Here is a 56,836-nt window from a genome sequence, read left to right as displayed (position 1 = left end):
TCCAAGGAGGAAAGATGCTGATTACCTTGACCTGATACGAGCAGGGCTACAAAAGCACCTTGCCTATTTTTTGTCGAAAGTCACTTCCGGTGTCGTCAATTTATCATAAAAATCCACAATTTTGTCTTTATCGTCCGAAGCACGGAGGGCCATGGCGGAGCGTGGATGTTCATCCAGGGTGCCTGTAATCATGTAAGGCATGATATAACCCCACTCTTCTTTTTCACGAAGTGGAATCATGTAGCGCTCGATAATATCCAGTACCGGACGCAGCTCATACTTGGTGCCTTTCAGATGGGTAACCAGAAGCTCGGTCGGACAGTTGCCGGCCGCACGTCCCATCCCGTATACGGATGCATCCAGAAGCTCAACGCCAAGATCTGCAGCGACCAGCGTGTTGGAGAACGCCAGCTGCATGTTGTTATGGGTATGAACGCCCAGACGTTTGTTCGGCAGATGTGTCTTGAACTTATTCACAAGGTATTCCATATCTTTATGATCAAGGCTTCCGTAAGAATCGACGATATATACAACATCCACGACGCTCTCCCTGATCAGCTCAAAAGCTTCCAGCAGTTCGTTCTCCATTACGTTGGAGAGGGCCATAATGTTGAGCGTAGTCTCGTAACCACGATCATGGAAGGTCTGTACCAGCGCAAGCGCCTTATCCACGTCTTTAATGTAGCAAGCGACACGGATGAGATCCAGCAAGCTTTCCTCGCGCGGCAAAATATCGTCTTCATCCACACGGCCGATATCTACAAGCGCGGACAGTTTGGTTTTACCTTTATGAGGAATGACTTCTCTGAGGAATTCATCATCCAGAAAACGCCAAGGGCCCGCCTGATCAGCGCCTTTCAGCAGTTTAGGCGAATTTTTATAGCCGATTTCCATATAGTCCACGCCAGCCTCATTTAGGCCCGCATATAAATTTTGTACGAATTCTACACTAAAATCCCAGTTATTTACCAGTCCGCCATCGCGAATGGTACAGTCTACAATCTTTGTCTGACTACTCTTAATCATCTAAGCTAAACTCCTCTCGGCAATTTTTCTCTTCATCATACTTGAATGCCGGTTGAAAAGTAAAGCAAAAACGTCCGAAGGACGGACGTTATTCAAAGGGTACGGGACGGCCGCTGTCTCTTCAATTCATAACAAACGCTTCAATTGGCGACCTGGGCCTGCTTGAGTATCCAGTCGGTGATGGTGCGGACGAGCACGCCGGTTGCCCCTTTGGGATCCACGCCCCTCTCCTTGGATAGGTATGCCGTACCTGCTATGTCAAAATGCACCCAAGGCAGCCCATCTGCAAATGTCCCCACAAAAAGACCGCCCGTTATCGTCCCGCCTTCTCGGCCCGTTTGATTTCGCAAATCCGCCACCTCACTCTTCAATTTATCCCAGAACTCCGGATAGGATGGCAGCGGCCATATTTTTTCGCCGGCCCTACGGGAGGAGGCAATAAGCTCCTGCAAAAAAGTCTCATCATTGGTTACGGCCCCAGTGGCGATATCCCCAAGAGCCGAAACGACGGACCCCGTCAATGTAGCTACGTCAATCAAACGCGAAGCTCCAAGCTGCTTGGCATAGGTAATTCCGTCCGCAAGTACGATACGGCCCTCGGCATCCGTATTCAATACTTCGATGGTGCGGCCGCTCAGTGTCGTGACGATATCGCCGGGTTTAAAGGCACTACCGCTCATCACATTCTCCGCTGTCGGAATCACCATCACTACATTTACTCTGGGGCGAATCCGTCCTAACGCTTCCATAACGCCCAATACGGTAGCTGCCCCGCCCATATCACTGATCATATCCTCCATTCCAGATGCCCTCTTCAGCGATACGCCACCGGTATCAAATGTAACCCCCTTGCCAACAAGTCCGACAACATCCTCCCACGTCTCCCGTCCCTGATAACGGATCGCGATCATGCGCGGTGGATGGATGCTGCCTTTGCCTACAGCCAGGAGGCCGCCCATACCCTTCTCGTCTATGGCGTCCTCGTCCAGTACCTGGGCTTCGAAGCCATACCGTTTCGCCAACTGAAGCGCCTTCTGGGCCAGGTCTTCCGGCAGCAGCATATTGCCGGGCAGATTCGTCAGGTCTCGTGCCAGGCAGGTTGCTTCTCCAATCGCTGCGCCTAATGACATTCCCTTCGTCCACCCTGCTTCAAATTCTGAATCCATATCGCCTTCTATATAATAGAGGATTTCTTCTAAATTCGTTGGCTCGGAAGCATCACGCTTATAATGCGGCTTCCGATAGCTTCCGAGGATAAACCCTTCAGTTAAAGCCTGAGCAGCATCTTGCGGAGTCTGTTCGGCGGTAAAGTTAACCATCGTATTTGGAATTTGAATGGCGGCACTGCGTACACCCGATCTCCCGGCTGCTTTAACTGCCTGTGCTGCAAGCAGCCGCAGCTGCTCGGATGTCAGAATTCCTTCGGGACGGCCCAGCCATATTAACAAGCGTGCTCCGCCTTCGATGCTCTCGGGCCATACGAATGACCGATTCGGAGTGCCATCAAATAACCGATTCTCGACCAACTGTTTGAGCAGTGGATCCCAGGACTCGGAAATGCCGCCTTCCGCCGCTTGTTTTTTCGTAACGGGAACCATGATGGCATCGGTATGCACTTGCCCGGATGATAAACTGCCCTTTAATGTCCACTTCATGCGTTTTATCTCCTCCTAAAAAAGAAAAAGCCATTCCATCGGAACAGCTGCTCTCGTATTCATTTCAGGCACGTATTGTACAAACTTAGACTTCCGGAACGTCCAGCTTGGGAAAAGTAATCACAAACTCCGTTCCGGCACCAACCTGGCTATCCACGGCAATCGAACCGCCATGGTTTCTGATGATACTGTAACTTACGGATAATCCGAGCCCCGTTCCACTCTCCTTCGTTGTGAAGAACGGGTTGAACAGGTGGTTCAGTGTATTCTGATCCATGCCGCCGCCGTTATCCGATATGCAGATGTTGATATGTTTCCCCGTATCACGGGCTGAAATATCAATCACGCCGGTGATGTTCTCATCGTGATGCTCATTAATCGCATCCAGGGCATTTTTAATAATATTCAGAATCACCTGTTTGATCTGCTTCACATCCACGGATATAAACGCAGGCGGGGTCTTATCGGTATGCAGATTAATCTGGCATCCCTTCATTAAGGCTTCACTTTCAGTTAGCAGAACAACTTCCTTCAATAAAGAGGATACGGACACAATCTTGGTTTCTGGAGCCGAGGGTTTGGAGGAATTTAGAAATTCATATATAATATCATTCGCACGATCGATCTCCGTAAGTATAATTCTGGCATACTCGTCCTTACCTAAACTTACGAGATGCGGACGAAGCAGTTGGATGAAGCCACGGATGGAGGTGAGCGGGTTGCGTATCTCATGGGCAATGGAGGCCGAGATTTTTCCCAGCATGGCCAGCTTATCGTTCTGATAAGCGGTTTGCTCAATTCGTTTGAAGTCGGAGACATCCTTCACGCTGATCAGAAAATCGCCTTCCATCTGGTCCCCATAAGTCATCGTGATCAGCCACGATCGGCCATATTCATCAACCAATTCATGAAATCTCTTGCGGTGGAATACCGTTTCCCGAAAAATGCGAAGTATTTTTCTCTTCTTAAATCTGGAGAGCTGGGGATGTCGCAATAGTTGGGTCAGCGTACAGCCAGTCAGCGATTTACGGGATACACCTAACAATTTTGCCATCTGTACATTAACAAATGCTAACACACCGTCACTATCAAAGAGGATGATCCCGCTGTCGAGATTCTCCAGTATGTTCTCATACTTGTTCCTAATAAGCTGGCTGGAATGAAAAGAACGAATTGCCTGCAGCTCAGATTCACGGATTTGACTCAACAAGATGGCTCCCCCTTTTCATGAAAAGTTGAACTCACCAAACCGACAAAAAACCTTGCAAACATCAGCTTGTCCGCCTTTGAATCAGAAGCAGCCCGAATCTGCTTCCTTCCATGATAGTCATCGAGACAAAGAAACGTCAATCAGAAATCCTGTCGAAAAATGGGAAATTGCATAAAAATACCATACATCGTGCTTATGTATTTCTGCTTATGTAGTGTATCTAACACCTAATTCCAAACAACAAACAACTAATATAAACATTACCCCCTTTTGTATGATTTGAAACATTAAAAAAGCCCCGGGTACTCACGAGGCTTTATTAATTCCTGGATTAAGGCTGCTTCTGGAGCCGGAGCCTGCGCTGACTCATCACGGCAAGCCGTCTTTTCAGTTCGCCCTGCCACTTCTCATCCTCCATCCATTTGGCAACCACCAGGAGATCTAACGACATATCAATCTGACTCTGAACCACCGTTAGCGGATCCTCCGACTCCCGGTTGACAACATTTTCAAAAATCGCATCCTCATCTTCCATCACATAATCCTGAAAATCCACCTGGGATGCTCCGTCACCATGGGCATATTCAGCTAATATTTCATACTCATTCTCAACCCGATGATGTACCTCCACGCGATGGCAGACCGGACAAGACAGCAGGGGAACATTATGTACTTGAGTGCGATAATGCTTCAGTGTACCCTTTGTACCCATCATACTAGCCCCACAGCAAAAACTCATATCGTTCACCCTCCTTTTGTGGATTCTCAACCGTTTCAAAATATTGTATTCGCTTTCACTCCCGCTAATTCCTTCATGAAAAGAACCTCGATTAAAATTTTAGGCACGATTCCCTAAACATAAGTCCGTAAGCCTATATATTTAAATTTAAATTATATATCAACGCAAGAGCGGTTCTCTAAACAAGAGTCTTCCCCTATTTCATCCATTAAAATCAGAGGTGAAAAAACCCCCACTACCTGCACATAATGTCAGATAATGAGGGTTGCCTTAACTTTAACGAAATGGAATTACAGGTTGCTGTCGCCTGGTTTCCAGTTCATAGCGCACAATCCGCCGGATTGAAGTGCTTGAAGAACACGAAGCGTTTCTTCTACACTGCGGCCTACGTCGTTATGGTTAACAACTTGATATTTCAATTCGCCTTCCGGATCGATGATGTACAAGCCGCGCAGAGCAACGCCTTCTTCTTCGATCAGAACACCGTAGTCTCTTGCTACGTTTTTGGTGATGTCGGAAGCCAGCGGGAAGTTCAATGCTCCCAGACCGTTAGCTTCTTTAGTAGTGTTGATCCAAGCTTTGTGGCTGTGGATAGAGTCAACACTTACACCCAGAATTTCAGTATCCAATGCTTTGAATTGATCATAAGCATCGCTGAGAGCCGTGATTTCAGTTGGGCATACAAAAGTGAAATCAAGCGGATAGAAGAAGAATACGAGCCATTTGCCGCGGTAGTCGGACAGGCTTACTTTACCAAAATCTTTACCGTCTCCTGATACAGTTTCCATTGTAAAATCAGGAGCCGCTTTACCAACCAAACGTTCTGCCATGATTGAATTCCTCCTTAACATATGTAAGAAAATACGTGTATTTCCTACATGCTATGTTCCTATGAACATTTAATAGAAATGTTATCATTGAGGCTAATCAAAGTCAAGATTGTAGACGTTACTTTATTATAATTATTATAAATAAGGATTTTCTTTGAACGAATGCTTCCTCTATTAACGGATAGCCGCAGCGATCAAATCGCCCATTTCTGTCGTACTGAGCGCTTTGCTCTTATCCACAGCAATGTCTGCTGTACGATGTCCGGCATCAAGCACCTCGGCAACTGCGCGTTCAATTGCGTCTGCCGCATCCTCGTAGCCGAACGTGAGGCGGTACATCAGCGCTACGGACAGAATCGTTGCGATCGGGTTTGCCAAGCCTTGACCGGCAATATCAGGTGCCGAACCGTGTACCGGCTCGTACAGGCCGAAAGCACCCTCGCCCATGGATGCGGATGCCAGCATGCCGATGGAACCTGTCAGCATGGCTGCTTCATCGCTCAGGATGTCGCCGAACATGTTCTCGGTTACGATCACGTCAAAGCTGGACGGGCGGCGCAGAAGCTGCATCGCGCAATTGTCTACCAGCACATGCTCCAGCTCCACGTCCGGATATTCAGGAGCGATGCGGTTTACCGTTTCGCGCCACAAGCGGGACGTTTCCAGCACATTCGCTTTATCGACGGAAGCCAGCTTCTTCCGGCGCTTCTGTGCAATCTCGAAGGCTTGATGGACGATTCGCTCTACCTCCGCCGTATTGTATACGCAAGTATCTACCGCTTCTTCGCCACCAGCACCTTCGCGTCTGAATTTCTCGCCGAAGTATATGCCTCCTGTCAGCTCACGAACGACCATCAAGTCAGTGCCTTCCAGGACTTCAGGCTTCAATGTGGACGCATCCTTCAAGCAATCGAAAATGACAGCCGGACGCAGGTTGGAGAACAGGCCAAGCTCTTTACGGATGCCAAGCAATCCGGTTTCCGGGCGAAGCTCCTTCGAATTGTTGTCCCATTTCGGTCCGCCTACCGCACCAAGCAATACAGCATCGGCGCTCTTACATACATTCAACGTTTCTTCTGGCAGCGGCGTCCCTTTCTCGTCAATGGCGATGCCGCCAAACAGTGCATGTTCCGTCGTAAATGAATATCCGAACACCTCTTCGGTACGTTTAATGATCTTCTCCGCTTCAGCCACTACCTCAGGACCGATGCCATCTCCGGCAATTACCGCGATTTTCTTCGTTTCTGCCATTCTTCGTCACTCCTTAATTTATATATACACTGGTCGTATTTAATCATCTAGTTACTGTTGTAACATACTTCCCCCTTGATTGACCAAGATATAGAAACTATGAACTTAATTCGTTTTGCCTATAAGTAGGGGGAAAGTGATCAGGGAGATGGCTGCGCCGAAGAGTTGCGCAGACGCTCAAAGAGTTGTGCAGAAGCTCGAAGAGTTAATATCGCAAGAGCGACTGAATGCGAGTAAGGCTTACTTTGAGAAAGGCTCGAGGTAAAGCTTAATCGTGTGTGCTTTTGTACGTGGGTAACTTATGCGAGAGCGGCTTTAATGAGAGCAGCTTTATGCGAGACTTCGAAGACTTAATGTGAGAGGCTCCGAATACGTATCGTTCCTCCAATCGCTGTTGTCGCCGAACTTCTGGATTGTATGTTAGCGGTTGAAATTCGGCTCCAAAGGCGACCGCTTCGCTTTTCCGGAATCGATTCGTCCTCTTCGCTGCTTCGAAGCTAAGGCGATTGACAGGTCACTGGAGAAGAGCACATCTCCCTGACCACAAGGGTGGTGGGAGATAGAAGAGCCGCCCTATGTATAATCATGGGGCGGCTCTTGAAAGTAACATCTTGAAGAGATTCTCGGTTACTCCTAGTCCTGCTTGTGCTTCTTGCTTCTTGCTTCCTGCTCTTGCTCTTTAAATTTGGCCAATGAAGTAAACAGATCACTCGCAGATCGGCTTTCAGTGCAACCATATTAACGTCTCCGAACGCCGTTAGTTACATTTTTCTGCCAATACGCTACAATAGGGGTGAATTTGTCTTATACCCTAAACGACCAAGGAGTGATCATCGATTATGAAGTACACAGCTCTAGGTAAATCCGGTATGAAAGTAAGTCGTCTGTGTTTGGGGACGATGAATTTTGGTCCTGCTACGGATGAAAAGGAAGCCTTCCGCATCATGGATGCTGCGCTTGACGCCGGCGTCAACTTCTTCGATACAGCCAATGTCTACGGCTGGGGCGAGAACTCGGGGCTGACCGAAACCATTATCGGACGCTGGTTTAACCAAGGCGGGGGCCGCCGCGAAAAAGTCGTTTTGGCTACCAAATTCTATGGCTCCATGAGCGATCCTCTGGATGGTCCCAACAATGAAGCCGGGCTGTCGAGCTATAAACTTCGCCGTCATCTCGAAGCGTCGCTAAAGCGTCTGCAAACAGACCATATCGAGCTGTACCAAATGCATCACGTCGATCCTTCCGTCACCTGGGACGAGCTGTGGGGCGCATTTGAGGTTGCGGTTCATCAAGGAAAAATCGGGTATGTCGGATCCAGCAACTTTGCGGGCTGGCAAATTGCGGTTGCGCAAGCCGCAGCCCAGAGCCGTCATTTCCTCGGCCTCGTTTCCGAACAGCATAAATACAGCCTGACCTGCCGATTGCCGGAACTCGAAGTGCTTCCCGCTTCGCAGCAGCTTGGGCTCGGCGTCATTCCATGGAGTCCGCTAGACGGTGGACTGCTGGGACGCAATGCGCTTAAGAAAATCGAAGGCTCTCGCAGTGGGGGCAATGCGGAGCGCGTGGAGAAACACCGCTCGCAGCTGGAACAGTTCGCCGCACTCTGCCAGGAGCTTGGCGAACCACAGGATAACGTCGCCCTTGCCTGGGTGCTTAAGAACCCGGCGGTTACGGGACCGATTATCGGACCGCGCACGCTGGAGCAATTCGAAAGCTCCCTGCGCTCGCTTGAGATTGAACTCGATGAATCCGTAATGAAGCGTCTGGATGAAATTTTCCCGGGTCCGGGCGGAGCCGCTCCGCAGGCCTACGCCTGGTAAAATAAGGATAACATTTGAACGAAACGCTGTCTTATCCCGTTGATCAGCTGCATCAAGGCTGTATCGGTACGCTGCCATGAGAGTTAAAGGCTCGCTGCGAGTATCTGATACCAGCATTCACGGCCGGCCAACAGCATCATAAAATAAAGAAAAAGAGGAGCCGCTTTCACAGCGGCCCCTCTTTTTCTTTTGAATATCTCCTGCAGCGCAAAACGATGCGATTCAGAGCTACCATGTACTCTAAGTATGGATTACAGCGTAGCGCGCTCACGCCGGCTAAACGTTTTGCGTTTCTCGATCAGGACGTTAACCGCATCCACGTAAGCTCTTGCACTTGCTTCCAGAATGTCGGTGCTCAAGCCGCGGCCTTGCGCAGCCACGTCGTTTTGCGACAGCACGACATGCACTTCACCTTGAGCATCCTTGCCGTGCGTTACCGATTTGATGGAATAATCCGCAAGCGTAACCTCTTCGCCGGTCACCTTGTCGATCGCGTTATAGATCGCGTCGACGGAACCGTTGCCCTCGGCCTCTTCCTCAATCGTCTGCTCCGCAGTCGCAATACGAACCCGCGCCGTCGGTGTGGATTCGTTGCCGTAAGCAACAAATATCGTTTCCAGCTTGAACACTTCCGGCGTATCGATCAGTTTCTCTTCCAGCAGAGCCAGCAGATCCTCATCGGATACTTCCTTCTTCTTGTCGGCGAGCACCTTGAATTTGGCGAATGCGTCATTCACCTGTTCTTCGCTCAGCTCATAGCCCAAATCCAGCAGCTTCTCCCGGAAAGCATGACGGCCAGAGTGTTTGCCTAACACCAGCTTGCTTTCTTTGAGCCCGATAGACTCAGGCGTCATAATTTCGTAAGTCGTCTTCTCTTTCAGCATGCCGTCCTGATGAATACCGGATTCATGAGCGAACGCGTTCGCGCCGACAATCGCTTTGTTGCCCGGCACGACCATACCGGTCAGCTTGCTCACAAGGCGGCTCGTGCGGGCGATTTCCGTTAGTGCCAGCCCCGTCTTCGCTCCAAAAAACTCGGAGCGCGTCTCCAGCGCCATCGCAATTTCCTCAATGGCGGTATTCCCTGCACGTTCGCCGATTCCGTTGATCGTTCCTTCGATCTGATCGGCCCCGTTTAAAATGGCGGCAAGGGTATTCGCCGTCGCCATGCCCAGATCGTTATGGCAATGCGCGCTCAGCTGCACCTTCTCGATATCCGGAACATTTTCCTTCAAGTATTTGAATATAGCCCCGTACTCCGAAGGATTCAAATATCCCACGGTATCCGGAATGTTAACGACATTGGCGCCTTCCCGTACAGCCATGCCTACAACCTCGGCCATGAAATCCAGCTCCGTCCGGCCGGCATCCTCTAGGGAAAACTCCACTTTGGAAAAGTATTTCTTGGCATAACGGATCGAGGCCTGCGCCGTTTCCAGCACCTGCTGCTTCTCCATCCGCAGCTTGAACTTGCGATGAATCGGGGAAGTCGCCAGGAATACGTGTATGCATGGATCCTGTGCTCCCTGAAGCGCTTCGCGAACCGCATCGATGTCACTCTCTCTGGAACGTGACAATCCAATGACCGTGACGTCTTTAACCGCGCGCGCCACTGCGTTCACAGCAGCAAGGTCACCGGGTGACGCCGCTGGAAAGCCTGCTTCCATGCGGTCGATTTTCAACTTTTCGAGTTGAAGGGCAATTTCCACCTTTTCCCGAGTGTTCAAATTCACGCCAGGAGACTGCTCTCCATCTCTCAGCGTTGTATCAAAGATATAAATCTTTCGCATGTCGGCACCTCCTTGAAGTTTATCGCTTGACGTAAACATCCGGCGGCAGGTTGACTTAATCCCCTGCCGCCGGCTGCTTTAATCTAACGGGTCCCATGCAGCAGCACTATCATCTCATGCTCGACTGCTCCATACCCGGAAGAATTCTTATGAATTCTATATATTCTTATTTTTTGATCCAATGCATCATTTCGCGAAGTTCCGCACCAACCACTTCGATCGGATGCTCGGACTCGTTGCGGCGGGTAGCTGTCAGGAACGCACGGCCCGATTGGTTCTCAAGGATAAAGTCGCGAGCGAATTTACCTTGTTGAATATCGGAGAGGACTTCTTTCATTGCCTTCTTCGTATCTTCGGTTACCACACGAGGGCCTGTTACATAGTCGCCGTACTCCGCTGTGTTACTGATGGAGTCGCGCATGCTTGCAAGACCACCTTCATAGATCATGTCTACGATCAGTTTCAGTTCATGCAGGCACTCGAAGTATGCCATTTCCGGCGCATATCCAGCTTCAGTCAACGTTTCGAAACCAGCTTTAACCAATGCGGATACACCGCCGCACAATACCGCTTGCTCACCGAACAAGTCCGTTTCGGTTTCTTCGCGGAAGGAAGTTTCGATAACGCCTGCACGAGTACAACCGATACCTTTTGCATAAGCAAGACCGATCGCCTTGGCTTGTCCAGTTGCATCTTTCTCGATTGCAATCAATCCAGGTACGCCAAAGCCTTCAACATACGTACGGCGAACCATGTGACCTGGGGATTTAGGAGCGACCAGAAGGACATCGTTGTCTTTAGGAGCTACGATTTGACCAAAATGAACGTTGAAACCGTGGGAGAACATCAGTGCCGCGCCTTTTTTCAGGTTTGGCTCGATATCGTTCTTGTATACCGCTGCTTGCGTTTCGTCCGGCATCAAGATTTGAACTACATCTGCACGGCTAACGGCTTCGGCTACAGGAAGCACTTCGAAACCATCGTTTTTCGCTTTGTCGAACGACTTGCCTTCACGAAGACCAATGACAACCTGAAGTCCGCTGTCGCGCAGGTTTTGCGCTTGAGCATGACCTTGGCTTCCATAACCGATAACCGCGATTGTTTTGTCTTTTAACACGCTGAGTTCTGCATCTTGTTCATAATAAGTAGTAATTGCCATTTGTATAAGTCCTCCTTTGATTTTAAAGACCCTTCATGATGAGCGGGTATCTCAATAGACCGATCCCTTTTCCGATCTGCTGAGACACCCGCTCATGCCATGCAGGTGTCTAACGCTTATATTGCAATAACTTTGTCATCCGGATAAAAAGAAAAACGTAAAATCATTACGCGTTACCGCGAATCATCGCGGTAACCCCGGTACGGGAAAGCTCCTGGATGCCATACGGCTTAAGCAGCTCGATCATGGCATCGATTTTGACGGTATCGCCAACCACCTGAACCATCAGGTTGGCTGTGCCGATATCCACGACGGATGCGCGGAATGTCTCGACAACGCCCATAATTTCCGGTCTTGCCGATGGCTCGGCTTTTACTTTGATCAGGGCGAGCTCTCTGGCTACCATCGGTTTCGAGCTCAGGTTAATGACTTTAATAACATCGATCAGCTTGTAAAGCTGCTTCTCCACCTGCTCCAGCGTCGTTTCATCACCGGTGGTTACGATAACCATCCGGGACAAGCCGGATTCCTCCGACTGCCCCACGGTAATGCTCTCGATGTTAAAGCCCCTGCGTCCGAATAACCCGGATACGCGCTGCAGGACACCCGGCTGGTCGTTCACTAGTACGGCAATGGTATGTTTTGTACTCATCTTACGCATCCCCCATCAGCATTTGATCGATTGTCGACCCTTGCGTCACCATCGGATACACGTTCTCGCCTTTCTCTACAACGAATTCAACGAGGACGGGTCCCGGTGTTTCCATCGCTTCGGCCCAAGCACGCTGTGCTTCTTCTTTCGTGGTGGCACGAAGTCCTTTGACACCGTAGGCTTCAGCCAGCTTGACGAAATCAGGGCTGCCTGCCAGATCGATGTGGCTGTAACGGTTATCGTAAATGAGCTCCTGCCATTGACGAACCATTCCTAGTACCTGGTTGTTGATGACAACGATTTTTACCGGAATGTTGTTGATGGCACAGATGGCAAGTTCTTGCGAACACATCTGCATGCCGCCATCCCCGTTGATCGAAATGACCAGGCGATCCGGATGCGCCATCTGGGCACCAATCGCGGACGGGAATCCGAAGCCCATCGTTCCGAGACCGCCGGAGGTGATCCAGGAACGCGGCTGGTTGAACTTGTAATACTGAGCGGCCCACATTTGGTGCTGGCCAACGTCAGTCGTTACAATCGCTTCACCCTTTGTCGTATCGTTCAGCATTTCGATAACCCATTGCGGCTTCAGCACGGTATCTGAATCGACGTAACGGAATGGGTATTCGGCTTTCCATGTTCTGATCTGGTCTCTCCACGCATCTGCTTTCGCTGCGTACGGAACGAGCGGATTCAGCATCTCAAGCACGGTCTTCACGTCTCCGACAATCGGGATATCGGTTGGCACGTTCTTGCCGATCTCAGCCGGGTCGATATCGATATGAACGATCTTCGCATGTGGCGCGAAACCATCGAGCTTGCCTGTAACCCTGTCATCGAATCTTGCCCCGATATTGATCAGCAGGTCCGACTGCTGAATACCATGGTTCGATGTGTAGGTTCCGTGCATACCCGGCATTCCCGTCCACAGCTCATGGCCGCTTGGGAAGGCACCCAGACCGAGAAGCGTTGTCGTGATCGGAATCCCGGATTTATTCACGAATTCGTACAGCCCTTCATGAGCTCCAGAGTAAATCACGCCGCCGCCAGCAAGGATCATAGGACGCTCGGCTTCCTCAATCGCGCGGGCTAATTTATCCAACTGAAGTTTGTTAGGTACCGTCCGAGGATTGTATCCTCTCAGTTGAATTCGTTCTTCCGGCTGGAACAGCGTCGTTGCGGCGGATACATCCTTCGGAATATCGATCAGTACCGGACCTTTGCGGCCGGTTGAAGCGATATGGAAGGCTTCGTGAATCACCCTTGGCAGATCCTTTACATCCCTTACCAGATAGCTGTGTTTCGTAATCGGCATCGTGATGCCCGTAATGTCCGCTTCCTGGAAAGCGTCCGTACCGATCAGGGTAGTTGCAACGTTACCGGTTATCACAACGAGTGGAACGGAATCCATATAAGCTGTTGCGATACCGGTCACAAGGTTCGTTGCCCCCGGTCCTGAAGTCGCTATGCACACACCGACTTTGCCGCTTGCGCGAGCGTAACCGTCAGCTGCATGAATGGCGCCTTGTTCATGACGGGTCAAGACGTGATTGAAGTCCTCAAAACCATACATGGCATCGTAGATGTACAGGACCGCCCCGCCCGGATATCCAAAGACGCATTCGACACCTTCGAGCAGAAGACTCCGAAGCAAGATTTCCGATCCGGTAATCACTTCAGGCTTCAACCATTTCTCTCGTAATTGTTCTGTAGACCGCACTTCTGGAGTTTGCGCGCTCATCAGTCATCCTCCTCTCAAATATTGGCACTCTTCATTCAAGCAACAAAAAAACCTTCCGTCGCCACACCCGGAGTAACTCCGTGTGAGGGACGAAAGGTTTAGCTTCCGTGGTACCACCCATGTTTGCCCTACACTTCGCAGTGTAAAGCCTCAGCAGGTATGAAGAACACAATGAACACAGCTCTTCAATATCTGCAGTCCGTAACGTGGACTAAGACGATTCCCCCTAATAAACGCTGTTACGACTTAATGCGATAAAGTCATAACGTAGCATCTTTCAGGGAAACAGCTCCGAGGTGAGCTCGTATAAAAGGGGTTTTGGTGGTGGTTTCAGCTGATCCATCCACTCTCTGAGCAAAAGAGCCCTTTAAACTTCGTCCTCATCATTGCCGATTGGATATTTTCGTTAAAATGTTTAGAAACATTATATGATTCATTCATTCCAGAAGTCAACACATTTATTTTACTTCCGATGAAAGGTTTTCATTCACAATTGGAGCAATCCCTTCGCTTCCTTGATGCAAAACACGCTCTTAAACCCTGCTACATATGATAAATGGAGCTATCCTTAATAGCGGTGAAGGGAGGAAACAACACGATGATCCGCTATCGAAAACCGGAGCAGGATGATCCGATGATTCTACAACTCATTGAGTCCCAACTCGTCCCGCTTTCCCATATGACAAAAAAAGAGCTGGACATCATCCGCAAGGATATTCCCTCTCGATTACGACGCGGCGTGACCCTTGTTGCTTCGCCTCAGGATAACGATAAAATCATTGCCTTTATCCATTTTATGATGCACGGCGAACTGCTGTATATCGATATGCTGGCCGTCGCATCCACCGCACAGCGAAGACGGTGGGGCGTCCGATTGATGGAGCATGCCGAACGTTTCGCTGTATCCCGCGGATGCAAACGCGCCAAGGTCATGGTCGATATTGGAAACCAGACCGGCCTTAACTTTTACCGAAAGCTCGGCTACACGGTTACAAGAATCATCGAACCGAGCCGCTGTTATGAGCTAGAGAAGATTTGGTTCCTCTAATTACCAGAAGAAACCTGGCCCAAAGCCTGGCCCGAATGCGCCATACCCCGGTCCGAATCCGCCGTATCCCCCTGGGTAGCCTCCCGGATATCCACCGAATCCGCCACCATAGCCTCCACCGAACGCATAAGGTGCCGTCCCAATGGCAAGAAGGTCAAACAATGCGAGCGGAAGAATCGCCTTGGTTCTCACTTTTTTCCCCTTGGTTGCCGGTTCTACAAAAAGGCGGTTGCCGGAAACGCGTACCAGCTTGCCTGTCACCATCGTCCCGTCCTTCTTATACGCTACGATCTGTTTGCCCACATATGATTTCACTTTTGCCTTGCTGACAGGCTTGTGCATAAGATCCCTCCTCAGGTAATATACATTTCAATCTATTCCGGAAGGAGTTCCCTTGCTTGTTTCATGGCCCTTACGATGGCTAAAGATAGGTGAAAAAGCTCGTCCTGCCCAGCATTCAGCACTTAGGATCCTTATGTATGACGGACAGGAGCGAAAAATAAAAAAACCGCCGTAATATTACGGCGGTTTCTTCATACACGTATAATTAAGCGTTCACTTTTTCTTTAGCTACAGTAGCCAAGGAATTGAACGCATTCAGATCATTAACAGCCAGATCAGCCAGCATTTTACGGTTAATGTCCACGCCAGCAAGCTTCAGACCATGCATCAATTTGCTGTAAGACAGACCGTTTTGACGAGCAGCGGCGTTGATACGAACGATCCACAATTTACGGAAATTACGTTTCGTTGTACGACGATCCCGGTATGCATAAACGAGGGATTTCATTACCTGCTCGTTCGCTGTTTTAAAAATGCGGTGTTTGGAACCGAAATAACCTTTCGCAAGCTTCAATACTTTTTTATGTCGACGACGAACGACAAATCCGCCTTTAACTCGTGCCATATCAAAAGACCTCCCAATAATTGTTGTTTACTATTTCAAGTTAGCCAGACCTTGCTTCAAACGTTTAACATCTCCAGGCGCCATAACTGGGCTATTGGACAATACGCGCTTCGCACGCTTGGATTTGTGGGAAAGCAAGTGGTTTTTGTAAGCTTTATAACGTTTAACTTTACCAGTACCAGTAATCTTGAAGCGGCCTTTCAGGCTGCTATGTGTTTTCATTTTAGGCATTGTAGTACTTCCTCCTCTAATTTCTCTTAGGCTTTTGGAGCCAAAATCATAATCATGCTGCGGCCTTCCAATTTCGGTTGACGTTCAATGACGCAGAGATCCGCCACTTCCACCTTCACGCGCTCCAAAATCTTCTGACCAATGTTAGCATGGGTGATTTCACGACCACGGAAACGCACGGAGCATTTCACTTTATCGCCGTCTTTCAAAAACTTAACGACATTGCGAAGCTTGGTTTGATAATCATGCTCCTCAATGTTGGCTCGGAACCATACTTCTTTGATATCCACAATTTTCTGGTTCTTACGTGCTTCCTTCTCTTTCTTCTGCTGCTCATAGCGGAATTTACCGTAGTCCATGATGCGGCATACCGGCGGTTTCGCCTGAGGGGCCACGTTCACCAGATCCAGATTGAGATCAATTGCCATTTGCAGTGCTTCACGAATCGGCTTGATCCCGATTTGCTCACCTTCGGCACCAACCAAACGTACTTCCTTGGCCCGAATCTCGTCATTGATCATATGTTCCTTACTGATAGTCCTCCACCTCCAAATTACTTGTTGTTCCTGTTTGCAAAAAAAATAAAGGGATGACGGGTTAATCACCGACATCCCTATTTGATACTCATCTCACAAATGAAGTTAAATCCATTCATTGATTTCGTGATCAAACCAGCCAACACACGTCGGTCAGGTGAGAAGCGGCGCTTCTGCTTGCAATCAGATATTCTGTTTAACAGACTACGATAGTATAACAGGTCATCCTATCTTCTGTCAACACAGATGCAATATAAATATTGGATTAGCCTTGTTTGCTTTGAACTTCTTCAAGGCGTACAACCCGGGTATGCTCCGTATGACTCCACTGCTTGTTGTTCTGCGTGAAGAACGCATACACCGTGATAGGATACCACGACAGCAGGTAAATCGGGAACAGCACCAGATACATATACACTTTCTTGTATTTCACCTTCTCCAGAATCATCGCGATCATAAACGTGAACACATTCGCTGCGATCGCTGTAAAGCTAAGCCAGAGCGGTAAATATCCATACAGGTTCGCGATATTCGGACCATCGAAGAATGAGCTGTCAACCCATATGATGGCCGTCAACAAGAAAGTCAGCAGTACGATGTAAACGTTGACTCCGTACAATGCCAAGTCCAGCTTCACGAGGCTGCGTTCTTTAATGGCACGCCACAGCAGCGGGAAGAAATAACGGCGGGCAACCGTAAAGTGACCCTGCATCCAGCGCAGACGTTGTCTGGCGGAAGCCTTAAACGTAAGCGGCTTTTCGTCAAATACCTTCGCGTCATAGTTGAACTTCGGATACACGCCGCGCATAACGCTGCGCATCGTGAACTCCAAGTCCTCAACCAGACTGGTTGCGCCCCAGCCGATCTCCTTCAAGAGATTGGTCTCAAAGCACATTCCTGTACCGCCGAGGAAGTTCGCCATGTTCAGATTGCTGCGGGAAAGCTGCCACAAGCGGTTGATATACCAGTAAGACACCCCGTAAGAGGCAGTGATCCAGGAATCCTCAGGATTCTTGGTATCGATATATCCCTGGATAACTCTTGCTCCAGAGCAGAGATCATTGTTCATTTCGTTCAAGAAATTCGGAGCGGCCAGATTATCCGCGTCAAACATAACAACCGCATCATACTGGCGCGGCATTGCCCAGAGCTCTTTCAGCATCCACTCGATGGCATAACCTTTGCCTCGCAGATTTTGATTCGTGCGCACGCATGCGTTCATCCCGTGGGCACGGACGATCTCTGCAGTACGATCTGTACAGTTGTCGCAGATGACAAATACGTCGTACAGATGTTTCGGATAATCAAGCTGTTTCAGGTTCTCCATCAATGCACCGACAACCTGTTCTTCGTTGTGCGCAGCAACTAACACTGCAAATGATTTATTGGGTTCAAACTGTTGTTTCTTTTTTCTTTTGACCAGACCAAACAAAGAGAATACGAACTGGTACACACCCACCGCGGCCAAAAATAGTTGGAGCGCGATAAAGATGGCGTCTGTCATGATTCTCCGTTACCCCCTTTTTATAACCCGAGAATGTTTGTTATTTTTTTCTCTCTAAGTTTTTCGCTTTTTTTTGTTGTTGCTATGACCCTGTGACTTGTGTCTGTCCTTCTAGTAGCCTCGGTGCCGCGGGGCAACTTCGCACGTCATACACGATTTTCCACACTTTTGAATCTTTTGTCAAAACCGTGGAATGCTCTAATTTACGGAAAAACTTCGTAAAAGAGCTCAGCTTGCAATGTCGTTTGCCAGCAAGCTTCGTTTCAAACGGCTTTAGTTCTTATTTTCATCCGTTTCCTTGCTTTTTATTTCTCTTGGCTGCCCATTTTTTCTTTTTCGACTTGTCCGCCAATAAATAAACGCAACAGACACCCAAAAAGTTTCCGTTTTTCAATGCTCTTTCTCTAATAAACTTTTTGATGTCCGTTTGAATCATTGTAGCGGCATCTCATACTCAAGTCAAAAGACCACGGACCCTGATTTTCTACAAAATGCGCGCAGCTGACTAACTCCTTAAGTAGCAAGGCGCCAGCGAGAAGCTTGCCGAATAAAGTTTCCGTTTCCGGGACCAAAGTCCCTGAAACACAAGTGGAGAACGGTTGATTTCTTTTCCCAAAGTCGATATGTTAAAGTTAAAGAATAACGCTGCAGAACGGGTGAAAAGTAGTGGCTAAAAAAAGAGTCTTGCTGTTATCTGAAGGGTTCGGTGCAGGCCATACACAGGCCGCTCATGCACTCTCCAGCAGCCTGCGCCAGTTATCTCCTAGCGTACAGACCAAAGTTCTCGAGCTCGGGAGCTTCTTGAACCCTAAAATCGCTCCACTGATCATATCGGCCTACAGAAAGACGATTACAACTCGCCCGAGATTGGTCGGGTACATGTATCGCCATCAAAAGTCCTTTAATCGCTTTACGGCTTTAGCACTTCACCGAATGTTCTATACAAGCACCAAAAACGTGGTTAGACAGCTCAAACCCGACATCATTGTGTGTACCCATTTTATACCAAGCGCGGTCATCTCGCGTTTGAAACGACTGGGCATCGATGTGCCTCTGTGTACCGTTATTACCGATTATGATGCTCACGATACATGGATCAGTCCAGAGGTCGACCGATATTTCGTGTCCACGCCGGAGGTGAGGCGAAAGCTGCTCAATCGCGGGGTGTCCCAAGCCAAAATTCAGGTTACCGGCATTCCGATCCATCCCGACTTCTGGACGCATCCGAGCAAGAAGGAAATCAGGGAACGATTTCATCTGTCCGATATGCCTACCGTGCTTGTAATGGGCGGAGGCTGGGGCATCATGAATGATGAAGTGGTGCATGAATTTCTGACCCGATGGCGCGACGAAGTCCAGATCATATTTTGCCTCGGCAATAACGACGAGGGACGCGAGGAGATGGAGAACAACCCCCGGTTCCGGCATCCGAACATCCGGATTTTGGGCTTTACGCGCGAGATCGACAAGCTGATGGAGGTGTCCGACCTGCTCGTTACGAAGCCAGGCGGGATGACATGCACAGAAGGCTTGGCCAAAGGAATCCCGATGCTGTTTCATCAGCCTCTTCCGGGACAGGAAGAAGAGAACTGCCAATATTTCACCGCGCAAGGATTGGGCGAGCCTATCCACTCGCTGGAGGTTATTGCCAACTGGATAAACAAACTGCTTCATCAATACGACGTAATCCAACAGCAACGGGCGCAAAATTTGCGAGACATCGAACGATTCCATCCGATGCAAAGCGCCCGCAGCATCATCGACATGCTGGAAAACGAAAAGGTGTACTCCTAAAGAGGGAGCACACCTTTTTTTTGCGCCGTTTCCGCAAACACGTCATCGAATTGATAGATTTCCTACTATTATAATAGATGCAAGCGCTATCATCGGAGAAACTCTACTATATAGACGTTATTTACCGTATTTTTCAAGACGATTCTTATGGTAGGAAGCAAGTGCTTCCTTGCCAACGATGGCCTCGCAGCGATGTATCTGCATACCTTGACCGACGAATTTCGTCTCGTACTCAGTCATCACGTGTTCTTCGTTCAGTCCGTCCCGATGCAGATCCAGCGAAATATTCGTCATTTGCAAACCATAATCGGCAAATGCATTCAGGGAGAACTCAAAAAGCGTAACCGAATCGGTCTTGAAATGAATTTCCCCGCGCTCGTTCAGGATCTGGGAATACTTGTCCAAAAAACGCGGATGCGTCAAACGACGGCGGGCATGCTTGGCTTTTGGCCACGGATCGCTGAAGTTTAAATATAAACGTTCGATCTCGCCGGATTCAAAAACCTGCTCGACATTCTCGATATTAAACAGCGCCAGCTTCAAATTCGGCGGAGTATCGACACCGTCCTGAGCCCAGACATTGCGTCCCTTTTCGCTTGCGCGGCGAATCAGCTCGTCGTACATGTCCACCCCGATAAAATTCACATTCTGATGCTTGTAACTCATCTGGCTTATAAATTGGCCTTTGCCCATGCCGAACTCGACATGGATCGGAAGGTCATTGCCAAATAATGAAGCCCATTTCCCTCTATATTGACCGGGGTCCAAAACGACCAGGTCTTCCTGCTGCTCCAGATTTTCCCGTATACCTTTTCTTCCGCGTAAACGCATGTCATACCTCCGAAACTTTCCAAGTAAATTTAGAATGATATCCCGATACTGCATTTATTGTGACGAAGTTAATCCCAAAAGTAAAGGCCCCATAGAAAAAGGAACCTATACTCTGCTTAACGCAAAGGCTTAGGTTCCTCTTTCTTATATTTGGAATTGGGGTTCCGCGATGGTCAAACTGTGAATAGTCTACCTTTCATTGGACGTAAAATCAAACGTCTTCTCAAAGGCGGCCCGAATCTTGCGACGTGCCGAAGCCTTCACGTCCTGATCGGAGTTAAACTCCACGCCAGTAAGGGCTAAAGCTTCGTTCGGGGTAAGCTCCACAGCGATTTTATCTCTACTGTCATTCTTTACTGTCGATGAATTCATTCGTAATCACCTCACGGTATTATTGTATCCATGACGTCACACAAATATGAATCCTATCCGATATATACCCATGCCAAAATTGCTTGAATCATATTTTTATTTTTCTACTTTAAATATACCAATTATATGCAATTCATTCAAGTAACAACATATTAATTAGGCATGAAGACCTGTATATAACGCAAAGTTTTATTTTTTGTTACAATGGACATATCTGCTTAAGTAAAAGTTAAGTAACACATGTATACTTTGAGGCACGGCTATCCCTGTCTCTATTCATCTTATGCGGCTATAAAGGAGCACACATGAGTACATCACTTAGACCCGCCCCAACATTATGGGGCGACAAACGATTTCATACATGGAATTACGAGATGCGCAGCCAATTCCAGGAAAAAGTATTCAAGGTTATGCTGGATGCGGGCTTTACGTGCCCAAACCGCGACGGCACGATTGCCAAGGGCGGGTGCACTTTCTGCAGCGCCCGCGGCTCCGGTGATTTTGCCGGACGACGGCGGGACGATCTTGTTACCCAGTTCAACACCATCCGGGACCGGCAGCACCAGAAGTGGCCGAGCGCCAAATACATCGGTTATTTCCAAGCCTATACCAATACGTATGCTCCGGTAGAGGAGCTTCGGGAGTACTATGAAGTCATTCTGCAGCAGCCGGGCGTTGTCGGTTTATCGATCGCTACACGCCCGGATTGCTTGCCTGACGACGTCGTGGAATACCTGGCCGAGCTGAATGAGCGAACCTATCTCTGGGTAGAAATGGGCCTGCAAACGATCCATGATTCCACCTCCGAGCTGATCAACCGGGCCCATGATACCGAATGTTATTTGGAAGCGGTCGAAAAGCTGCGCAAGCATAACATCCGTGTCTGCACACACATCATTTATGGTCTTCCGCAAGAGGACCATGAGATGATGCTCGCCACCGGCCGCGCGGTCTCCAAGATGGATGTGCAGGGAATCAAGATCCATCTGCTGCACCTCATGCGCAAGACGCCGATGGTGAAGCAATATGAGGCGGGGCTGCTTCGGTTCCTGGAACAGGACGAATATATCAGCCTTATCGTAGATAGCCTGGAATTTTTACCTCCCGAAATGATCGTCCACCGTCTGACGGGAGACGCTCCACGGGATCTCTTGATCGGGCCGACGTGGAGTCTCAAGAAGTGGGAAGTGCTTAACGGCATTGACGCCGAGCTCAAGCGCCGGGATACATGGCAGGGTAAATTGTGGGGGGGATCCTGATGGGCTTCCTCTCGGTTTTGAGTTTTGCTCACAAGCTGGTGTCCGAAAGGCTGCGGCCTGGAGACATTGCGCTGGATGCGACGGCGGGAACCGGGGCCGATACGCTGTATCTAGCCAAATGCACAGGATCAAAGGGCAAGGTGTACGCTTTTGATATTCAGGAACAGGCGCTGCAGCTGACTCGTGATCGGCTGGACAAGGAACCGCCCGGCACCCTTGCGGAGGTTACCCTTCACCATCAGAGCCATGCCCTTATGGGAGAATGCGTACCTGAGTGCGAGCATGGCCGTATGGGTGCGATCATGTTCAATCTCGGTTACCTTCCGGCAGATTCATCAGATAAACGGATCATGACGGAAACCGCCAGCACACTGACGGCTCTGGAAGCAGCCATCGAGCTGCTCCGTCCCGGCGGCATTATCACCATCGTGCTGTACCCGGGCCATAAGGGCGGCGATGCCGAAGCGGACGCCGTGCAGGCCTGGGCGGCGGAATTGCCCCAGCACAAAGTGCAAACGATATTGTATCGTGGTCTTCAGCGTTCCGAAGCGCCATATCTCATTGCACTGGAACGGAAGAAGCCGATATGATATAAGTTCTAGGAGAGGTCCCGCACTTACATCCATAGAATATTCCAAACATGATGAAAGGTAGATGATTACTATGACAAAACCATATCCATTATTGTTCCAACCCGAATTTAAAGAGCGTGTGTGGGGTGGCCGTGCCCTGGAGCAATTCGGCCTGGATATTCCTGAAGGACATATCGGAGAAGGCTGGATGATCGCCGACCACCCGAACGGCACGACCAGCATTGTGAACGGTGAACTTGCCGGTCGCGGCCTGGATCAGGTTCGGGAGCAATTTGGACGGGAGTGGTTTGGCAGCAAAGGATTCTCCGAGGTTAACGGACGTTTCCCCCTGCTGATCAAGCTGCTTGACTGCAATGACAACCTCTCCGTTCAGGTGCATCCGACCGATGACTATGAGGGGCTTCCGAAAGGCGAGCTGGGCAAGACAGAAATGTGGTATGTGCTGGATGCGAAGCCGGACGCCAAAATCATATACGGTCTGAAGGAAGGCGTTAGCCGTGAGACGTTGAAAGAAGCCATGGAAAACGGCACGGTTATGGACCAGCTGCAAGAAGTGTCCGTAAAAGCCGGAGACACGTTCTACATACCTGCCGGTACGGTGCACGCCCTGTGTGCTGGCGTTGTAGTGGCGGAAATTCAGCAAAATTCGGATACAACCTACCGGATTTTCGATTATAATCGACCAGGCCTTGACGGTAAGCCGCGCGAGCTTCATATCGAGGACTCCTTGAATGTGACGGCCTATGAAGGATCCGGCGCGACCACGATGAGCACGGAAGGAACCGCGCCTGGAGAATGGCTTGAGCTTGCCAAATCTCCCTATTTTGTTGTCGAGAAAGGCGTTGTTAACGGTGCCTGGTCCTTGTCCACTTCCGCGGAAAGCTTCACGATCGTCGTGATATGCGATGGTCAAGGAACCCTCAGCTGGGATAACGGCTCCATTGAGTATACGTCCGGACAATGCTTCCTGCTGCCAGCTAACCTGGGTGCATATACGCTGGACGGGCAATCTACGGTTCTTCGTTCATATCTTCCATAAACAGGGTATAAAGTATTGAAATAAACCATTCGTTTTTGTGGAGGTGTTAGGCCTGAAATGCAAACCGACACGTTTACGATGCTGAATACGCAGGGCATGCATGTTTTTGTATATCAATGGCTGCCGGAGCCGGACCAACCCGTTCGTGCCATCGTGCAAATTGCGCATGGCATGTGCGAAACCGGCATACGATACGAGGAGCTTGCCGAGTTGCTTACAGCACACGGTTACGCTGTGTACTGCAACGACCATCGGGGTCATGGACAAACGTCCGGCCTTACACTTCTCGGCGATGCCGGGGAAGACGGATTCGACGGGATGATTGAAGACCTGCTGCTTCTTGCTTCCGAGCTTAAAAAGCGCCATGCTAGTGTTCCACATTACTTGATGGGTCACAGCATGGGGTCTTTTTTGACCCAAAAGATCATGTGTTCGAACGGCGAATTATTCGACGGATTCATTCTGTCCGGCACCAATGGTCCACAGGGACTGCTGGCGTTCGGTTTGAATCTGGCAGCGGCACAAATGCGCCTTCAAGGAAACACGCACCGGAGTCTGATGCTGAACGCCATCGTGTTCGGCCCTTACAACAAAGGTTTCGGCCCTATTCGCACTCCATTCGATTGGTTATCCCGGGATGAAACGGAAGTGGATAAGTATATCAACGACCCCTACTGCGGTCAGGTATGCAGCGCTCGTTTCTTCCGTGATTTCTTCAAGCTGCTATCCCAGATCCATAAACCTCAATTGATGGAATGCCTTCTTAAGGATAAGCCGGTCTACATTTTCTCGGGCGAGGATGATCCGGTCGGACACCGCGGTAAAGGCGTACGGCGGTTGATCGAAATGTACCGGAAACATGGCATCCAAGATCTTGAATACCGTTTGTATCCCGGCGGCCGCCACGAAATGCTGCATGAAATCAACCGGGATGAAGTAGCGGCACATGTTCTCGACTGGCTAGAACGACACACCTCGGAATCGCATGGGACTAGAGACGCCGCGAGAATCGAAACGCGTATGTAAAAGAATGATGCAGGACGAATTAATAAGGGGGTGTCCCAAAAGGTCCATTAACCTTTTGGGACACCCCCTTATCTGTTGTGACGCTGTGCATATCCATCCTTAGTAAATGTAAACCCTTTTTAATTCGACAAGCTATTCGTCAAGTAAGTAAACCTACTTAACAGAAAGCCCAGCCCCTTACTCTTCCTCGTTCGGCGTGCGATCGATGATCAGCTGCGTGACCTCGGTGTACTCGCCATGGTCTACTTCATCCTCCGTAGCCTCTTCGCGCAGATCATCATTGGTTTCCATACCCGGCGCAATGGTGGGCTCATCCTGCGGGTGCTGTTCCCGCCCCATCTGTTTCCCGTTCATAAACATCCCCTCCTCATCGGTTGATGCGATTAGAATACCGATCCCCAGGGTGTTTTATTCCGGGAGGCCTCAGGATACAGTCCGTTAATGATACGAAAGGGGGCGTGATCACAGCTTCAATCCAATCAGTCCCTATGAGTCCCTACCGATCCATGATCCTTAGAAGAAAGTTATCTCACCCAAACGGCAAGCCGCTCACATCAAGTTCCGGTAAGGAGTTGTCCTTCGCTAACTCTACTTTGCCTGCTTCGCTAACTCCACAGGCATCGTGTAGTACTGCGGCTGTCCTGTTTCGTTCTGCTGATACAACACCAACAGCATCGTTGCATGGTCCGAGCTGTCCGGGAGTCCAGTGCCACCCTGGATGGCATCGCTGAGGTTAAATGGCAGCACCTCGATCATCGCATGTTTCTGCAGATCGCGCTCCGTGATCCCCAGATCGGCAAAACCGTCGGACAGGGCCGCAGGCTCCTCTACGATTTTGCGGACATTGGCGGTCCATTGCGCTTTATCCTGGGTATGATCCCACCATATTTTCCGAGGCTTATACTTATGGCCCAGGAAATAATCGAACTTCATGAGACCGGAGACAACGTCCATATGCGGGGTCTTCCGATCTTCAAGGAAAGCCGTTAAACGCGTAAACAGGTCCTCGAGCTGATGGCCGATTTTTTGCCAGCCCTGTCCTTCCCAGTAGTCTCCAAACTCTTGGAAGAAATCAAACGGCGAAGTAAACTCATGCTTCATCAAATAATTCAGGGTGTGATCCATCCGGTGCGCATTCCAATACTTCTCCAGCACATCCTCCAGTCTCTTCAATCGGACGATATCCGAGAACGGAAGCACGTCGCTGCCGAGGATCTCATACGGAGCATGATCCATGTAGGTGTAATTATACTTGTCCGCATCGATCCGCAGCCCGGTTCCGCGGAGCATCTTCAGGAAGCCTAACTGCAGCTCTTCCGGTCCAAGCGCAAATACGTCGTTAAACGTTTTGCGGAATGTATCGTAATCCTCTTCCGGAAGGCCTGCGATCAAATCCAAATGCTGATCGATTTTGCGGCTGTCCTTGATCATGGTCACCGTGCGCGACAGCTTGGTGAAATTCTGGCGACGCTTCACCAGCTCGTTTGTCGGATCATTGGTCGACTGCACCCCGATTTCAAACCGGAAAATGCCGGGAGGCGCATTTTTCGCCAAATAATCCAGCACCTCGGGACGCATAATATCCGCCGTGATCTCAAACTGGAATACGCAGCCGCCATGGTTCTCAATCAGAAACTCGAACATTTCAAGCGCGTAATCCCTCTTGATGTTAAAGGTGCGGTCTACGAACTTGATCAATTTCGCTCCGTTCTCGATCAGGTAGAGAATATCCGCCTTAGTCCGTTCAATGTCGTAGTAGCGAACCCCCACCTCAATGCTCGACAGGCAGAACTGGCAGCTGAAGGGACAGCCCCGGCTGGTCTCAAAATAGACAACCCGCTTCCCGAGATGCGGGATATCCTCCGGAAAACGATGCGGGGAAGGCAGCTCCGCCAGAATGCTCTTCGGTCTTCCGGGATTCACAATGACTTCGTCCTGTTTGCGGTAAGCCACGCCATAAACGAAATGATACTTCCGGTCCCCTTCAATCGTTTGCAGCAAATGGTGGAAGGTCTCCTCGCCTTCACCCATGACGATAAAGTCGACATTGTGCAGCCGTTTCATCCAATACTCCGTATCGTAGGATACTTCAGGTCCGCCCAATATGATCGTGACCTCCGGCATAATCTTCTTCACGATATCGATCACTTTAATCGTTTCTTCAATATTCCATATATAACAGGAGAATCCGATCACATCCGGCTTGCGCTGGAACAGGTCGGAGACGATATTCATCACAGGGTCCTTGATCGTGTACTCCGTCAGTTCGATATCGAAATCCTTCTCGCTGTATGCCTTCAGGCAGCGAATGGCCAAGGAGGTATGAATGTACTTGGCATTCAAGGTTGATAGTATGACTTTCATGGTAGGGTCCACTTTCTTTCTACATAATGTAAATTTATTAACCGAACGGTTTATTCTGAGTGATGGAACGGGAAAAAGCCATGATTTCCGCCTGTCATGCAAGCCTATTCTTCATAGTCAAACAGATCGTCCCCGTCATTCAACGCACTCTGACCATTCAGGAAGAATTCCAGGAACGGACGGCCGTATTTACGGAATTTCACCTCACCGACCCCTTTGACATTCAGCATCTCATCCTCGCTCTGCGGGCAAACCACACTCATTTCGCGCAAGGTTGCGTCATTAAAAATGATGTAGGACGGCACATGCTCTTTGCTTGCCAGCTCACGCCGAATCAAACGCAGCTGCTCGAACACCGTCTCGTTGACGGCTGACGGCGAATAATCGCGGCGGCTGCCGCTTCGCTGGCTGCCTAATGCTTTGGAAGGACGCGGAACGCGCTGCATCACTTCGCGCTGGCCTTTTAACACATCGGCGGCCTCGCTCTGCAGTTTCACGACAGGGTATTGGCCTTCCGTCAGCGCCAGGAACCCTTCCGAGATGAGCACATTGATCGTCTCGGATATCTCCTTCTCGGTCCGATTCGACATCACGCCATAGGTCGGAAGACGGTCAAAGCCGTACTCCAGCACTTTTTTCGCCCGAGAGCCCTTCAGCACGGAGGCGACCGTGGACACACCAAAGCGTTCGCGCATCCGGTGGATGCATGAGAAAATTTTCTGCGCATCCACCGTGATATCGACAAGCTCCCGGTCATCCGTACAGGAGCTGCACGTACCGCAGGGCTTATCTTCGTGTTCTTCCCCGAAATAATCCAGCATCGCGCTCCGCAGGCACCTTGTGGTGTAGCAGTAATCGATCATCTGCTGCAGCTTCCGGTAGTCGTTCTGCTTGCGCTCGCCCTCCTGGGGATTCTGTTCAATCAGGAATTTCTGGGTCATGATGTCCTGGGCGCTAAACAGCAGTATGCACTGGCTGGGCTCGCCATCCCGTCCGGCGCGACCCGCTTCCTGCACGTAGGACTCCATATTTTTCGGCATATTGTAATGAATGACATACCGGACGTTGGATTTATCGATCCCCATGCCAAATGCGTTTGTTGCTACAATTACGCGAATGTCGTCATAGAGGAAGGCCTCTTGGCTCTCCGCTCGCTCCGCGTCACTCATGCCGGCATGGTATCGACCGGCTAGAAGCCCCTTAGCTTGAAGGCGCTGGCATAAATCATCCACCTCTTTGCGTGTGGCGGCATAGATGATTCCTGGCTGGTGGGTATGCGATGCCGCATAGTCCAGAACGAACTCCCGCTTGTTCTCACCACGAAGCACCGACATCTCGAGATTGTCGCGTCCAAGGCCCGTCACGAACACCTGCGGCTGTTCCAGTCGAAGCAGGCGCTGCATGTCTTCCATAACTTCTGGCGTGGCCGTGGCCGTAAAGGCCGCCACAATTGGACGGTTCGGGAGCCCTTTAACAAAAGGAGCCACCGAGAGATAGCTGGTCCGGAAATCATGCCCCCACTGGGATACGCAGTGAGCTTCATCGACAGCCACAATCGAAATGTCAAGACCTGCCATCTCCTCCCGGAACCAATCCAGTTCAAGCCGTTCCGGGGCGACATATAACAGCTTCAATTCTCCGCGCTTGGCCGCACGTATGCGCTCGTTCACTTCCTTACCGCTTAGCGTGCTGTTGATATAGGCAGCGGCCACACCCGCTGTCGTAAGGGCATCCACCTGATCCTTCATCAAGGAAATCAAAGGCGATACAACCAACGTAAGACCCGGACACAGGAGCGCCGGGATCTGATAACAGATCGATTTGCCTCCGCCCGTCGGCATAATCCCGAGCGTATCCTGACCCGCCAGTAGACTGCCGACGATTTTTTTCTGGCCCTCCCGAAAATCAGGATAGCCGTAATATTTCTGCAGATAATCCCGCGCTGTATCCATATTCATCGATTCTCTATCATTTGTTTCCACATTCATGGATAAAAACTCCTTAATTCTCCTTGGTTTTCCGTTTCGAAAAGCCTGTATCCTCTAAGTTTAACGGCCTTTCCATGAATGGGCAACCGAATCGTAGAAGGAAATTGCATTCGACGAAGAGAACTTCATAAATGTGGAAAAAGGCATGCTATCATGTAGAGCCCAAAAATTGAAGTTGGTGATCCTAATGAATGACGCACATACGGAAGCCGTAAATCAAACCATTCAATATATGAAGGAGCATCTGGACGAGCCCATGACGACCGAGCAGCTCGCCGATCTTGCGGGATACAGTCCCTACCATTTCTCCAGAGTATTCAAGCGAGTAACCGGCATATCGCTCAGGCAATACCTGTCCGCGCTCCGGGTTGAATCCGGCAAAATCGAGCTCCTTCAAAGTCCTTCCCTGCTCGTAAAAATCGGAATGAGCATCGGTTTGGCAAGTCCCGGCACCTTCAATACCCGCTTTAAGCAATTTGTCGGCCTGTCTCCAAAAAAGTTCCGCACCACCACGGAGTCTCTGCATCGTTACGTGAATCAATATGAACACAAGCCATTAACCTGGGCAGAAGAAGAAAGACATGCTCTGCCCCGGATTCATTGCCGAATCGAAGCTCCCGAGGCGTTCCGCGGCATGATTTACGTTGGTCTGTTCCCAAGACCCGTGCCTGATCAGAAGCCCGTGTCCGGTACGGCGGTCAACCTCAAGAACCGGACCTGTACTTTAACCGGCATACCAACCGGAACGTATTATGTGCTGGCAGCGGGCATCCCCTGGAGCCTCAATCCCCGGGATTATTTTCTGCTGAGCAAATCCTTGCGAGGCAAGCGGGAGGAGCCTGTCCATATCGATGAAGAAACCGATCTCGCCGTAAACATCACCTTGCGCGAGCCACTGCCCTACGACCCGCCGATTGTTGTTAATCTACCTCTGCTCTTGTTCGAGAAGGATCGGAAATAACAGCGCAAGGTAGAAGAATTTTTGAATCGCATATCCCTTTATAATGGAATTGCTGGAAGCGTTATTACGGAACGATGAGCACGATATGTTTGGAGGAATAGACATGACCATTATTCAAGAAACCATAATTCAGGCCGACGTGCAGCTCCTCTGGCGAGCATGGACGGAGTCTGCGAGGATAACCGAATGGTTTGCGCCGGCTGCGGAAATTGAACCGAAGGCGGGCGGGAAATTCGAGCTTTATTTTAACCCCGCTAATCGTGAATCGATGTGCACCGCGGGCTGTACCATTTTGCAATATGATGAGCCGCATACCCTCGTGTTTGAGTGGAAAGGACCCGATCCCTTTGCGGAAACGATGAATCAGGGGGAATTAACTGAGGTCAAGGTGTCTTTTAGATCTGAACAGGACGGCGGCACGAGAATTACCTTAGAGCATACGGGCTGGAAGGATACCGAAGCGTCACTGCAAGCCCGGGAATGGCATGTGGATGCATGGAAGGGCATGCTCGCCAGCTTAAAATCCAGCATCGAATCCGGTGAAGGCATTCTATGCTGCCAGTAAGACAACCCATGGATTAGAGGAGAAGAGGAACTATGCCCAATCTTTGTGTTCTATCGATTAATGTAAGTGATATGGATCAAGCGACGCGATTTTATTGTGATATTCTGGGATTCGAAATTTCCAAGGTGTATGATGATCAGATCATCAGTTTGAAACATGAAGACGTTTCCCTTGTTCTGCAAAAATGCGACCGTCGTACGAAAACCGATTACCCGCATGAAGCTCAGGTTATTATCGGACTTGAGACGGCTGATGTAAGCGCGGCGATTGCGAACTACAAATCGCAGGGTGTAGAGGTCATCTTTGATACACCGCAGCCGTGCCCTCCCGGTCTATACAGCGCAATCCGGGACCCTTTTGGCAATGTAATTGAACTGCTGGAATTTACGGAGTAATCATGCCGTTTGAGAAGGACCATGGTATCGGCAATACGAAGTGAAGTCCATATACACGCTCGAAGGATATGCTGCATGTAGCAGGTGTCCTTCTCGTCTTGAGGTCAGCCGGGGATTACCGGTTGGCCTTTTTTGAGTTTTGAGTTTTGAGTTTTGAGTTTTGAGTTTGGAGCAGCCGATACTTGTCTCTATCATCCTTGACCCTCTGTTAATGTTAAACCCGTTCCGGGTAAGAACATATTAATATTAATTCCGAAGGTGAGGCATGGGCAGATTAGGAATCGCCGGTTTCGGAAATAATAGGTACTCGAACTGATATATTAACGACACAAGGGGAAATTCATATGGATATGACACCAGAACAACGCGTTACCCTGCACGGGTTCAATAACCTAACGAAATCGCTCAGCTTTAATATGTACGATGTCTGCTATACGAAAACCCGGGAAGAACGAGAGGCGTACCTTGAATATATTGATGAGCAGTATAACGCGGATCGGCTAACAAAAATATTAAGCCATGTGGCCGAAATCATCGGAGCGCATGTCCTGAACATTGCCAAGCAGGATTATATCCCGCAAGGCGCCAGCGTAACGGTGCTTGTATCCGAGGGCCCTGTCGTAGAGGTTCCGGAGGAATCCTATGACGAATCGCCGGGGCCGCTGCCGGAGAATGTAAACCTTCAGCTCGACAAGAGCCATATTACCGTCCATACGTATCCGGAATTCCATCCCGATGAGGGAATCAGCACCTTCCGGGCCGATATCGACGTGTCAACCTGCGGGGAGATTTCACCCCTGAAAGCCCTAAATTACCTGATCCACTCCTTTGATACGGATATTATGACGATCGACTATAAAATTCGAGGCTTCACGCGGGATATTCACGGGCACAAGCTGTTTATCGACCATGAGATCAGCTCCATTCAAAACTACATTCCGGACGAGGCCAAGGAGCTGTTCGATATGATTGACGTTAACGTATACAAGGAGAACATCTTCCACACCAAGTGTAAGCTGAAGCAGTTTGATCTGGACAACTATCTGTTCGGTTACACGAAGGATAAGCTATCCGAAGCCGAGCAGCAGGAAATCACCGAGCGCATCAAACTGGAGATGGACGAAATTTATTACGGTAAAAACATGGACCGCAGTTACTGATGGTATGCACTCCGATACGCTGCCATCAAACGGATTTGATGCAGGAATATGCAAAAATCAGAAATCAGGCCGGGCTCATAGGAGCCCGGCCTGATTTGCAATTTCTATCGCTTCGTCCCGGTTGCGGACGCCCAGCTTGGCATACAAGGTTGAAGCGCTTATCGGAAGTGGATTCGTTGATCCGGACACCCGTATCCAAAAAGACGGCTCCGTCCATTTCCGTTCCAAACAGCTGCCGCTTCGTCAAGAGGCCTGTGCTCTGCTGGATAAGGCTATTAACTTCTACACCCTCCGCTAGCCTCGAAATAAATTAGGCATCGAAAAAGCCCTGCACCCTTCGTGCAAGGCTTTTCATTTCTTCCCATGGCACTTGCTTGCCGGAGAAGTAACCGGATAACGGTGCTAAAATTGAACCGAAAATCCGTTGAACCGGTGAATGCCCGTTCCAAATCGGACAAGGTCTTTTTCCCGCAGCTCTTGAACCGCCTCTTTGACCACGACCAGCCATGCCGGATCCAGTCCAAGTGTATTGTGAGAACCATAGATGCGCTTTACACCATCGAGATTCGCGATCCGCTCCAGCGAGTTTACGAGATCCTCCGGACTTGTCGTCGGATAAAAAGCATATACCGGCGTCTCATCATACAATAAATCCCCGGTGAACAAGTAACCCCGGTGTATATCAAATACCGCGATATGTCCAGGCGAATGGCCCGGCGTATGGTAAATAACCAGACTCCGCCCGCCAAGCTCGATGACATCTCGATCCCTTAGAATACCGGTCGGCTGCCCCTGATAGGGGGTATAGGTTGCCGGATCAAAGGAAGCTGGTACCGGCCTCGTGATATCGCGTGAAATGTCCTTACGGATTTGTTCAATGGACAGCTTCTTAATCCCGCTGACGAGCCAGTCCTCCTCAGCCTCATGCACATAAATCTCTCCGTACTGCCCATGACTGCCGATATGATCCGCGTGAACATGCGTGGTTAGCACCACAACAGGTAAATCCGTCAGCTGATCGGTCATCCGCCTCATGTTGTCGATGCCAAGTCCCGTATCAATCAATGCGGCACGCTCGCTTCCGATCAACAGAAACGAATGCACCTTCTCCCAATGTCCGTATTCACTGATCGCGAACGTGGTCTCATCCAGCTGCGATACGGTAAACCATGCATCATCGATAACGACGTTATATTGATTTTTTTCCATATGTAACAACTCCCCCATCAAGAATTATCGAATGGTGATATCCTCCTGATCATCTTGAAATGCGATCAACGACATATAGTAATTTTTCTCTTCCGTGGACACAGGCGTATGGCCTGTTTCGGCCGTCTCCATCGTAAAGTGTTTATTCATGAGCTGCTTGAACTCGTCCACAAAAGCATGGAAGCTCTCCTTTGTTGCATGAAAACGGTAGGTCCCTGCCATGTTTTTTCGATAGTGTTCGCTTGTGATGTCCAAGGCAAAAGAAGAAGCCGGCGCGCTTTCGATTTTCGTCCGGGTAACATCGAGTGTCTCCATAAATACCTGTCTGGACGTTTCCACCAAATCCAGGCTCGGCAGCAAATGATCCTCCGGAATGAAACGGCTTGCAACGGCGCGATAGTATTTCTGCACGATACCGTTCTTCTCTTCCTTTCGGACCACGTGAATGATGCCGTGCTTCTCCAGCTCCTTCAGATGAAAGTAAATATTGTTCCGCGTAATGTCCAGTACCTCGGCTAGCTGCTGTCCGGTGTAGGCATCTTTCACGAGATTCATCAGGATCTTGGTGCGCAGGGGATCGGCAATCGCTTTGAGCTGTTCATGAGTTTTAATTCTATAAACACCAGTCATTTTAATTTTAACACCTCCATACATTTTACCGGTAAAATTTATTTTACCGTCTTTTGTGTTTCATCCTATCATGATCTTTACCCGCAGGTCAATCTTGCTGCCCCTACGATTTTTCCGTTATACCAGATTGGAGCCGATTGCGAGTCAACGATGATACCCTTTGGCAATACTATTATAAAACGAAGGAAATCACGCAGAGATCCCGTCTTATGCATTTAGCATACCCCCCTTAAGCAGCTGAATTGTGATATATTATCCACAATCGTATGTACGACATTATGACGTTTAAAGGATGTGCCTCATGTTTGACCCGACGATATTCGAAAATTTAAAGGTTGGCATCGAAAACGCGGTCTATGATCTCGATAACCTCGATGAAATCATTCGTGTTACCGATCGGAAGGATCTCCTGGATATGGCCACGTTATCCAAAAGTTTTAGCCTCCGGTTCGAGCTGGCTGCGTCATCCACAACTTCAGCCGAAATTTGCATCGAGACCGGGCTCCGGGATTTGGCGGCCGAGATCTTGGAAATTCCGGAAGGTCAGCCAGCCTGCGAGCTGAAACTCCGCTTTTATAAACATATCGCTGATGCTTCCATAGCGTGTCCGGCTATTGCCCAGATCATAAAGGAGATATGGAATCCGGAGCTGCCTCCGCTGCAAACGATACGGTACACCTACAGCGATGATCCGGTACCGCTTCACAACACGATCGAGCTTCGCTTTCCCCGTAGAATCAACGAAGAACAGATGGGAGATATCCCGAATATCTTGGAGTTCATGCTTCGTACGCTGGGAGAATTAGACCAGATATAACTTAAAGATAACCGAGATTTCGCATAAAAAAAGCCTGCCCACGATCATCGCGGACAGGCTTTTTAACTTATATTATATTAAGCAACAACCAACCGAATCCAGATATCCGAAGGATCTTGAACGGCCCAGACGCCATCGCGCTGCTCCAGGCGCAGTCCCGCCTCACGGATGCGGCCGGTTACCGCTTCAAGCTCTTCATTGCTCGGAAGCTCAATCGTATAATCTTCCATCCCCGCAGCGCTCCGTGGTGTGTTCGGTACACCGATTCCTGCCCAAACATTGAGCCCGATATGGTGATGGTATCCTCCCGCAGATATAAACAACGCAGCGCCGCCGTAATGGGCTGTCAGCTCAAACCCAAGAACATCGCAATAAAATACGCGGGCATCATGCAGGTTGGACACGTGGAAATGCACATGCCCGATAACCGTCTCTTCAGGGAGTCCATACCATTCCTTGTCCTTGGAGAGAGCCAGCAGTCCTTCTACATCGACAGGGTCGGTAGTCATCACATATTCCCCATTGGCATCACGCTTCCAGGTATCCCTTGGTCGGTCGGCATAAATCTCGATGCCGTTTCCGTCCGGATCATTAATGTACAATGCTTCGCTGACCAAATGATCGCCTTGACCGACAGGAATGTTATGCGCAATCAGATTGGCAAGCACAAGCCCGAGCGATTCCCGATTCGGAACCAGAATTGCAAAATGGTACAGACCTGCCGTCCGGGTCTGCGGTCTCACCAGATCTTGAATTTCCTCTATAATCAGCAGCGGCTGTTTGCCGTCTGCCGTCAATTCGGCAACCCGGCCATGCTGGCGAAGCATTTTTAACCCGACGACTTCTGTATAAAAGCGAACAGATTGTGCCAGATTACTGATCCGCAGAGAGACGGGGCCAAGCTTTGTGGATGGATGTATAATGGCTGTCATATTCTCACTCCTTGAATGTTGTGGTTAGTTCGTTCCATATATTCAGGTCAACGTCAGGTTCAACTTGTAATCAAATCAGTTACATCTTGCTTGTAATCATTATAGTTACAGGACATCCTTGTTGTCAAACCCAGTAATTTACAAGTACATCGAAGAGTCGCCAACAGTTAACCAAAAGAAAACGCCCATCCTACATAAGGATTGAGCGTATGATTTTGGCTTATTCACTTGATGTTCCATTCGCAGAGGCATCAATTTTCCGGACAATCTCTTCCAGATTCACCTCATGCAGCGTGTTCTCCATGGCCTTCTGGGCCGCTGAAAAAACCGGGACAATTGCCGTTTGAATATGTTTGCCAACAGGACATTTTGTGTCCGAATTCTCATGAATGCCAAACAAGGAATCCTCCTGCACGACATGAACGGCATGATAAATATCCAGAAGCGTAATCTCGGACGGTTGCTTTGCCAGCTTCGCTCCCGCTACGCCAGGTTTAACCTCCACCAGGCCCGCTTTGCTCAGCATGCCTACGATACGCCGGATAACCACAGGATTCGTGTTCACACTCTCCGCGATATAATCTGAGGTGCTGACGCCAGCCTTATTCATCTCCAGCACGGAGAGAATATGAATGGCCACTGCAAATCGGCTGCTTATGTTCATGTGACCCCTCCTGACGGACCAAATCTTCAGATGACTATCATATCATGTAACCATCATAGTTACATTAACCCTTAAAGTCAACGGTGAAGCCGCTGCCCCTTAATCCAAAATCAGGAACTTGATATACAAATTTCAAATTTTTATGGGATATAATGTAATTTTATGTTGATTTTCCCGAGCTTTTCACTATAATTATCACAACACGTATTGGTAAAATCAACCTATTCAAACATAATCCAGGCATCCCTGCATGATCCGAAACATTCAAGGAGGAAATCCATGGATCCCAGCCAACATCGAAATGAAACGTATACTATCAGACGTCCTCGAAAACCTAAAAGCCGTATCAAGCTCAAGAAATGGATAGGAATATCCTTATCGATACTAATTCTCTTAGGCGGACTAGGCTATATTTTCAGAAAAGAATTATCCTGGATGGCGTTTCATGTTTTTTTCGCGAAAGATATCAAACATACACTGGACAAGTCCTACAAACCTGTTGGTCCTTCTGATTCGCCCGAGCCTGCTTCGGAGGCAACGAAACCATTCTCGGTTTTGCTTCTGGGCGTTGATCAACGCGAGGACGAGCCTGCCCGTTCCGACACCATCATCTACTCTGTCATCCGACCTGACCTTAATAAAATATTGCTCGTCTCCATTCCCAGGGATACCTACACCGAAGTCATCGGCAGGGGAGTCACCTCCCGAATCAACTCGGCTTACGCCCACGGCGGCGCGAAAATGGCCATGGATACGGTTGAGCATTTGTTTCAGCACCCTGTCGATTATTATGCAGCGATCAATTTCCACGGATTAACGGATATCGTCAATGCATTGGATGGGATTAAACTCCCCATCGATAAAGTCATCGAGAACAAGAGCGCCCGTCATATCAAATTGCGGATCGAGCCGAACAAGCCGATTTACGATGGCACAGATGCATTAAATTATGTCAGGTACCGGGAAGACTCGGATTTCAACCGCACCATGCGCCAGCGCATATTCCTCAGTTCCTTAATGGATCGGGTATTTGAATTGAAAAATATAACCAAAATCCCGGAGCTGATACGTATCGGAGGCAGCAATCTCACGATGGACTTAAACTCCGATTTCATTCTCAAGCTGGCCGAAAACCTATTTTTTAATTACTCCCCACCGACATTTGAGAATTACATGCTAAAGGGAAAAGATCTAGTGATCCGCGGTGATTACTTCTATGATCCGGACGATTCGGACATCCGGTATATTCAAGAACTGCTTGCCAACTGGTCTGATGAAGAGACCAAGCTGGAAGATTTGATGATCCCAGCTGCAAAATAAAGCTGATCGTTCGAGGTTGGGTGAATCGCCTGACTAGGGTACAGCTTGTTTTGAAAAAAGCCGATCCATGATAAAAAACCTCTCTTTCGCGTACCACGAAAGGGAGGCTTTTTAACGAATACCATCTGCTCCTTCTAGAACATCGGAAATACGTATTTGATAAGGAAATACAAAAATCCAAAGAAGATAATCAGATAAGCCACATACTTAATTAACGTAGATGCTACCCTGCTGGAGTCATTCCGCTCCTCGATATTGCGGGTCTCGATCTCCACGTCTCGGTCACGCTGCCTGCTCATAGTCTCCACCTCCATCCGATTCTTTAGTTGCAGATGTTGGTTATCTCTTGACGCTTACTACTCTTTACACACACGTCTGGAGATTGAACCAAGCTTCAGGTCAGGAGATGGCAAGCCTAGAGAAAGCCGATCATGGCAGGCAGAACGATAAAGGAAGCCAGCGTGGTCCACAGTATGCACCTGGATACCAGCTTGGGCGCGGCATCGTATTGTTCAGCAAGGATTACCGCGTTCACGGCTGCTGGCATCGCCGACAAAATCAGGATGACCGCAAACAAGGTTCCCTCAATGGATAAAATCGCGAGCAATCCCCAAGCCACCAATGGGCCCGCCAGCATTCGCATCGCCATGCCCGACCAGAATCCGCGCTTGGAGACGGCAGAAGCTCCGCCATCCCGAACCCCGACCATCTGGGCTCCCAAGATGACAAGAGCGAGCGGCGCATAAGCCGCGGACAGCATGGAAACGCCGGTATTCAACCCTTCCGGAAGCTGAAAGTCCGTCAACCGGAAGAGTACGGCGAGTCCCGCCGCGTAAACCGAGGGGAGCGTAAACACCGATTTGATCGCCTTTGCGGCGGAAAAATGAGATCTCGCTGCCAGATACACCCCTAATGTATTCATAATGATAATCTGCACAATGACATAAACAGAAGCTTTATCCAGCCCCGCTTGCCCGAAGGCAAGCAGAACGAGGGGAAGCCCGTAATTCACGCTGTTGGTAAAAATAGTGGTCAAGGCGAGCCCCGATTTCTCTGTCTGGGACAAGCCCAGCATTTTACCGGCCAAGGCACTCAGCGCCCATAGCGCGATCACATTCAACAAACAAAACGCAACCGTTACCGTGACCTCATTCGAGGTAATCGATGCCTTCTCCAGCGTTTCGAAGATCAGAGCCGGGCTCAGCACATATAAAGACAGGGCCGACAGGCCCTTGGTTTCAATGCCCTTGAATCGCTTGAGCAGTGCTCCGCCGATGACGGGCAGCGATATGGGTAGGAATACGCCATAAATCGTAGCTAAGAGAGAAGAGATCATGAGGTCCACCTTTATGCAAAGTAAAAATTCTTGGTCCGCCGCTGTTGTCTTTTCAACTAACGTATCCCGTTGATTGAGCCATAAATCATCGATTACTGCACTTTGGAAAACTGGCTATCCTATGACGGATTAATAATCGCCAGAACCTGATGATCCACCCACTTGCCGTTGATCTTTGCGTTGCTTCGAGAGATGGCTTCTTTGTATAGGTCGACGACAGCCATCCAAGTTTGCTCCGGACCACGCACCGTGCGCACAGGGGACAGCGTGCTCGGTGAGAGGACAGCGCGCTCGGTGCGTGCGCACAGAGGACAGCGCGCTCGGTACGTGTGCACAGGGGACAGCGCGCTCGGTACGTGTGCACAGGGGACAGCGCGCTCGGTGCGTGCGCACAGGGGACAGCGCGCTCGGTGCGTGCGCACAGGGGACAGCGCGCTCGGTACGTGTGCACAGAGGACAGCGCGCTCGGTGCGTACGCACAGGGAGCGCCGCGCTAGGTGCGGGGACGCCGCGAACGGTGTACAGTAGTCATAAGACCTGCTCCGTGCGGACCGTGATTCCGCTATTTGCAAACAATGGTACTAAAATCAAGCTTAAGCGGACACTCGTTCCGCTATTGCCGGCATATCACAGCAAAAAACAGGAAAAAGCCGAGAATAACGGATTCTGTGTCCGCAAAGCCTTAAATTTGGCACTGTTGTTGGCAAATAGCGGACCTCCTGTCCGCATCTCTCCGTGCATATTGCACATCATCAGCGCATATTGCACATCGTCAGTGCATATTGCACATCGTCAGTGCATATCGCACATCATCAGTGCATATTGCACATTATCAGCGCATATCGCACATTATCCGTGCATATCGCACATCATCAGCGCATATCGCACATCACAGCGCGTATCGCACATCACAGCGCGTATCGCACATCATCAGCACATATCGCACATCATCCGCGCATATTGCACATTATCCGCGCGTATTGCACATCATCAGCGCATATTGCCCATCATCCGCGCGTGTTGCACATCATCCGTGCATATTGCACATCATCCGTGCATATTGCACTTCGTCCGCGCATATTGCACATCATCAGCGCATATTGCACATCATCAGCACATATCGCACATCATCCGCGCATATCGCCCATCGATTGTCCGACGTTTATATTATTGAATCGGTACTGTCATTTCCCCCTCTTTCGGGAAAATGGCGAGATTTATGGGTAACAAAGAGCGGCGGTGATCCGGATTCAAGACCGGGAATTCGGTTACGTTAAGCATTATTGTTTCCATCAACTAACTTCGTCTCCGTATCTTCCCTAAAAATAATGTACCTGGATCATTCTCTCTACATCCTAACCCATACCTCAAGCATTCGTCCAAGATTCAAAGACTATAGGTTTAATAGGCTTAGGCTCTCATTATGCCATCTTCCTTATAATAAACGACACGGTGGTTCCTCTGCCCCTTGTGCTGTCAATCATGAGTCCTTGTCCATAGACTTGCTTCAAACGCCGATCCGTGTTCATAAGGCCGACTCCCTTGCCGGTACGCTGCCCGCTCCCCAGCATCAAGCGGAGCTTCTCGGGATCCATCCCGGCACCATCATCCGCAATAATGACTTTGGCGGATTCAGCTTCACTTACGATGCGAATCGTTACGGTCCCTCCCTGGGTTCGAGCCAATACCCCGTGAACGACAGCATTCTCCACAATCGTCTGCATGGTCAAAGGGGGAAGCTTCCACTGCTGAACAGCGACTTCCTCGGAAATATGCCAACGGACACGCAGGCGTTCCCCAAACCGCTCCCCTTCGATATACAGATATGAGCGAACCAAGCCAAGCTCCTGCTCCAGCGGGATAAAACGCTCCAAGTTGCTGATATCATAGCTGGCTCTCAGATAGTGGCTGAATTCTCCAATCAGCGCAACCATCCGGGAAGGGTCAATCTCACTAAGAGACGCAATCGAATTTAAAGTATTGTGCAGAAAATGCGGCTGAATTTGAGCCTGGAGCCAAGCCGCCTCCATATGCAGCCTTTCCTTAATGGAGCGCTTCAGCTCCAGCAGCGCGCGTACCCTTGTTTTTAATTCCAGATGATCCACCGGTTTTATCAAATAATCGTTAGCTCCGGAAATAAAGCCCATATGAATATCTTCAGGGCGATTTCTTGCAGTCAGCAGCAGAATTGGAAGCTCCGATATCATATATCTCTGCCGAATCGTCCTGGACAATTCATATCCTGACATCTGGGGCATCATCACATCAGATATGATGAGATCCCATTCTCCCTGCTCCAATAATTGAAGGGCTTCCTCAGCCCGGGTAACGGTCACGATCTGATACCCTTCGTTTTCAAGCAAATGACGGATAACGTTTAGGTTAACCGGATCGTCATCTACGATGAGCAGCCTGCCATCGGTTTGACGAGAACGCTTCTTAGCCTCGGATTCGGCATCATCCTGTTCGTGCTTATCTGACATGTTAGATAGCCTCTCCTTCTCTTTCTCTGAATTTGAAGCCAAGGAGCCGGCAATAAACTCCTGTTTATCCGTATTCTCCTGCCTCATCATATCGTCCACTTTCAGCGTAAACGTAAAGGAACTTCCCTGCCCCGGAGCGGATGACACGGAGAGTTCCCCGCCATGCAGCTCAACCAGCTGCTTGCAAATGCTGAGTCCAAGCCCCAAGCCGCCTCCCGCCGAGGCAAAGCTGGAGTCTCCCTGCTCGTAGGGGAGGAATATCCGCCTTACTGTCTCTTCGTCCATCCCCATCCCCGTATCAAGAACATGGACGCAGGCACTTCCATTAACAACATCGGCAGTCACCGCGATTAGGCCTGACTCCGTATATTTGATTGCATTGTGAATCAGATTGAATATAATCTGAACCAACCGGCTTTCATCTGCCCATACCTTGGGAAAGTCATCCTCGATCTCGCATACGAGCTCGATTCGCTTGCCCTCCGCCATCGGACGGAGCATATCCAGCACGCCTTGAACAGCCGAACCGAGATGGATGCTCTGCACATCCAGCCGGATCCGCTTGTCCTTCAATAACGAAACATCCAGCAAGTCATCCAACAGCAGCGACATCCGCTTACCAATGCCGGTAATCAGCTCCAGGTGATTGCGATCCTCTTGCTGAAGTGTACTCCCTTTGCGTTCCAGCAGCGTTTGCGCCATATTAATCATGCCATGCAGCGGATTTCGCAGCTCATGGGACGTATTTGCCAGAAATTCATCCTTCTTCTTGTCTGCCCGCTGCAGCTCCTCTGCCTGTTCCCTCAGCACCACAGTGTTTCGGGCAAACCGGATAAACCAGAAGGAAGCAAATCCGAGAAACGCAACGATCAGGTCAATCGGGTAATAAGGCAGTTCCTTAAAATACCGAAACCTTAAAATTCCGCTTACGATAATGTTGCAGGAAACCGCAACCGCCGACAGCAAGATAAATAGGGCCGCTTCCGTCCGCTCGCTGACCGCCTTCCTGGCAATCGAAGGCAGGAACAGCACGGAGCTTATTAATACCAATGATAAATAAGTAGAGAGATGCACCATCAGATGAAACGGAAGCAGCAAATAAGCGACGGCATACGAAACCACAAAGATTGTATAGGCCCGGTAAAATCCATCTTTGATTCTCGGTCGGAGTAAATGCTTGGTGCACAGAATCAAACATAAGGATATAGCCACATAAGCAACAACCTTAAGCTTCACTGACCATTCGAAACGGATAGCAGGCTGCCAAACGAGCAGGAGCTTATCGTCGTCAACCAGCGTAGCCAGCAGCGTAAACAGTATAAGGGCCGCAAAATATAAGAGGCCTTTGCTCCGATAGCCGATCAGATACAAAATTAAGACATACATGACATGAAGAAATAGCACTATGCAGACCAGCAGCTGCATGTTCTCCGAGAACGCTTTTCCTTTCATCACCGCTTCTGCAGTCCCGAATTTGATTGGCAGCCTAATCCCGCCTGAATCGGCATATTGGTAATTGCTCACTTCCAGAATGATATCCAGCTCGTCTTCGGCAGCCGGGGGGATGAGTTCGATATGGGGAACGATTCTTGCCACATGGGTCTTTGGCGTATCGGAGGGATGTCCGGATTCGTACAATAACTCGCCATTGACATACAAACGATAGGCTGTACGGATATCGGTGATCCAGAGGCCGTAAGTTACGTTACGTTCCGGTACGAGCAGCTTGAGACGATAAGTACCGAAGCCCATTTGGTTCCCGTTCTCGTTTACGCCTCCCCATGGCCCGGGAACCTGTATCCAGCGCGGATCGGCGGCAGGCTGCTGCTCCCCTTGAGACCATCTATCCGGGCCCATCCATTGATTCGGATAAAAGGCCCACTCCCCGTTCAGCGCGACCGTATTGCGGTCATCCGCCCGCCAATCCCGAAGATCCAGCACTCCTTGCTGAAACGGAACTTCCTCAGGGATCATGATGATTTTAAAATAAGCCAACCGCACGGAAAGTAAAATGACAATAAACAGAAAAGTAATCCCCAGCAGCCTTCTGCCGGAGATCGATTTCGAGTTTGAGTTCGAGTTCGAGTTGGAATAGGTCGACAATAATAACAGTCCTTTTAACATATTGTAAAAAATCAATACCCCTACACAACTGTCCATGATTTTACATCGTTACGGAGCTGTTATCTGTTCCTTTTCCATACAGTCCAATAAATAAGCGGGCCGGGTCAGGCCGCTATACAAACGATAATGTCTTGCCTGGACGCTGCAGCGGCTGGTACGGACATAATTCCGCAGCGGATACATACTTCACCGTATAGTAAGAGTAGAATCTTTTTCTCCCGGATGCTTCATAGATCCACGAAAAAAAGTCAAAAATCGAATCATCCACCCATTTTCCGTTGTACTCGATCAACGACCGCAAATAAGGAATTTGGAGTTTCACTCCTCCGTCCCACATAAAGATAAATGTGTTAACCTCGGCATTTTTTTGCAATAAAAAATGAACGGTACGCTCATCCAGCAAGTACTTTTCCTGACCACACAGAAATACCGGACCCTCATCCGTAGCAACGATGCCAATCCGCTTGCCGTTGAAGTGAGCATAGAAGCCTCTGCAATGCTGGAGGTCCTTCTCCGCATCAAGCTCGAACTCCCGGAACGTTCCAAGCTCCAATCCCATGGCCTTATGCAGCGAAGATTCCTTAAATTTCCGAATGAATTTCATAACCGAATCATGTACCTCCCGATTGTTATGGTTCACTCCACAGTATAGGAGACCGTCCTCTACAATTTCTGAACAACACCGGCAGAACCATAAAATCAGGCAAGAATATACAAAAAAAATCACCGGTCGAACAACCGGTGATTTCATCTCGAATGCGTCTTTGGCTATCTCATCTATTTCATATTGGCGGCTTGGATTCCATTGCTCCATTCGTCGTACCATTTCACAATGTAAGGGCTTGGCTCCTCGCCCATCTCATCTTCTAACACCTGACACAGAAGACTGAATAGACGGTGCACCTGGGCCGGATTATCCTGCACAGCATATATTTTCATCAATGAAAAATAGGCCTTCTCCTCCAGGGGATGCTGCCTCTGGATCGAGAAGTAGCATAATATGGCTTCATCGATGCGTTCTTGATCCACATACCATTCCGCCATAGACAAAGAAACGCTAAGCCACAGCTCCTTCAGCCTTTGACGCTCTCCTTCTGCCCACCAGTAGTCATATTCCTGCAGGTAGTCCCCGGTGTACAACTTCATCATTTCAATATGACGCTCAATCGATTCAGCCGATACGAAGGTGTTTGACATGAACCAATTCTCCCACTCCTCAATGTCCAGCTGCACGCCTTCCATATTCAGCACATAGCCTTCCGTCGTGTTGGTGATTTGGAATCGGGTATCATAAGGCTCCAATGTTTTTCGGATATGATAAATGGCCGTGTACAGCTGGGGATAGGCTTTATCCATATCAAACTCCGGCCATAACATATCGATCAATGCCGACTTTCGTACAAGCTGTCCTCTATGCTGAAGCAAATAAATGAAGATCTCCTGAGCCCGGGTTGTCCGCCAATGAAGCAGAGCGAATTGCCCCTGCTCATTCGGCTGCTCGATCATAACCTGGCGGAACATTGTCATTCGAAGGTTGCGATTGGAATCCATGACCTCTTCCGGCCTGGACGCAATGCGGCTTCGCAAACGCTCCATCGTTTTGGCGACTCGATCAATCTGGACAGGTTTAACAATATAGTCTACGGCATTCAATTCAAAGGCAGTGACTGCATATTCGTGATACCCCGTCACAAATACAATACAAAGATGAGGCTTCTGCTCAAGCAGCTGCTCTGCCAGCTCAATGCCGTTTAATTCCGGCAAGCTGATATCCAAAAATACGATATCGACGTCCCTTGCGAGAATTTCTTTTCGTCCTTCAAAGGGATTCGTATATGTACCGATTACATCTATAGACATGGTATCCAGTTTTAACAGCTGACGTTCTAAATACTTCAAGGCCAACGGTTCGTCATCTACGAGAATTACCTTCATTCATATTACTCCTTGGATTGGAAAAATACGGTCACATTTAACTATATTGATTCCTTCGCATTGTTGCAACAAGCGAAAGCAATGTTTATAACAATATACTCGTTATTTTTCCTCTTGAAAAACTCATAATTCCAAGTATAATACTTGGTATAAAGTGATTAGGAGTTTGCTAAGGGGGCTTTCAACTTGGATCAATGCGATAAAGAACCGACATCTCTGACCCTCGATGATTATCTGGATCTTCTCAGTTTGGCTATTCGCTTGGAAGATCGGAAGTGGCAAGCAGACATTGTTCGTACACTTCGGCACATGTTGGAACCGCAGGACAAGAAGCAAGCGAAGTCGGAGGAATGCACGGAACAAGAACTATGGCAATGCGTGAACCAAATCAATGACCGGATGTTTGCCCTTTACAATGAACTGAAAGCAACGGATGATAAAGATATGCAGCGGAAGCTGCTGGACCAGATGTGGGAACTTAAAATTGCCCGGGTTGAGGTTTTCCGCAAAATACGCTCGATATATCAATAGCAAACAAAGACGATAACTCCTTCTGGAGTATCGTCTTTGTTTGCTATTGTGCCCCTTCGTTATGATAAGTCCAAATAATAATAGGCAAATTCTTCATCCTGCGCATACCCTGCCGATTCATACAAATGCCGAGCTGTCACGTTATGAAGCTGCGTGGACAGAGTCAGCCCTTTGGCTCCGGTCTGAAGGGCGTGCGCATGGGCTTGATGCAGTAGTTTCCTTCCGATACCAAGCCCGCGATATTCGGAGTCCACGAATAGATCATTCAAGATCCACAACCTGGACATCGAGAGCGATGAGAAGGATGGATATAACTGCAGAAAGCCAGCCGTAACCAGGTTTTCTCCTCTATTGCAATCCGCTAAATACATAACGGAATCGCCCAGGGTCAGCCTCTCCCTGATATATTCCTCGGCCCCGTTCAAATCATCTTCCCGCCTATAGAATTGCCGATACTCATTAAACAGAGCGGCTGCCTTGCCCAGATCCTTCTGTTCCGCTTGATATATATGAATCTCTGCTTTCAAGTCACGCACTTCCTTTACATCCGATGTTCCCCCAAGTGTACTAGAAGTCGATCAGGGTTTGGAATGTAGAAAACCACGAATGGTTTGCACGCAGCTTCATCTTCAAGCATCCAGGATGGTATCATGATTTCCGGATTAAACTGCACGGCCTACAATGACCAAATCCCGCTTAATGCCGTCAAGCTCCGCAACCCCGGGGAGAAGCCCCCATTGATCAAAGCCAAACTTCATCAACAGCTTAAGGCTCGGTTCATTATGGCCGAATACAAATCCGACCAGATTTCTGACGCGAAGGCGCGGGCACTCCTCAATGGCCTTCTGAATTAATATGCTTCCGGCACCGATGCCGCGATATTTCTCGTTTACGTATATGCTGATCTCAGCTGTGCCGTTATAGGCCGGACGGCCATAAAAGGATTGAAAGCTCATCCATGCAACCATTCCGTCATCGGACCGCATGACCCACAGCGGACGAAAATCGTTGCTGTGCTCTTCGAACCAGCGTATACGGCTCTCCACCGTGACCGGCTCCAGATCGGCGGTTACTTTTCTGCCTGAGATCGTCGAATTGTAAATGTCCACAATGGCCGGCAAATCCTCTTTGACGGCATAATCGATACGGTATTGTTGCGTCACGATGTCCTACCTCCGAATAGATGTGTAGTCTTTATTACGAGATCTATTGTACAAGAGGCAGAGGAAAAACGCTTCTATTTTTTCGAGCAGCATTAATTCACGAAGGTGTTTCGCATGTAATTTTTTAACTATAAAACATTATATAGGAAGATCAAGCTCATAATAAAGGAACACTTTACTTACGTGATTGAACGCGATAACCTAACATTAATAGCGTGAGAACCGTCTTCTGATGATGAAAGGAATGAACAGAATGAACGAACGATTGCAAAGTTTGCTACAATCCATGAATACACAGGGCTGGGATCATGTCCTTGTGACAGACCCCAAGCATGTTTACTATTTGACCGGATTTGCGAGTGATCCCCATGAGCGTTTCCTGGGCCTGCTCCTCTCCTCTGCGAATGATCCGGTGCTGATTGTCCCCGCATTGGATGCCGACGCGGCAGCGGCCGCTTCAACGGTTAAGCATATTGTCACGCACCAGGATACCGATAATCCGTATCTCTTGCTCAAGCAGCAGTTTCAAGGTGCAGTCGGTACGCTGGCGCTAGAGAAGGATCAGCTTACGGTCTCCCGTTATGAGCAGCTGCAGCAGCATCTGAACGCGAGCCGGGTCGAGGATGTTGGCGCTGTGCTCCGGGAGCTCCGCATTCGAAAGTCGGCCGATGAAGTGAAGATCATCAAACATGCAGTAAGACTAATTGAGGATGTTCTGACGCAAGGCCTGGCCCAGATCAAAATCGGCGTCAGCGAGATTGAGGTTGTGGCAGAGCTGGAATACTTAATGAAAAAAATGGGTGCCGATGCTCCGTCCTTCGCCACAATGGTATTATCCGGCCCTAATACCGCCTTGCCTCACGGTGTTCCCGGTACGCGCCGGATCGAAGCAGGCGATTTGCTCATGTTCGATATGGGAGTTTATGCGGGTGGTTATGCGTCGGATATTACCCGTACCTTTGCCGTAGGCGAGCTGAAGCCTGAAGCCGTCAACATCTATGAGACGGTTCTCGCAGCGAACCTGGCCGGCATTCAGGCCGTAAAACCCGGCGTAACCTATGGCTCGATTGACCAAGCCGCTCGCAAAGTGATTGACGACGCAGGGTACGGCCATGCTTTTGTACATCGCTTGGGGCACGGGCTTGGCATGGATGTTCATGAATATCCGTCCATCCACGGTTTGAACCAGGACATTTTACAGCCCGGGGCGGTATTCACGATCGAGCCCGGCATTTATCTGCAAGGCGTAGGCGGCGTGCGGATCGAGGACGATGTGATCGTAACCGAGGATGGCGTCGAGGTGCTGACCTCCTTCCCGAAAGAACTGACTCGCATCGGATAATTCCATTTTCAGTATGATAAAAAAAGCCCGGATATCGTTTTATTTACGGTATTCGGGCTTTCTCTATGTACCAGAAGAGCCATCCTCCGGCAGAAACAATGCCTCCAAGATGGCTCCCATGGTTACGTTCTTATGCCTGAACCATATCCAGTTCAATGTTGTCGTCGTTATACACGTCTTTATCCACTTCATTCATGACTTTCCCGGTAATCACGCCCGCTGTCATGGAGTCATTCACGTTCAGTGCCGTCCGTCCCATATCGATCAGCGGCTCGACGGAAATCAACAGGCCCGCCAAGGCAACCGGCAGGTTCATCGTAGAGAGCACGATGAGCGAGGCGAAGGTAGCCCCGCCTCCGACACCCGCCACGCCGAAGGAACTGATCATAACGACCACAATCAGGGTAAGGATGAACGACCATGAGGTCGGGTCCACGCCGGCTGTCGGCGCAATCATGACGGCCAGCATGGCAGGATAAATGCCCGCGCAGCCGTTCTGCCCAATCGTGGCGCCAAACGATGCCGAGAGATTCGCGATGCCTTCCGAGACACCCAGCTTTTTGTTCTGGGTCTGCACGTTAAGCGGAATCGTAGCCGCGCTGGAACGCGACGTAAAGGCGAAGGTCAGCGTCGGGAATACCTTTTTCACATATTTAAGCGGGTTGAACCCGAATATCGCCAGCAGTACCAGATGGATAATGAACATGGCGATCAAGGCCACGTACGAAGCAAGGACGAAATCGATCAAATTCATGATGACCGCAAGGTCGGTCGTGGCAATCGTTTTGGCCATAAGCGCCAGAATCCCGTAAGGGGTCAGACGAAGCACCAGCGTCACGATGCGCATGACCACGCCATACACCGCAGAGATCATATTGCGGAACGTTTCCGCCTGCTCCTTGTTTTTTCGGTCTAACCCGAGAACCGCGATCCCGATGAATGCCGAGAAAATAACGACCGCAATCGTCGAAGTTCTTCGTGCCCCCGTCATGTCGGCAAACGGATTGCTCGGAATGAAATCCAGGATCTGCTGCGGGAGCGTACGGCCCTCAACATCCCCGAGCCGTTCTTGCAGCAGTGCACCCTGCTGCTCCTCCGCAGCACCGCCTTGGATATTGACGGCGGACAAATCGAACGCCAGCGCGGTTGTAATCCCGACTGCAGCGGCTACGGCTGTCGTCAGAAGCAGCACCGTGATGATAAGTCCGCTCATTTTGCCCAGATTCTTTCCGCCCTTCAGCTTCATGATAGCCGATATGATTGACACCATGATCAGCGGAATGACCATCATTTGCAGCAGCCTGACGTAGCCGTATCCTATCAAATTAAACCAATCGGTGGATTTCACCACCACATCGGAGGTCGAAGTGTAGATGAGCTGCAGTGCCACTCCGAACAACACACCCAGTCCGAGTCCGGCAAACACGCGTTTGGTAAACGAGATATGCTTTCTCTGCATCCAGTACAGAATACCGACCAGCAGAATCAGAACAAGGACATTGATGATAACCCAAAGCGTTTCCATCCTAATGATTCCTCCCATTCTTTAAATAAGGATATATGTGCTCCATCCTCATGTCATAAGTGCGCTAGTATGTATTCATATCCATTACAGCCCACTCTAAACATATCATTACCCGATTGAGAAAATTCCTGTCAAAATCGTTAGTTTCCCATCGATGCGGATTATGTCGACTATGTTGATCGGATTACCACTGATATCACCCTACTATCATATCATGTAAACTTCAAAAGGAGAACCACAAATATTAACAAAACCGTTTCAATCAGTTCATTGAGCGCTCCATATGTATCCCCCGTCAGTCCTCCAAGTCTTCGGCTCATCCGTTCAGCCGTTAAACTTCCAGCTGCCCAGGCTATGAACGGAATGACAAGGATTCCTCCGACTGCAATCGTCCAAAGATTAGTCTCGCCTGCCGTGATCCATAGGAAACCTACAGTAACTAGCGTTAAGAGAGCAGCCATTACGCCCGCCAGCGATCTCCTTCCGGCCGTCAATCCGTGAAATAGAGCGGCAAGCCCCTCACTTCCCCGTGCCATCGGCCAGCGATACATCGCATGGACCATAAACCAGCGGCTCCAAACCGGAGCGAGCACCAGCAGCCATGCCTCTTGTTTCCATGCCCCGGCTGACAAATCCCATACAGACATGATCAAGGAAGCCTTCAGAAGGAGCAGCAGCATACACGCCATGACGCCCATCGCACCCACACGGCTATCCTTCATGATTTCAAGCATCCGTTCACGCGACCGATGGCTGAGCAGCGCATCCGCGCTGTCCATCCAGCCATCGAGATGAAGGCCTCCGGTCAGCGCCACCCATACAACCAGCAGGATGACGGCAGCAGGAAGGGAGGGCAGCACATAGCTTAAACCCAGTCCCAATCCGGCAACGATAAAGCCTATGACCGCCCCTACCAAAGGATAAAAAACGACGCTCCGTTGCTGCACTTCCGGAGTAAAAGGAATTTCTCTCCGCACCGGCAGCCTCGATAGAAATTGAAAAGCGGCCGCAGCCGCTTCGATCATCTTGCTCATATGAGATACTCCTTGCTCTTGATTTCCATCGGAATTCCCGCCGTCACCAAAAATACTTCATCGCATATCTGAGCCAGCCTTTGATTCATGATCCCTGCCCAGTCGCGATATATTCGGCCTAGCGGATATTCCGGTACAATACCCGACCCCACTTCATTGGTTACCAAAATGACCATGCCGGGGTAACCCTGTACCGCTCTTGCGAGTCTGCCGATTTGAAGTCCTAACCGTTCTTCCATTGCAGCACTTCCTTCAGGCTCAGCTTGCAGCAGCACATTCGTAAGCCACAGCGTCAGGCAGTCCACTACCACTGCAGGGGCATCCGAGGCGGACTGGCCGAGCGTTTCCAGCAATTCAGGCAGTGCAACAGGCTCCTCCACCGTCTCCCAACGATAGGCTGAATCCTGCCTGCGGTCTTGATGAATCCGGATCCGTTCCCTCATCTCTTCGTCGTAGGCTTGCGCAGTCGCCACGTACGTTCCCGACTCCGATCGCTTCATGCACAGCTTCTCCGCGAATGAGCTCTTTCCGCTTCTGGCCCCGCCTGTTACCAATACGCTTCCACGATGGCTCATACGGCCCCTCCGCTGATTCCAGCGCTCTCAAACGTCGCCATCTCGTTCACGATCCTGCACGCCGCCTCGACCAGATGAAGGCACAGCACCCCGCCCGTCCCCTCGCCAAGACGCATGTCCATTTGCAGCATCGGCTGGAGTCCGAGCTCTTTCAGCAGAAGAACATGCGCCTGCTCATGCGAAACATGAGAGGCAATCATATAGGAGAGAGCGTCCGGGCAGATGCATTTGGCAACCAGCGCCGCCGCACTGGATATGAAACCGTCAATGATAACAGGACAACCGTGAGCAGCCGCACCCAGGATCAGTCCAGCCAACCCGCCGATTTCATATCCTCCAACTTTGGCGAGCACGTCGAGGGGATCATCGGCATGAGGTCTATTAACTTGTATAGCCTGTTCCACCACTCGAATCTTATGCAGCAGCCGTTCATCCGTTACCCCGGTTCCCCTCCCCACGACGTCAGAAGGCTGATTGCCGGACAGAACGGAGAAGATCGCCGCACTCGGTGTCGTATTCCCAATGCCCATCTCTCCGGTGACGAACATTTGCGTTCCTCGCGATACCAATTCGGCAGCAACCTCCGCACCGGCTACAATGGACTCCAGTGCCGCTTCTTTTGTCATCGCAGGCCCTTTGGCCATATTGGCGGTTCCTCTGCCAACGTTCCGCGACATCAGCTTCTCATGGTTCAACTCGATCGCGACCCCGATGTCCACACAATGAACGTCTGCCCCCGCCTGACGGGCCAGCACATTCACAGCCGCCCCTCCATTCAGGAAGTTCATGACCATCTGGGGCGTTACCTCAGCCGGAAAGGCGCTGATTCCTTCTTCACAGACTCCATGATCACCAGCCATGACAACGACGGATTTTTTGGTGAACGACGGTTTCATATTCCCTGTAATGCCCGCTAATTGGATCGCTAGCGACTCCAGCTTGCCCAGACTGCCCGGAGGCTTCGTCAGCGTATCCAAATAAGCGGCTGTTTCGTTCTGCACCTCGACACTCAGCGGTTTTATGTTAGCAATGTAACGATTTAAACGATTCACGTTGGTATCCGTCAATGAAACGACCTCCTCATATCTTGTTCCTAAATCTTGCATCCCCGCCCGGAACATGCGGCAGCATCGGTCAGGACCACGTGCTATTTGCCGTTAACAGCACCTGCGGAGCGCCATTCTCGGGATGGGCCACAATCGAGGGCTCTACCCGGAAGATTTGGCGTAAATACGCCGCTGTCAAAACTTCTTTCGGCTTGCCAACCCCCGCGATCTTTCCCTGATCAAGGACCAGCAGCTTATCGCAAAACTGGGCTGCCAGGTTCAGATCATGCAGTACGCTGATCACGGTAATTCCGGACGAGCTCCGCCACTGCGCCACCATATCCATAAACTGAAGCTGATAGCGGATATCCAGATAAGTCGTCGGTTCATCCAGCATCAGCAGCGAGGGTTCCTGGACCATCACCTTACCAAGCGCGACACGCTGACGCTGGCCCCCGCTTAACTCGGTAAGCCGCCGTTCCTCCAGACCGTTCAGATCCAGCTTTCGGATAACGGCCTCAATGAGCGGTGCTGCATCCTTATCTTCACGACCAAGCCAGTTTAGAAAGGGGAATCTCCCCATCTCCAGCACTTCCCGGACCGTAAAATCGGTAGGGTCAAGCCCTTCCTGCTGAAGCACCGCCACGATCCGTGCCAGCGCCTTTCGGGTATAGCGTCCAAGCTCCTTGCCCCGAAGGGTCACGCTTCCTGTCGTGGGACTCTCCACACCGGATAACAGCTGCATGAGGGTGGATTTACCGCTTCCGTTCGGACCGATGATCCCCCACCATTCCCCTTCGGCAATGTGAAGGTCCACACCTTCAAGAATCGGCACCTTGCCATAGGCTTTGCCAAGTCCTTGAGCTGTAATCATGATAAACCCTCCCTGCGCCTTTTTTTGTTCCGGTATAGCAGATACGCAAAGAACGGAGCGCCTATGAATGCCGTAACTACACCCAGCGGTATTTCCGTTGGTGCCAGCACGGACCGTGCCGCCGTATCGCACCAGACCATGAACACCGCGCCGCCCAGAGCCGACAGTGGAACAATGACGCGGTAATCGGAGCCGGTGATCAGCCGGATCATATGCGGTACCACAAGTCCTACGAATCCAATCACGCCGGAAACCGACACAGCTGCGGCGGCGAGCAGGGTAGCAACGATGAGCACGCTCGTCTTCAGCCGATCCACATTCAAGCCCATATGGGCGGCCTGCCGTTCCCCCAGCGACAAAATATTAAGCGCTCGCGACCTGCTCCATAAGTATATAAAACCTGCGATAAAATACGGGAAAAGGATGGCCGTATACGACCATCCACGCATGCTGAGGCCCCCCATCGTCCAGTACAGGATCTGGTTTACCGTATCTTTGGACATGACCGTCAGGAAGGAAACGACGGCGCCCAGAAACGACTGCATCACCACGCCGGACAGAATGAGCCCGTGGATCAACAGCTTTCCTTGATCCCTTGCCAGCAGCAGAACGACCCATAAGGTCCCTGCTCCGGTCAAAAACGCTACAAGCGGGAGCGTGTAACCTCCGGCAAAGGAGTATTCCATCCCGAAAAAAATCAGGGATGCTGCGCCAAGCGCAGCACCCGAGGATACACCGAGCGTAAACGGATCCGCCAGCGGATTGCGCAATACCCCTTGAAAGGCGGCTCCGGCGACGGCCAGGGAGGCTCCTACGAGCATCCCCAGCAATATGCGCGGCAATCTCACCTTCATTAAGATTTGCTCGGATGAAGCTTCCCAGCCCGGAACGATGGAATCGCCGATTCCCGGCAGCCGGTGCAGCAGCATCGCCCCAATCTCTCTCACAGGCAGGTGCACGGAGCCGATTCCGAGACTGACAACCAAGGTTAACAGTAATAGGATGATGCCGGCCGCACCGAATCCTGCAAGTTTTTTACTCATGGATTCATCAGTTCCGGATAAACGGCCTTCGCCACTTCAATCAACCCTTGCGTTACACGGGGACCCGGACGGCTTAACAGATTCGCATCCACGGATATGACCTGATCGTTCTTGATGGCTTCGATCTGATCCCAGCCGCCGCGCTCCTTAATCAGCTGATCCAATGTTTTCTTGGTTGCTTCGTCAACGACATCGTCCGTGTACAGAATGACGTCGGGGTTTGCAGCGATAATATTCTCCTCGCTGATTTCGAACCAGCCTTCCGCTTCGCCGGCTGCGTTAACGCCGCCAGCTAAGGTGATGATCTCATCCATAAACTCGCCCTTGCCGACGGTCCATCCTGGAGAGAATTCCACATACACTTTTTTCTTGTCTTCATCCTTCACGGATTTCACGGCTTCTGTAACGGTAGTCAATTCCTGCTTCATCTGATCCACGACCGCTTTCGCCTCCGCTTGACGGTCCGTAATTTGCCCGATCAGTTCGATGTTCTCCATCACGGCATCAATGGTTTTCGGATCATTGACGAACAGGGTAACGCCAAGCTCACGCAATTTCTCGGCATTCTCGGCATTCATCGAAGCGGCGAATACCACATCGGCATCGGCTGCAATAATAGCCTCTTCATTTACTTGGAACCCGCCCAATTTCGGCTTGGATTTGGCCGCTTCCGGATAATCGTCATTATCGGACACGCCCACAATTTCCTCATCCAGGCCCAAAGCGAACAGTTTTTCCGTCTCGGACGGTGTCAGGGATGCAATTTTGACTGGAGCCTTCTCAAACGTCATTTCAACTCCGGTTGAATCCTTAACGGTCAGCGGATACGTCGTTTTAAGCTCTTCGCCCGAATCCGCAGGCGCTTCGTTATTCTGCTCTTCCTGCTGTGCCGGCGGCGTTGTATCCTTCGGCGCCGCTTCTTCGCCTCCACAGCCGATCAAGGCCAGAGCCATCAGTATGGCTACCAGAAGTACGGACCATGTTTTGTTCAATGCTTTCATCTCTTGAAATCCCCCTATACATAATTGAGAACCTGGCGCTGCGAGTTTACATTCCTTCGACCGATCCTTACCGGGAGAATAAAACATCAATCGTCATACTCCAAAGAAGCAAAAATCCCTGACTCCTTGTAAACACAAGGAATCAGGGATTACGTTTTAACATAAGGACATCTGGATCACCGTTCACAGATAGCGCCTTAAACTTCCGCCCACACATGCTGCATGGGTCCGGCAAACGTAATCCTCTCCTCGAAGGACCGTCATTCATTCGCCGAGGGCAGGTCTCCTGACTTGCAGGCTGTAACGACTTCTCCGCCTTCCCAAGCGCTTTCGGCTCAGTGGCATATGGAGAAGTCCCTGCTTCACAGTGGCGGGACCGTGCCGGACTTGCACCGGCTTCCCTATTAACCCGGCAGATGACAATAAATGCCCTCTGTCCGGGACCCTCGCAAATAATATGAATTTATGTATGTTAGGCCAAGCATGGTTTCTCTGCCCAAGATTATAGGCGATAAACCTCCCTCTTACAACCGAAAGTTTCGGTCATTTCAAATGCCTTATGATACGGATTTATCCCGTTATCGCCCATTCCGCACCGATATCATACGATTTCGTTTAATCGCTTAACCGTACGCCTAGCCAGCGTTCTCCATCCCAAGTCAATTGCAACTGGAGCTCCTCCCCCGGCGACACCTGCGTCTCCCAGAATTCCGTATGTGGAAGGGCTGCTGCCGCGATCTGCCGGATGACGCCCCCATGGGTGATCACAAGCACATCAAGCTCCGCCCTCTGTGCTCCAAGGA

General features: G+C 50.0%; 55 protein-coding genes, 1 pseudogene and 1 riboswitch. Of the genes and pseudogenes, 16 read left to right on the top strand and 40 right to left on the bottom strand.

The features are described 5' to 3' along the window. Window positions 1-63: 63 nt before the first annotated feature. The 6 genes from M4D81_RS32170 to leuB form a co-directional block, all read right to left on the bottom strand. Complete coding sequence (locus M4D81_RS32170) at window positions 64-1,026, bottom strand: aldolase catalytic domain-containing protein (RefSeq protein WP_071222679.1); 963 nt, start codon at window positions 1,024-1,026, stop codon at window positions 64-66. Between the two features lie 140 nt (window positions 1,027-1,166). Beyond that, window positions 1,167-2,681 (bottom strand): leucyl aminopeptidase, encoded by a 1,515-nt coding sequence (locus M4D81_RS32165; RefSeq protein WP_260069366.1) that lies wholly within the window; start codon window positions 2,679-2,681, stop codon window positions 1,167-1,169. Window positions 2,682-2,766: 85 nt separating this feature from the next. Beyond that, window positions 2,767-3,891 (bottom strand): ATP-binding protein, encoded by a 1,125-nt coding sequence (locus M4D81_RS32160; RefSeq protein ID WP_071222677.1) that lies wholly within the window; start codon window positions 3,889-3,891, stop codon window positions 2,767-2,769. Between the two features lie 331 nt (window positions 3,892-4,222). Next, complete coding sequence (locus M4D81_RS32155; protein WP_015737147.1) at window positions 4,223-4,630, bottom strand: hypothetical protein; 408 nt, start codon at window positions 4,628-4,630, stop codon at window positions 4,223-4,225. A 290-nt stretch (window positions 4,631-4,920) separates the two neighbouring features. Then, window positions 4,921-5,460: a peroxiredoxin gene (locus M4D81_RS32150; RefSeq protein ID WP_260069365.1), complete on the bottom strand. Its 540-nt coding sequence runs from the start codon at window positions 5,458-5,460 to the stop codon at window positions 4,921-4,923. A 174-nt stretch (window positions 5,461-5,634) separates the two neighbouring features. Beyond that, a complete protein-coding gene (gene leuB, locus M4D81_RS32145; RefSeq protein WP_076324535.1) occupies window positions 5,635-6,711 on the bottom strand; it encodes a 3-isopropylmalate dehydrogenase in 1,077 nt (358 codons plus the stop codon). Window positions 6,712-7,550: 839 nt separating this feature from the next. Between leuB and M4D81_RS32140 the strand changes: the two genes are divergently transcribed. After that, the gene (locus M4D81_RS32140; RefSeq protein WP_260069364.1) at window positions 7,551-8,531 is read left to right on the top strand and encodes an aldo/keto reductase; all 981 of its coding nucleotides are present in this window, start codon (window positions 7,551-7,553) and stop codon (window positions 8,529-8,531) included. A gap of 251 nt (window positions 8,532-8,782) precedes the next feature. On the opposite strand, the gene M4D81_RS32135 is transcribed toward M4D81_RS32140, so the two are convergent. The 4 genes from M4D81_RS32135 to ilvB all read right to left on the bottom strand — a co-directional run bounded on the left by M4D81_RS32135 (window position 8,783) and on the right by ilvB (window position 13,876). Then, window positions 8,783-10,321, bottom strand: coding sequence for a 2-isopropylmalate synthase (locus tag M4D81_RS32135; RefSeq protein ID WP_194544334.1), 1,539 nt, complete (start codon window positions 10,319-10,321; stop codon window positions 8,783-8,785). Window positions 10,322-10,487: 166 nt separating this feature from the next. Continuing rightward, window positions 10,488-11,480 (bottom strand): ketol-acid reductoisomerase, encoded by a 993-nt coding sequence (ilvC, locus tag M4D81_RS32130; RefSeq protein WP_009589347.1) that lies wholly within the window; start codon window positions 11,478-11,480, stop codon window positions 10,488-10,490. A 166-nt stretch (window positions 11,481-11,646) separates the two neighbouring features. Next, window positions 11,647-12,132 (bottom strand): acetolactate synthase small subunit, encoded by a 486-nt coding sequence (ilvN, locus tag M4D81_RS32125; protein WP_071222673.1) that lies wholly within the window; start codon window positions 12,130-12,132, stop codon window positions 11,647-11,649. Between the two features lies 1 nt (window position 12,133). Next, the gene (gene ilvB / locus M4D81_RS32120) at window positions 12,134-13,876 is read right to left on the bottom strand and encodes a biosynthetic-type acetolactate synthase large subunit (protein WP_113060011.1); all 1,743 of its coding nucleotides are present in this window, start codon (window positions 13,874-13,876) and stop codon (window positions 12,134-12,136) included. A 598-nt stretch (window positions 13,877-14,474) separates the two neighbouring features. On the opposite strand from ilvB, the gene M4D81_RS32115 reads away from it, so the two are divergent. Continuing rightward, window positions 14,475-14,924 (top strand): GNAT family N-acetyltransferase, encoded by a 450-nt coding sequence (locus M4D81_RS32115; protein ID WP_071222671.1) that lies wholly within the window; start codon window positions 14,475-14,477, stop codon window positions 14,922-14,924. Here the strand turns inward: M4D81_RS32115 and M4D81_RS32110 are convergent, their stop codons facing one another. The 5 genes from M4D81_RS32110 to M4D81_RS32090 form a co-directional block, all read right to left on the bottom strand. Then, the gene (locus tag M4D81_RS32110; RefSeq protein ID WP_194544337.1) at window positions 14,925-15,266 is read right to left on the bottom strand and encodes a hypothetical protein; all 342 of its coding nucleotides are present in this window, start codon (window positions 15,264-15,266) and stop codon (window positions 14,925-14,927) included. 205 nt (window positions 15,267-15,471) lie between these two features. Next, window positions 15,472-15,831 (bottom strand): 50S ribosomal protein L20, encoded by a 360-nt coding sequence (gene rplT / locus M4D81_RS32105; protein WP_071222669.1) that lies wholly within the window; start codon window positions 15,829-15,831, stop codon window positions 15,472-15,474. A 30-nt stretch (window positions 15,832-15,861) separates the two neighbouring features. Next, complete coding sequence (gene rpmI, locus M4D81_RS32100; RefSeq protein ID WP_007127239.1) at window positions 15,862-16,062, bottom strand: 50S ribosomal protein L35; 201 nt, start codon at window positions 16,060-16,062, stop codon at window positions 15,862-15,864. Between the two features lie 26 nt (window positions 16,063-16,088). Further along, window positions 16,089-16,583 (bottom strand): translation initiation factor IF-3, encoded by a 495-nt coding sequence (gene infC / locus M4D81_RS32095; RefSeq protein WP_071222668.1) that lies wholly within the window; start codon window positions 16,581-16,583, stop codon window positions 16,089-16,091. A 280-nt stretch (window positions 16,584-16,863) separates the two neighbouring features. Further along, complete coding sequence (locus M4D81_RS32090; protein WP_071222667.1) at window positions 16,864-18,102, bottom strand: glycosyltransferase family 2 protein; 1,239 nt, start codon at window positions 18,100-18,102, stop codon at window positions 16,864-16,866. A gap of 666 nt (window positions 18,103-18,768) precedes the next feature. On the opposite strand from M4D81_RS32090, the gene M4D81_RS32085 reads away from it, so the two are divergent. Beyond that, window positions 18,769-19,896 carry an MGDG synthase family glycosyltransferase gene (locus M4D81_RS32085; protein ID WP_260069363.1) on the top strand — a complete coding sequence of 376 codons (1,128 nt, stop codon included), beginning with the start codon at window positions 18,769-18,771 and terminating at the stop codon, window positions 19,894-19,896. Window positions 19,897-20,013: 117 nt separating this feature from the next. Here the strand turns inward: M4D81_RS32085 and trmB are convergent, their stop codons facing one another. Continuing rightward, a complete protein-coding gene (trmB, locus tag M4D81_RS32080) occupies window positions 20,014-20,727 on the bottom strand; it encodes a tRNA (guanosine(46)-N7)-methyltransferase TrmB (protein WP_260069362.1) in 714 nt (237 codons plus the stop codon). Between the two features lie 189 nt (window positions 20,728-20,916). Next, window positions 20,917-21,099, bottom strand: a complete 183-nt coding sequence (locus M4D81_RS32075) for a hypothetical protein (RefSeq protein WP_071222664.1) — start codon at window positions 21,097-21,099, stop codon at window positions 20,917-20,919. Window positions 21,100-21,404: 305 nt separating this feature from the next. Between M4D81_RS32075 and mnmL the strand changes: the two genes are divergently transcribed. From mnmL to M4D81_RS32055, 4 genes are all read left to right on the top strand, one after another. Beyond that, the gene (gene mnmL / locus M4D81_RS32070; RefSeq protein ID WP_113060005.1) at window positions 21,405-22,358 is read left to right on the top strand and encodes a tRNA modification radical SAM protein MnmL/YtqA; all 954 of its coding nucleotides are present in this window, start codon (window positions 21,405-21,407) and stop codon (window positions 22,356-22,358) included. Next, a complete protein-coding gene (mnmM, locus tag M4D81_RS32065; RefSeq protein WP_220684046.1) occupies window positions 22,358-22,948 on the top strand; it encodes a tRNA 5-(aminomethyl)-2-thiouridylate-methyltransferase MnmM in 591 nt (196 codons plus the stop codon). Before mnmL ends, mnmM begins: the two co-directional genes overlap by 1 nt. A gap of 73 nt (window positions 22,949-23,021) precedes the next feature. Then, the gene (locus tag M4D81_RS32060) at window positions 23,022-23,990 is read left to right on the top strand and encodes a type I phosphomannose isomerase catalytic subunit (protein ID WP_260069361.1); all 969 of its coding nucleotides are present in this window, start codon (window positions 23,022-23,024) and stop codon (window positions 23,988-23,990) included. A gap of 57 nt (window positions 23,991-24,047) precedes the next feature. After that, on the top strand, window positions 24,048-25,016 hold the full coding sequence (locus tag M4D81_RS32055) for an alpha/beta hydrolase (protein WP_260069360.1): 969 nt from the start codon (window positions 24,048-24,050) through the stop codon (window positions 25,014-25,016). Between the two features lie 177 nt (window positions 25,017-25,193). Here the strand turns inward: M4D81_RS32055 and M4D81_RS32050 are convergent, their stop codons facing one another. The 3 genes from M4D81_RS32050 to recQ all read right to left on the bottom strand — a co-directional run bounded on the left by M4D81_RS32050 (window position 25,194) and on the right by recQ (window position 29,368). Beyond that, the gene (locus tag M4D81_RS32050) at window positions 25,194-25,370 is read right to left on the bottom strand and encodes a hypothetical protein (RefSeq protein WP_201259429.1); all 177 of its coding nucleotides are present in this window, start codon (window positions 25,368-25,370) and stop codon (window positions 25,194-25,196) included. A gap of 234 nt (window positions 25,371-25,604) precedes the next feature. Then, window positions 25,605-27,380 (bottom strand): B12-binding domain-containing radical SAM protein, encoded by a 1,776-nt coding sequence (locus M4D81_RS32045; protein ID WP_071222659.1) that lies wholly within the window; start codon window positions 27,378-27,380, stop codon window positions 25,605-25,607. Window positions 27,381-27,484: 104 nt separating this feature from the next. Further along, complete coding sequence (gene recQ / locus M4D81_RS32040) at window positions 27,485-29,368, bottom strand: DNA helicase RecQ (RefSeq protein WP_260069359.1); 1,884 nt, start codon at window positions 29,366-29,368, stop codon at window positions 27,485-27,487. Between the two features lie 187 nt (window positions 29,369-29,555). Between recQ and M4D81_RS32035 the strand changes: the two genes are divergently transcribed. The 5 genes from M4D81_RS32035 to M4D81_RS32015 all read left to right on the top strand — a co-directional run bounded on the left by M4D81_RS32035 (window position 29,556) and on the right by M4D81_RS32015 (window position 32,747). Continuing rightward, entirely contained in the window at window positions 29,556-30,329 is a 774-nt protein-coding gene (locus M4D81_RS32035) for an AraC family transcriptional regulator (protein ID WP_071222657.1), read from the top strand. Window positions 30,330-30,432: 103 nt separating this feature from the next. Then, on the top strand, window positions 30,433-30,894 hold the full coding sequence (locus M4D81_RS32030; RefSeq protein ID WP_260069358.1) for an SRPBCC family protein: 462 nt from the start codon (window positions 30,433-30,435) through the stop codon (window positions 30,892-30,894). 32 nt (window positions 30,895-30,926) lie between these two features. Next, the gene (locus M4D81_RS32025) at window positions 30,927-31,289 is read left to right on the top strand and encodes a VOC family protein (RefSeq protein WP_260069357.1); all 363 of its coding nucleotides are present in this window, start codon (window positions 30,927-30,929) and stop codon (window positions 31,287-31,289) included. Between the two features lie 344 nt (window positions 31,290-31,633). Then, window positions 31,634-32,449, top strand: a complete 816-nt coding sequence (gene speD / locus M4D81_RS32020) for an adenosylmethionine decarboxylase (RefSeq protein ID WP_260069356.1) — start codon at window positions 31,634-31,636, stop codon at window positions 32,447-32,449. A 136-nt stretch (window positions 32,450-32,585) separates the two neighbouring features. Continuing rightward, window positions 32,586-32,747, top strand: a complete 162-nt coding sequence (locus tag M4D81_RS32015; RefSeq protein WP_260069367.1) for a hypothetical protein — start codon at window positions 32,586-32,588, stop codon at window positions 32,745-32,747. Between the two features lie 104 nt (window positions 32,748-32,851). Here M4D81_RS32015 and M4D81_RS32010 read toward each other — a convergent pair whose 3' ends face one another. Continuing rightward, window positions 32,852-33,658, bottom strand: a complete 807-nt coding sequence (locus M4D81_RS32010; protein WP_260069355.1) for an MBL fold metallo-hydrolase — start codon at window positions 33,656-33,658, stop codon at window positions 32,852-32,854. A 24-nt stretch (window positions 33,659-33,682) separates the two neighbouring features. Then, the gene (locus M4D81_RS32005) at window positions 33,683-34,288 is read right to left on the bottom strand and encodes a winged helix-turn-helix domain-containing protein (RefSeq protein WP_260069354.1); all 606 of its coding nucleotides are present in this window, start codon (window positions 34,286-34,288) and stop codon (window positions 33,683-33,685) included. Window positions 34,289-34,589: 301 nt separating this feature from the next. Here M4D81_RS32005 and M4D81_RS32000 point away from each other — a divergent pair, with 301 nt between their 5' ends. Beyond that, complete coding sequence (locus M4D81_RS32000) at window positions 34,590-35,105, top strand: hypothetical protein (protein ID WP_260069353.1); 516 nt, start codon at window positions 34,590-34,592, stop codon at window positions 35,103-35,105. A 77-nt stretch (window positions 35,106-35,182) separates the two neighbouring features. On the opposite strand, the gene M4D81_RS31995 is transcribed toward M4D81_RS32000, so the two are convergent. Together M4D81_RS31995 and M4D81_RS31990 are read right to left on the bottom strand one after the other, a co-directional pair. Then, window positions 35,183-36,037 carry a VOC family protein gene (locus M4D81_RS31995; protein WP_260069352.1) on the bottom strand — a complete coding sequence of 285 codons (855 nt, stop codon included), beginning with the start codon at window positions 36,035-36,037 and terminating at the stop codon, window positions 35,183-35,185. Window positions 36,038-36,257: 220 nt separating this feature from the next. Then, window positions 36,258-36,701, bottom strand: coding sequence for an Rrf2 family transcriptional regulator (locus tag M4D81_RS31990; RefSeq protein WP_071222650.1), 444 nt, complete (start codon window positions 36,699-36,701; stop codon window positions 36,258-36,260). Window positions 36,702-37,136: 435 nt separating this feature from the next. Between M4D81_RS31990 and M4D81_RS31985 the strand changes: the two genes are divergently transcribed. After that, window positions 37,137-38,021, top strand: coding sequence for an LCP family protein (locus M4D81_RS31985; RefSeq protein WP_260069351.1), 885 nt, complete (start codon window positions 37,137-37,139; stop codon window positions 38,019-38,021). 134 nt (window positions 38,022-38,155) lie between these two features. On the opposite strand, the gene M4D81_RS31980 is transcribed toward M4D81_RS31985, so the two are convergent. The 6 genes and pseudogenes from M4D81_RS31980 to M4D81_RS31960 all read right to left on the bottom strand — a co-directional run bounded on the left by M4D81_RS31980 (window position 38,156) and on the right by M4D81_RS31960 (window position 45,899). Then, window positions 38,156-38,320 carry a hypothetical protein gene (locus M4D81_RS31980; protein WP_164817510.1) on the bottom strand — a complete coding sequence of 55 codons (165 nt, stop codon included), beginning with the start codon at window positions 38,318-38,320 and terminating at the stop codon, window positions 38,156-38,158. Between the two features lie 116 nt (window positions 38,321-38,436). Next, complete coding sequence (locus tag M4D81_RS31975) at window positions 38,437-39,357, bottom strand: AEC family transporter (protein ID WP_260069350.1); 921 nt, start codon at window positions 39,355-39,357, stop codon at window positions 38,437-38,439. A gap of 119 nt (window positions 39,358-39,476) precedes the next feature. After that, a pseudogene (locus tag M4D81_RS34760) lies at window positions 39,477-39,563 on the bottom strand (GNAT family N-acetyltransferase); the annotation flags it as partial. 1,215 nt (window positions 39,564-40,778) lie between these two features. Then, window positions 40,779-44,000, bottom strand: coding sequence for a hybrid sensor histidine kinase/response regulator (locus M4D81_RS31970; protein ID WP_260069349.1), 3,222 nt, complete (start codon window positions 43,998-44,000; stop codon window positions 40,779-40,781). 76 nt (window positions 44,001-44,076) lie between these two features. After that, window positions 44,077-44,568, bottom strand: coding sequence for a hypothetical protein (locus tag M4D81_RS31965; RefSeq protein WP_071222647.1), 492 nt, complete (start codon window positions 44,566-44,568; stop codon window positions 44,077-44,079). Between the two features lie 173 nt (window positions 44,569-44,741). Further along, window positions 44,742-45,899, bottom strand: coding sequence for a response regulator (locus M4D81_RS31960; protein WP_260069348.1), 1,158 nt, complete (start codon window positions 45,897-45,899; stop codon window positions 44,742-44,744). Window positions 45,900-46,085: 186 nt separating this feature from the next. On the opposite strand from M4D81_RS31960, the gene M4D81_RS31955 reads away from it, so the two are divergent. Next, window positions 46,086-46,430 carry a hypothetical protein gene (locus tag M4D81_RS31955; RefSeq protein ID WP_260069347.1) on the top strand — a complete coding sequence of 115 codons (345 nt, stop codon included), beginning with the start codon at window positions 46,086-46,088 and terminating at the stop codon, window positions 46,428-46,430. 59 nt (window positions 46,431-46,489) lie between these two features. Here M4D81_RS31955 and M4D81_RS31950 read toward each other — a convergent pair whose 3' ends face one another. After that, window positions 46,490-46,966, bottom strand: a complete 477-nt coding sequence (locus tag M4D81_RS31950; RefSeq protein ID WP_260069346.1) for a GNAT family N-acetyltransferase — start codon at window positions 46,964-46,966, stop codon at window positions 46,490-46,492. Window positions 46,967-47,092: 126 nt separating this feature from the next. Beyond that, complete coding sequence (locus M4D81_RS31945; RefSeq protein ID WP_260069345.1) at window positions 47,093-47,593, bottom strand: GNAT family N-acetyltransferase; 501 nt, start codon at window positions 47,591-47,593, stop codon at window positions 47,093-47,095. 253 nt (window positions 47,594-47,846) lie between these two features. Here M4D81_RS31945 and M4D81_RS31940 point away from each other — a divergent pair, with 253 nt between their 5' ends. Next, complete coding sequence (locus tag M4D81_RS31940) at window positions 47,847-48,935, top strand: M24 family metallopeptidase (protein WP_260069344.1); 1,089 nt, start codon at window positions 47,847-47,849, stop codon at window positions 48,933-48,935. A gap of 130 nt (window positions 48,936-49,065) precedes the next feature. Here the strand turns inward: M4D81_RS31940 and M4D81_RS31935 are convergent, their stop codons facing one another. The 8 genes from M4D81_RS31935 to M4D81_RS31900 all read right to left on the bottom strand — a co-directional run. Continuing rightward, window positions 49,066-50,460 (bottom strand): L-cystine transporter, encoded by a 1,395-nt coding sequence (locus M4D81_RS31935; protein ID WP_071222641.1) that lies wholly within the window; start codon window positions 50,458-50,460, stop codon window positions 49,066-49,068. 212 nt (window positions 50,461-50,672) lie between these two features. Next, window positions 50,673-51,494 (bottom strand): adenosylcobinamide-GDP ribazoletransferase, encoded by an 822-nt coding sequence (gene cobS / locus M4D81_RS31930; protein WP_260069343.1) that lies wholly within the window; start codon window positions 51,492-51,494, stop codon window positions 50,673-50,675. Then, window positions 51,491-52,069 (bottom strand): bifunctional adenosylcobinamide kinase/adenosylcobinamide-phosphate guanylyltransferase, encoded by a 579-nt coding sequence (cobU, locus tag M4D81_RS31925; protein WP_260069342.1) that lies wholly within the window; start codon window positions 52,067-52,069, stop codon window positions 51,491-51,493. Before cobU ends, cobS begins: the two co-directional genes overlap by 4 nt. Beyond that, the gene (cobT, locus tag M4D81_RS31920; protein ID WP_260069341.1) at window positions 52,066-53,136 is read right to left on the bottom strand and encodes a nicotinate-nucleotide--dimethylbenzimidazole phosphoribosyltransferase; all 1,071 of its coding nucleotides are present in this window, start codon (window positions 53,134-53,136) and stop codon (window positions 52,066-52,068) included. The genes cobU and cobT overlap by 4 nt, the downstream gene beginning before the upstream one ends. 67 nt (window positions 53,137-53,203) lie before the next feature. Next, window positions 53,204-53,989, bottom strand: a complete 786-nt coding sequence (locus tag M4D81_RS31915) for an ABC transporter ATP-binding protein (protein WP_260069340.1) — start codon at window positions 53,987-53,989, stop codon at window positions 53,204-53,206. Further along, window positions 53,986-55,032 carry a FecCD family ABC transporter permease gene (locus M4D81_RS31910; protein WP_260069339.1) on the bottom strand — a complete coding sequence of 349 codons (1,047 nt, stop codon included), beginning with the start codon at window positions 55,030-55,032 and terminating at the stop codon, window positions 53,986-53,988. The genes M4D81_RS31915 and M4D81_RS31910 overlap by 4 nt, the downstream gene beginning before the upstream one ends. Beyond that, window positions 55,029-56,033: an ABC transporter substrate-binding protein gene (locus M4D81_RS31905; RefSeq protein WP_260069338.1), complete on the bottom strand. Its 1,005-nt coding sequence runs from the start codon at window positions 56,031-56,033 to the stop codon at window positions 55,029-55,031. The genes M4D81_RS31910 and M4D81_RS31905 overlap by 4 nt, the downstream gene beginning before the upstream one ends. A gap of 259 nt (window positions 56,034-56,292) precedes the next feature. Continuing rightward, window positions 56,293-56,496: riboswitch (cobalamin riboswitch) on the bottom strand. Window positions 56,497-56,648: 152 nt separating this feature from the next. After that, window positions 56,649-56,836, bottom strand: a 188-nt coding sequence (locus tag M4D81_RS31900; RefSeq protein WP_260069337.1) for a histidine phosphatase family protein, incomplete at its 5' end; no start/stop codon positions are given.

Origin of the sequence: Paenibacillus sp. p3-SID867, assembly GCF_025142895.1 — a bacterium.
Lineage (GTDB): Bacteria > Bacillota > Bacilli > Paenibacillales > Paenibacillaceae > Paenibacillus_AQ.
Note: the sequence above shows the minus strand (reverse complement) of the source record. Positions and strands in the feature narration are given on the sequence as shown.

What these genes read in the sequence shown, in the direction of transcription:
- M4D81_RS31935 (WP_071222641.1), bottom strand. Translation starts at nt 50,460, where the DNA reads ATGGAAACGCTTTGGGTTATCATCAATGTCCTTGTTCTGATTCTGCTG.
- M4D81_RS32150 (WP_260069365.1), bottom strand. Translation starts at nt 5,460, where the DNA reads ATGGCAGAACGTTTGGTTGGTAAAGCGGCTCCTGATTTTACAATGGAA.
- ilvB (WP_113060011.1), bottom strand. Translation starts at nt 13,876, where the DNA reads ATGAGCGCGCAAACTCCAGAAGTGCGGTCTACAGAACAATTACGAGAG.
- rpmI (WP_007127239.1), bottom strand. Translation starts at nt 16,062, where the DNA reads ATGCCTAAAATGAAAACACATAGCAGCCTGAAAGGCCGCTTCAAGATT.
- M4D81_RS31965 (WP_071222647.1), bottom strand. Translation starts at nt 44,568, where the DNA reads ATGAAATTCATTCGGAAATTTAAGGAATCTTCGCTGCATAAGGCCATG.
- M4D81_RS32045 (WP_071222659.1), bottom strand. Translation starts at nt 27,380, where the DNA reads ATGAAAGTCATACTATCAACCTTGAATGCCAAGTACATTCATACCTCC.
- M4D81_RS32075 (WP_071222664.1), bottom strand. Translation starts at nt 21,099, where the DNA reads ATGAATTCATCGACAGTAAAGAATGACAGTAGAGATAAAATCGCTGTG.
- M4D81_RS31915 (WP_260069340.1), bottom strand. Translation starts at nt 53,989, where the DNA reads ATGATTACAGCTCAAGGACTTGGCAAAGCCTATGGCAAGGTGCCGATT.
- M4D81_RS32025 (WP_260069357.1), top strand. Translation starts at nt 30,927, where the DNA reads ATGCCCAATCTTTGTGTTCTATCGATTAATGTAAGTGATATGGATCAA.
- speD (WP_260069356.1), top strand. Translation starts at nt 31,634, where the DNA reads ATGGATATGACACCAGAACAACGCGTTACCCTGCACGGGTTCAATAAC.
- M4D81_RS31995 (WP_260069352.1), bottom strand. Translation starts at nt 36,037, where the DNA reads ATGACAGCCATTATACATCCATCCACAAAGCTTGGCCCCGTCTCTCTG.
- cobS (WP_260069343.1), bottom strand. Translation starts at nt 51,494, where the DNA reads ATGAGCAAGATGATCGAAGCGGCTGCGGCCGCTTTTCAATTTCTATCG.
- leuB (WP_076324535.1), bottom strand. Translation starts at nt 6,711, where the DNA reads ATGGCAGAAACGAAGAAAATCGCGGTAATTGCCGGAGATGGCATCGGT.
- M4D81_RS31990 (WP_071222650.1), bottom strand. Translation starts at nt 36,701, where the DNA reads ATGAACATAAGCAGCCGATTTGCAGTGGCCATTCATATTCTCTCCGTG.
- M4D81_RS32030 (WP_260069358.1), top strand. Translation starts at nt 30,433, where the DNA reads ATGACCATTATTCAAGAAACCATAATTCAGGCCGACGTGCAGCTCCTC.
- cobU (WP_260069342.1), bottom strand. Translation starts at nt 52,069, where the DNA reads ATGAGCCATCGTGGAAGCGTATTGGTAACAGGCGGGGCCAGAAGCGGA.
- M4D81_RS31985 (WP_260069351.1), top strand. Translation starts at nt 37,137, where the DNA reads ATGGCGTTTCATGTTTTTTTCGCGAAAGATATCAAACATACACTGGAC.
- M4D81_RS32050 (WP_201259429.1), bottom strand. Translation starts at nt 25,370, where the DNA reads ATGAACGGGAAACAGATGGGGCGGGAACAGCACCCGCAGGATGAGCCC.
- M4D81_RS32140 (WP_260069364.1), top strand. Translation starts at nt 7,551, where the DNA reads ATGAAGTACACAGCTCTAGGTAAATCCGGTATGAAAGTAAGTCGTCTG.
- M4D81_RS32060 (WP_260069361.1), top strand. Translation starts at nt 23,022, where the DNA reads ATGACAAAACCATATCCATTATTGTTCCAACCCGAATTTAAAGAGCGT.
- M4D81_RS31980 (WP_164817510.1), bottom strand. Translation starts at nt 38,320, where the DNA reads ATGAGCAGGCAGCGTGACCGAGACGTGGAGATCGAGACCCGCAATATC.
- M4D81_RS31905 (WP_260069338.1), bottom strand. Translation starts at nt 56,033, where the DNA reads ATGAAAGCATTGAACAAAACATGGTCCGTACTTCTGGTAGCCATACTG.
- infC (WP_071222668.1), bottom strand. Translation starts at nt 16,583, where the DNA reads ATGATCAATGACGAGATTCGGGCCAAGGAAGTACGTTTGGTTGGTGCC.
- M4D81_RS32090 (WP_071222667.1), bottom strand. Translation starts at nt 18,102, where the DNA reads ATGACAGACGCCATCTTTATCGCGCTCCAACTATTTTTGGCCGCGGTG.
- M4D81_RS31940 (WP_260069344.1), top strand. Translation starts at nt 47,847, where the DNA reads ATGAACGAACGATTGCAAAGTTTGCTACAATCCATGAATACACAGGGC.
- ilvC (WP_009589347.1), bottom strand. Translation starts at nt 11,480, where the DNA reads ATGGCAATTACTACTTATTATGAACAAGATGCAGAACTCAGCGTGTTA.
- M4D81_RS32115 (WP_071222671.1), top strand. Translation starts at nt 14,475, where the DNA reads ATGATCCGCTATCGAAAACCGGAGCAGGATGATCCGATGATTCTACAA.
- recQ (WP_260069359.1), bottom strand. Translation starts at nt 29,368, where the DNA reads ATGAATGTGGAAACAAATGATAGAGAATCGATGAATATGGATACAGCG.
- M4D81_RS31970 (WP_260069349.1), bottom strand. Translation starts at nt 44,000, where the DNA reads ATGGACAGTTGTGTAGGGGTATTGATTTTTTACAATATGTTAAAAGGA.
- M4D81_RS32135 (WP_194544334.1), bottom strand. Translation starts at nt 10,321, where the DNA reads ATGCGAAAGATTTATATCTTTGATACAACGCTGAGAGATGGAGAGCAG.
- M4D81_RS32170 (WP_071222679.1), bottom strand. Translation starts at nt 1,026, where the DNA reads ATGATTAAGAGTAGTCAGACAAAGATTGTAGACTGTACCATTCGCGAT.
- M4D81_RS31910 (WP_260069339.1), bottom strand. Translation starts at nt 55,032, where the DNA reads ATGAGTAAAAAACTTGCAGGATTCGGTGCGGCCGGCATCATCCTATTA.
- rplT (WP_071222669.1), bottom strand. Translation starts at nt 15,831, where the DNA reads ATGGCACGAGTTAAAGGCGGATTTGTCGTTCGTCGTCGACATAAAAAA.
- trmB (WP_260069362.1), bottom strand. Translation starts at nt 20,727, where the DNA reads ATGCGTTTACGCGGAAGAAAAGGTATACGGGAAAATCTGGAGCAGCAG.
- mnmM (WP_220684046.1), top strand. Translation starts at nt 22,358, where the DNA reads ATGGGCTTCCTCTCGGTTTTGAGTTTTGCTCACAAGCTGGTGTCCGAA.
- M4D81_RS31975 (WP_260069350.1), bottom strand. Translation starts at nt 39,357, where the DNA reads ATGATCTCTTCTCTCTTAGCTACGATTTATGGCGTATTCCTACCCATA.
- mnmL (WP_113060005.1), top strand. Translation starts at nt 21,405, where the DNA reads ATGAGTACATCACTTAGACCCGCCCCAACATTATGGGGCGACAAACGA.
- M4D81_RS32055 (WP_260069360.1), top strand. Translation starts at nt 24,048, where the DNA reads ATGCAAACCGACACGTTTACGATGCTGAATACGCAGGGCATGCATGTT.
- M4D81_RS32010 (WP_260069355.1), bottom strand. Translation starts at nt 33,658, where the DNA reads ATGGAAAAAAATCAATATAACGTCGTTATCGATGATGCATGGTTTACC.
- M4D81_RS32000 (WP_260069353.1), top strand. Translation starts at nt 34,590, where the DNA reads ATGTTTGACCCGACGATATTCGAAAATTTAAAGGTTGGCATCGAAAAC.
- M4D81_RS32035 (WP_071222657.1), top strand. Translation starts at nt 29,556, where the DNA reads ATGAATGACGCACATACGGAAGCCGTAAATCAAACCATTCAATATATG.
- M4D81_RS32110 (WP_194544337.1), bottom strand. Translation starts at nt 15,266, where the DNA reads ATGCACAAGCCTGTCAGCAAGGCAAAAGTGAAATCATATGTGGGCAAA.
- M4D81_RS32165 (WP_260069366.1), bottom strand. Translation starts at nt 2,681, where the DNA reads ATGAAGTGGACATTAAAGGGCAGTTTATCATCCGGGCAAGTGCATACC.
- M4D81_RS32005 (WP_260069354.1), bottom strand. Translation starts at nt 34,288, where the DNA reads ATGACTGGTGTTTATAGAATTAAAACTCATGAACAGCTCAAAGCGATT.
- M4D81_RS31960 (WP_260069348.1), bottom strand. Translation starts at nt 45,899, where the DNA reads ATGAAGGTAATTCTCGTAGATGACGAACCGTTGGCCTTGAAGTATTTA.
- ilvN (WP_071222673.1), bottom strand. Translation starts at nt 12,132, where the DNA reads ATGAGTACAAAACATACCATTGCCGTACTAGTGAACGACCAGCCGGGT.
- M4D81_RS32155 (WP_015737147.1), bottom strand. Translation starts at nt 4,630, where the DNA reads ATGAGTTTTTGCTGTGGGGCTAGTATGATGGGTACAAAGGGTACACTG.